This window comes from Saccharothrix tamanrassetensis (assembly GCF_014203665.1).
GTDB classification, from domain to species: Bacteria; Actinomycetota; Actinomycetes; order Mycobacteriales; family Pseudonocardiaceae; genus Actinosynnema; species Actinosynnema tamanrassetense.
Genome location: NZ_JACHJN010000003.1, coordinates 55076 through 112746 on the forward strand (window position 1 = coordinate 55076; position 57671 = coordinate 112746).

A 57671-nucleotide genomic window follows, 5' to 3' on the forward strand; every position below is an offset into this window, starting at 1 on the left:
TTGCCGGAGGTTACCCACGGGTAACCGATTCAGAGCGCGAGCTGTGAGGCATTGCACTGGGCTTTCGCCCGATCGGTCGACTCGGACAACCGGTGCGGCCTCGCGGTCACCCCCGGCGGACCGGTCAGTGGCCGTCCGCCGCGGGCTCGACCAGTTCGACCAGCACGCCGCCGGCGTCCTTCGGGTGCACGAAGTTCACCCGGCTGTTGGACGTCCCACGTTTGGCGTCTTCGTAGAGCAGGCGCAAGCCCTTGGCGCGCAACGCCGCCGCTGCGGCGTCCACATCGGACACCCGGTACGCGAGCTGCTGGAGCCCCGGACCGGAGCGGTCGATGAACTTGGCGATGGTCGACTCCGGCGTCAACGGCGCGAGCAGCTGGACGGCCGTGCCGGCGCCCGGATCGCCGGGGGCGCGCAGCATCGCCTCGCGCACGCCCTGCTCCTCGTTGGTCTCCTCGTGCGCGACCACCAGGCCGAAGTGCTCGCGGTGGAACGCGATCGCGGCGTCCAGATCGGGCACGGCGATGCCGACGTGGTCGATGGCCGTCACCAGGCCGCGGAGTTCTTCTTGCATGGCAGGGACAGTAGTTGCCGAATCGGTGCAGCCGGCGCTGTGCGACGCCTCACAGGGCTACCGCTGGGTAACTCTGGGTATCGTAGCCAGTTAACAACCGCTTACACATGCTCGTGGAGGCCGATGTGTCCGGTTCCGTCATCGTCGCCGGGGCCCGTACCCCGATGGGGCGCTTGCTCGGATCGTTGAAGGACTTCTCCGGCGCCCAGCTCGGTGGCGTCGCGATCAAGGCGGCACTGGAGCGGGCCGGCGTCGCGCCCGAGCAGGTCCAGTACGTGATCATGGGTCAGGTGCTGACCGCCGGCGCGGGCCAGATCCCGGCCCGCCAGGCCGCGGTGAACGCGGGCATCCCGATGTACGTCCCGGCGCTGACCGTCAACAAGGTGTGCCTGTCCGGCATCGACGCGATCGCGCTCGCCGACCAGCTGATCCGCGCGGGCGAGTTCGACATCGTGGTCGCGGGCGGCCAGGAGTCCATGACCCAGGCGCCGCACCTGCTGCCCAAGTCGCGCGGCGGCTACAAGTTCGGCGACGTGACGCTCCAGGACCACATGTCGCTGGACGGCCTGTTCTGCGCGTTCGACCAGGTGGCCATGGGTGCGTCCACGGAGAAGCACAACTCCCGCCACGGCGTGACCCGCGAGGAGCAGGACGCCTTCTCCGCCCGGTCGCACCAGCTGGCCGCGAAGGCCATCGAGAACGGCGTGTTCGCCGAGGAGATCGCGCCGGTCTCCATCCCGCAGCGCAAGGGCGACCCGATCGAGTTCGCCACGGACGAGGGCGTGCGCGGCGACACCACCGTGGAGACGCTGGCCAGGTTGCGCCCCGCGTTCGCCGCCGACGGCACCATCACGGCGGGCTCGGCGTCGCAGATCTCCGACGGCGCGGCGGCCGTGGTCGTGATGAGCAAGGCCAAGGCCGAGGAGCTGGGCCTGACCTGGCTCGCCGAGATCGGCGCGCACGGCGTGGTGGCCGGTCCGGACGCCGGCCTGCACGAGCAGCCCGCGAACGCGATCAAGGCCGCGTGCGCCAAGGAGGGCATCGACCCGGCCGACCTGGACCTGGTCGAGATCAACGAGGCGTTCGCCGCGGTCGGCGTCGTCTCCGCCAGGCAGCTCGGCGTGTCCGAGGACAAGGTCAACGTCAACGGCGGCGCGATCGCGCTGGGCCACCCGATCGGCATGTCGGGCGCCCGGATCGCGCTGCACCTCGCCCTGGAGCTCAAGCGCCGCGGCGGCGGCGTGGGCGCGGCCGGCCTGTGCGGCGGTGGCGGTCAGGGCGACGCCCTGATCGTGCGCGTGCCTAAGGTCTAGGGATGTGGGCCGCACCGTTGACGTCGTAGAGCTGGTCGACCGCGCGCGCGAGGGACAACCGCGCGCGGTCGCCAGGCTCATCTCGCTGGTCGAGGACGCCGGCCCGCGGTTGCGGGAGGTCGCCCGCGCGCTCGCGCCGTTCACCGGGCACGCGCAGGTCGTCGGGTTGACCGGGGCGCCCGGTGTCGGCAAGTCGACGTCGACGTCGGCGCTGGTCACGGCTTACCGGGAACGCGGCGAGAGGGTCGGCGTGCTGGCGGTCGACCCGTCCTCGCCGTTCTCCGGCGGTGCGCTGCTCGGCGACCGGGTGCGGATGGGCGAGCACGCCACCGACCCCGGCGTGTTCATCCGCTCCATGGCCACCCGGGGTCACCTCGGCGGCCTGTCCTGGGCGGTGCCGCAGGCCCTGCGGGTGCTGGACGCGGCGGGCTGCGACGTGGTGCTGGTCGAGACGGTCGGCGTGGGCCAGTCCGAGGTGGAGGTCGTGTCGCTGGCCGACACCACCGTCGTGCTGCTCGCGCCGGGGATGGGTGACGGGATCCAGGCCGCCAAGGCGGGGATCCTGGAGATCGCCGACGTGTTCGTGGTGAACAAGGCCGACCGGGACGGCGCGGACGCCACCGCGCGGGACCTCAAGCACATGATCTCGATGGGGCGCCGGGAGCGCACGGACGTGCTGTGGCGGCCTCCCGTGGTCAAGACCGTGGCGGCCGGTGGTGACGGCGTCGCGGACGTGGTGGACGCGATCGACGCGCATCGGGCGTGGCTGCACGACCACGGTGAGCTGGACCGACGACGGGCCCGCCGGGCGGCGAGCGAGATCGAGGCGATCGCGGTCGAGCGGCTGCGGTCCGGGTTCGGGGGCCTCCGGGGCGGGGCCGGCCTGGAGGCCTTGGCCGAACGGGTCGTGGCGGGTGAGCTGGACCCCTACGCCGCGGCCGACCGGTTGGTCGAAGGGTTGGGCGCGTGATGTCGGTGGCGTCGGCATCGGCGGGCCGAACCCGCCGGACCACGGTCCGGCTGAGCCGTCAGCCGGCCTGAACGCGTTCCGCGCCCGGCATGTTCAGGACGAGGGGTCCACCGCCGGGTTGACGTGGGCCTCGTGCTGCTCGTACGCCTTGCGCCACAGGACGTCCCGTTCGTCGGGCTCGAACGTGAGCCCGTAGACGTCGGCCAAGGCCTCGAACCACTCAGCGGGCGTCTCCAGCACGGTCTTCTTCTTCGTGTCCTCGGTCCGGGTCAGGGTGAGCGCTCGCAGGGTGTCCCAGCCGGAGGCGTCGGTGCGCTGCACGCCGAACGTCCGCACGAACCCCGAGTCCGGGGACGTGGACAGGTGCACGTGCCGCTCCGCGAAGTCGGGCATCCCGGCGGGGCCGGGCGCGAAGTCCATCGCGTGCAGGCTGCCCCGCGGGTCGTGCTCCAGCCGCCAGCCGCCGGGCGCGATCCACGACGGGCGCAGCCGGAACGTGAAGGGGCCCTGCCGGTAGCTGCCCTCGCGCAGCGGCAACGGCGAGTGCAGGCCGTCGCCCAGGCCCGCGTCGACCAGCCACGCGTCCTCCGAGTCGGGCAGGTCGCGCACGGTCAGCACCAGGTGGTGGCGGTTGATGACGGGCTCGGCGTCCGGCGTCATCTGCACGCCGCCGAGGTGTCGGGTCACGTGGTAGCCCAGCGCCCGGAGGACCTCCGCGAGCGCCCCGTTCAGGTGAAAGCAGTAGCCGCCCCGACCGCGCAGGATCCGGGCCAGCGACTCGGCGGGGTCGAGGGATGTCACCCGGCCGAGTTGGATCTCCACCGTCTCATATGGGACGCGTTCCACGAACGCCTGGTGCAACCGGGTCAGGGCCGCCACGCTCGGCGGTTCCGCGCTGGTCAGACCTACTCGGCGGAGCACGGCGGAGAGCTCGGTGTCGGTCAACGGAAGTCCCCCAACCGGATAGCGGGTCGAAGCCGGGACTTCCGACTCTAGGCAAGGACGATCACAGCGCCGAACGTTTTAGACCGGCAACTGGGGGATAAGAGGGTGCGATGTACGACTCCGCTGGACTCCAGGTGCTCTCCCGCGAGGAGTGCTTGCACCTGCTGGGCACGATGGCCGTCGGGAGGCTCGTCTTCACCGACAAGGCGCTGCCGGTCGTGCACCCGGTCGTGTACGTCCTGGACGGGGAGTCGGTCGTGCTGCGGGTGCCCGACGGCAGCCTGGCGCTGGTCGCGCGGGACACCATCGTGGCGTTCCAGATCGACGACGTGGAGCCCGACCTGTCCAAGGGCTGGTCGGTGATGGCCGTCGGGCACGTCACCGAGGCGGTCGACGAGCCGGTGCTGTCCAGGCTGCGGCAGCTGCCGCTGGCCTCCCGGGGCATGGCGGGCGAGGACCACTTCCTGCTGGTGGCCCTGGAGGTGTTGTCCGGCCGTCGCATCCCCTGAGCGGAGGCGCTAGCCTCGGATCCTCCCTGGTTGGAGGGTGGGTCGGTTGGCTGGTTCCCCGGATTCGAGCGCGCGGCTGAACGGGCTGCTGCGCGAGCTGACCGACCGGACCGCCGAGGTGATCGGCTCCCAGGAGCGGATGCAGCGGCTGCTCGGCGCGGTGGTCTCACTGGCCAGCGACCTGTCCCTGCCCGACGTGCTGCGCCGCATCGTGGAGTCGTCGTGCAGCCTGGTCGGCGCGCGGTACGGGGCGCTGGCCGTGGTCGGCCCGAACCGCCGGCTGCTGGAGTTCACCTACGGCGACGAGCGGCACCACACCCGGTTCGAGGGGACCGCGTTCGACCCGTCCGCACCGGGTTTCCTGGGCGTGCCGGTGCACGTCCGGGGCGAGGTCTTCGGCAACCTGTACCTCACCGACAAGGAGAACGGGGCCGACTTCACCCGCGCCGACCAGGAGGTCGTCGTGGCCGTCGCGGCGGCGGCCGGCATCGCGATCGAGAACGCCCGGCTGTACGAGCAGTCCCGCCAGCGCGAGGTGTGGCTGCGGGCGTCCAACGAGGTGACGAACGCGCTGCTCACCGGTACGCCGGACCGGGACGCGCTGCGGCTGGTGGCGGTGCGGGCGCGGTTGGCCGCCGACGGGGTGAACGCGGTGCTGGCGCTGCCCGACACGCAGGGGGAGTTGGCCGTCCGCGTCATGGACGGTGAACTGCGCGGGTTCACGGTGTCGCGCGAGGGCAGCGCGAGCCGCGAGGTCTTCGCGACCGGCCGGACGAAGGTCCTGGACGGGTTGCCCGGTCACTTCGACCGCATCGGCCCGGTGGTGATCGTGCCGTTGGCGGCGGGGGAGCGGATCCTCGGCGTGCTGATGGTCGCGCGGTCGCGGGACCACCACCCGTTCGACGCGTCCGACGTGGCGCTGGTCGAGTCGTTCGCCCGCCAGGCCGCGCTGATCCTGGAGTTCACCCGGGCCACCGGGGCCGGTCGGCGGCTGGCGGTGCTGGAGGACCGCGACCGGATCGCCCGCGACCTGCACGACCTGGTGGTGCAGCGGCTGTTCGGGCTGGGGCTGGGGCTGCAGGGCTTGAACGGCCTGGTCGAGCAGCCCCTGGTGGCTCAGCGACTGGCCGACTTCGTGACCGAGGTCGACCAGACCATCCGCGAGATCCGGCGCACGATCTTCTCCCTCCAGGAGCCGCTCGCCGGCACGGCCGGCCTGCGCGCCCAACTGCTGCGGATCGTGCAGGACTCCAGTCGGCTGCTCGGGTTCGAGCCCGTGCTGCTGACCGACGGCCCGGTCGACTCGCTGGTGCCCGACCACGTGCGCCCGGACCTGCTGGCCACGTTGCGGGAGGCGCTCGCGAACGCGGCCCGGCACGCGTCCGCGAAGAAGGTCGAAGTGCAGGTGATGGTGGACCGGGAAGCCACCGAACTGCACCTGGTGGTGTCCGACGACGGCGACGGCCTGCCGGACGGGCGCGCCCGCCACACCGGGGGGTTGGTCAACATGGCCGCGCGGGCCGCGCGGTGGGACGGTAGCTGCAAGGTTCACTCGGAAGTGGGCAAGGGTGTAACGGTGACGTGGTCCGTGCCGTTGGTATCGGGGTAGGGAGGATTCATGTCCATCTCGGTGCTGCTCGTCGACGACCACGAGATCGTGCGGCGTGGTCTACACCAACTGCTCGACGTCGAGTCGGACATCGAGGTCGTCGGCGAAGCGGAGAGCGCGGCGGCAGCCATCGCCGCCGCTGCCGAGCACCGACCCGACGTGGCCGTGATCGACGTGCGGCTCCCCGACGGCGACGGCGTGACCGTGTGCCGTGAGATCCGGTCCGTGGTCCAGCCCCCGCCCGCTTGCCTGATGCTCACGTCGTACTCGGACGACGAGGCCTTGTTCGGCGCGATCATGGCCGGTGCCGCCGGCTACATGTTGAAGCAGGTGTCCGGAAATGACCTGGTCTCGGCCATCCGAACGCTCGCGGCCGGCGGCTCGCTACTGCACTCCGGCGTCACTGCCACTGTGCTGCAACGGCTGCGCGGGGGCCCGGTGGAGGATCCGCGATATGCGGCCCTGAGCCCTCAGGAACGCCGGATCCTCGACCTCATCGCCGAGGGCCTGACCAACCGGCAGATCGCCCAACGCCTCTACCTCGCCGAGAAGACCGTGAAGAACTACGTCTCTTCCCTGCTGCACAAGTTGGGGTTCGACCGCCGCACCGAAGCCGGCGTCTATGCCGCTCGCAGGCGCCAATCCGGTGCCTCCGGCCTTTGAGCACAGCCTTCGGCCTTTACTTGGGCGCCCGCTCCGGCACTGCGCGGCCCCGCGCACACCTCCGGTCGGGCTGTGTGTCATCCCCGTACGGCCTGCGCGCAGCGAACCGCGCTTGTCTTGGGGGTGCAAGCACGCTTTTCGCTTGCACCCCCAAGACGAGGGTGGTTGTCTTTTGACCAGGCCGTACGGGGATGACACACAGCCTGCTGCTCGTATCTTTCAAGGCTTTGGTTTTGTGGGATCCTTGGTGGTCTGCCCGTCCGGCGAGGACGCTTTTCTTCTTTTAGTGGGATCGGTCAGCGACTTGGTTTCGGGTCGCTTTAGCTTTCAGACTAAAAACCAAAAGCGACGCTCGCCGCTTGGCAGACCTCCGGGGAGGAAAAACGGAAGGGCGTCGTGTTCTCCCCGCATGGCCTGTCAAAGACGACCGCACTTGTCCAGGTAGTGCAAGCGGTGAAGCGTGCTTGCACTACCTGGACAAGTGCGGTAGCCCTGCGGGCAGGCCATACGGGGAGAACACGAGGCCACAGTGCTGTGCAGGGTGTGCACGGCGCTGTGGCCTCGTGGGTCGTGGTCAGAGCCAGCCGGAGGCGAGGCTGGGTTGTGCGTTGAACGTGGTGCTCGTGGGGTCGGGTAGGGGCATTCCCGGGCACGTGACGTCCTTGGGCGGGACCTTGCCGTCCACGATGAAGGACTCGACCAGGTCGTCCACGCACGGGTTGCCGAAGCCGTAGATGCCGTGGTCGCCTTCGTCGGCGACGGTGATCATGCGGGAGTCGGCGAACTTCTCGTGTGCCCGTTGTGCGCCTTCGAGCGGGGTTGCCGGGTCGCGGACGGACTGGACCATGAGCACGGGCGGTACGCCCTTGCCGGTCGGGGTTTTCAGGTGCAGGGGCGGACGGTCCCAGAAGGCGCACGGCGCCAGGATTTGGTAGTAGCCGATCAGCGGGTACTGCTTGCCGAGGCGTTCCGCCTCCCTGGCCAGGTACTCACGGCCACCTTTGAACCTGGTGTCGTTGCACGCGATGCTGTACAGGGTCGCGTTCGGGGCGTCGGGGTAGCGGACGTCCGCTGTGCCTGCCGCGGCCTGGTCGGAGGCCTGACTGGCCCTGGAGAACGTGGCTGCCGCGGACGGGAAGGCCTGCTTGCTGTACTGCGCCCGCACCAGGGTCAGGTCGAGGGCCACGCCGTCGAACACCCCGCCGTCCGGGAGCTGGATCGGGTTCTCGGCCAGCTTGGCGCGGGTTTCCTCGTACTTCCGGCGGACCTGCTCGCCGGTCGTGCCGAGGTGGTAGAGGCTGTCGTACTTCGCCACCCAGGGCAGGAAGTCGACGCGGAAGCGGCGTTCGAAGCCACGCCCGAACTCGTCGAAGATGTCCTGGAACGTGGTGGTGAACTCGGCGTTCGAGTCGAGCACGAACTTGTCGACGCGGTTCGGGAAGTAGGTGGCGTAGTAGGCGCCCATCCAGGTGCCGCCCGAGTAGCCGATCCAGCTGATCTTCTCCCGGCCGAGCAGGTGGCGCAGCAGGTCCAGGTCCTTCACGGTCTGCTCGGTGTTCACCACCTTGTCGAACTCGCCGCTGCGCTGCTGGCAGGCGGCGGCTTGCAGCTCCGCGCCGTCGTAGATCAGCTCCACGTTCGCCCGGCTGCGGTCGCGGGGGTCGGCGAGGCTCAGGAAGTCGAAGTTCGCGCACGTCACGTTGGTGCTGGCACCGGTGCCGCGCGGGTCGATGCCGATGATCTCGAAGTTGTCCACGAGCTTCGACCGGCCCTGGTAGATGGCGGGCAGCAGCCTGCCCGGCCCGCCCGGTCCACCGGGGTTGGTCAGCACGCTGCCCTTGGCCTGACCGCTCTTGGGCTTGAGGCGGCTCACCGCGATGGTGATGGTCTTGCCGTTGCGCGGTGCCCGCCAGTCCTGCGGGGCGGTGAACGTGCCGCACTCCAGGGCCGGCACGCCGAGGTCGGTGCACGGCCCCCAGGCGATCGTCTGAGTGAAGTGCGGACTCGCCTGGGCCTGGGCCTCTCCCTCGGCCTGGGCCTGGGCCACGGCCGGCAGTGCGGCCGCCGCGAGCAGGGCGCTGGACACGGCTAATAGCAGTCTTCGCATGGATCCCCCTCCAGTCGTGGCACCACCTCATCGGTGCGGCGGGGTCGGCGGCAACCGCACAAAGACTGGTGTTCGGGTCTACGAAAGCACTACGCCAGTCGGAGCCCGGGGAAAGTAAGGTCGGCGGGGTGGGGATATTCCGGAGGAAGCGGCCTGCCGCGGTCGCGCGTGAGGTCGTGCGGGACCACACCTACGACGACGCGATCCTGGACATCGCGGCAGAGGAGATGGATGCCGGGCACCTGAGGGCGGCCACGACCGTGCTCGCCGAGTGCCGTGACGAGCCCGAGGTGCGCGCGTTGCGGGTCGAGGTGCTGGGTGAGCACGCCATCGGGCACGCCGACGAACTGCTGGAGCTGGCCAAGACCAACACCGATCCCGACCTGTGGCTGCTGGCCGGCACGGCGTTCATCCGGGAGGCCTGGGCGATCCGGGGCTCGGGCCGGGCGGACAGCGTCGGCAAGGACCGGTTCAAGGTGTTCTTCGGCACGCTGCGCAAGGCCGTCGGCCCGCTGCACGAGGCCGCGAAGCTGCTGCCGCGCGACGCGGTGCCGTGGGCGCAGCTCCAGACCGCCGGACTGGGCCTCCAGGTGGACCGCGACCAGAAGGACGAGGTGTGGCGGGAGATCGTGGCCCGCTGCCCGTCGCTGTACCCCGCGCACTGGACCCGGTTGCAGATCCTGGCCGCCAAGTGGGGCGGGTCCGCCGAGGAGATGATGGCGTTCGCGCACGGCAGCGTGGACGCGTCCGAGCCGGGCGACCCGGTGGTGGCCATGCTGCCCCTGGCGCACTTCGAGATCTTCCTGGAGCAGTTCGAGGACGCGGTGCAGGCGCGCAGCGCGTTGAAGATCGCCACGCTCAAGCTGCGCTACTTCAGCCGGGTGCGCGAGGAGATCGCGACGGCGGCGGACAAGTGGGACGCCGCGCAGTCCCGCGCCCACCCCCGGTCGCTCCAGGCGCACAACCTGTTCGCGGCGGCGTTCGCGTTGGCCGACGACGCGCCGCGCGCCCGTCGGCACCTGATCGGGATGCGCGACCACGTGCACGACGTGCCGTGGGCGTACGTCGCCTACCTGGCCGACGACCTGGAGAAGGAGTACTCCGAGCTGGCCAACAAGTACCTGGACGCCTGAGCCGGGTCGCCCGGGCCGGGGCGCACCAGGCCCGGGCGACCGGTCGGCTCAGCACTGCTGCTTGTAGAAGTACTTCTCGTTGGCGTCCATGTCGTCCTTGGTGAGCGCGACCAGGTCCGTCTCGATGTCGCGCTCGGCCGTGCCGCCTTCCAGCGCCGCGACGGCCTGCTCCACCCCGGTCCTGCCGATGGTGGCCGGGTCCTGCGCGATCAGGGCCTGCACCGCGCCCGCGCGCAGGTCCTGCACCTGCTTGGGGCTCGCGTCGAAGCCCACCAGGTTCACCGCGCCGGTCCTGCCTGCGTTGCGCAGGCCGGTCGCCGCGCCCTCACCGGTGTTCAGGTTCGTCGCGAAGACGCCGATCAGGTCGGGGTTCGCGGCCAGCGTCGCGGTGAGCTTGGACGCGGCCTGGTCCGGCTCGTTGTCGGTGTACTGCTGGCCGACGTACTTCAGGTTCGGGAACTTCTTGATCTCGTCCTCGAAACCCTTGGCGCGGGCGTCCGTGGTGGAGGTCCCGGCCTTGGTGTTGAGCACCAGCACCGAGCCGGGCTTCTCGCCGACCAGCTTCGCCAGGGTCCGCGCGGCCAGCTGTCCGCCCTGCTCGTTGTTCGACGACACGGTGGACACCGCGATGGACGTGTCCTCCAGCTTGGTGTCCACCTCCACCACCTTGATGCCGGCGTCCTTGAGCTGCTTCATCGGCCCGGCCATGGCCTTGTCGTCGGTCGGCGCGATCAGCACCGCGCCCGGCTTGTTCGCCAGCACGCCGGTCACGATCGGCGTCTGCAGGGTCGAGTCGAACTTCGCGGGGGCCTGGACGTCCACCTCGTAGCCCTTGGCCTTGGCCGCCTCGCGGAAGCCGCACTCCATCGAGATGTAGAACGGTTCGGCCGCGACACCGGGGATCAGCACCATCTTCTTGTTGTCGCCGGTGCCCCCGGTGTCGCCGATCTGCCCTCCCCCGCCGCACGCGGTCAGCAGCAGGGCCGCCCCGAGCAGGGCAACTGTCCTCGTTGACATGTTCTCCCGCACCTTTCGCCTAGCGTTGATTGCGCGCCCTTCGTCGTGACTGGTCGAACCACACCGCCGCCACCAGCACGATGGCCACCGCGATCGGCTGCCAGTACACGTTCACGCCGACGATCACGAAACCCTTGCGCAGCACGGCGGGGATGAACACGCCCAGCACCGTGCCGACGATCGAGCCCGCGCCACCGAACAGGCTGGTGCCGCCGAGCACTACGCCCGCGATGGCGTTGAGGTTGTCCGTGTCGTGCCCGGTGATGGACGCGACCCGGAAGTAGGCCAGGGCCATGAACCCCGCCAACCCGGCCAGCGTGCCGGCCAGCAGGTAGACCTTGACCAGGTGGCCGGTCACCGCGATGCCGACCCGCCGCGCGGCCTCCTCGTTCGAGCCGATCGCGTAGGTGTAGCGGCCGAACCGGGTGGTCGCCAGCACCAGCGCCCCGATCCCGGTGACCACGGCCGCCAGCAGGACGAGGTTGGGGATGCCGAACCACGTCCCCGTGCCGAGGTTGTCGCTCAGCACGTCGGGCACGCCGCTCACGTTGGAACCGTTGGAGATCAGCTGCCCCGCGCCCAACGCCGCACCGAACGAGCCGAGGGTCACGATCAGCGGCGGGATCCCGGTCTTCGCCACCAGCAGGCCGTTCAACAGGCCCCACGCCGCCCCGCTGACCAACGCCACGACCAGTCCGACGAGGACGGTGCCCCAGCCCGCATCGGTGGCGTTGCCGTCGTTCATCGCGTTCATGGTCATCGCCGACGTGACCCCGGAGAACACCAGCACCGAACCCACCGACAGGTCGATCCCGGACGTGATGATCACGTACGTCATGCCGACCGACAGCACCAGCAGCACCGACGTCTCGACCAGCGTCGTCTGCAAGGTGAACGTCGTCAGGACCGCATCCGGCCGGATGGCGCCGAACACCGCGATGAGCACCAGCAGCACCAGCGCGATCCACAACGTGTTCGCGCTGAACAGCCGCTTGGCCAGGGTCCGCTCCCGGACGTCCGAGGTCATGCGTCCTCCTGCGACAGGGCACCGGTCATCGCACCGACCAACTCCTCCACCGTCGTGTCGGCGGCCCGGAACCGCGCCACCCGGCGACCGAGCCGCAGCACCTCCACCCGGTCCGACACGGCCAGCACCTCGGGCATGTTGTGGCTGATCAGCACCACCGCCATGCCCTGGTCCCGCACGCGCTTGATCACGTCCAGGACGCGTTCCCGCTGCACCACACCGAGGGCGGCGGTCGGCTCGTCCATGAAGACCAGCTTGCTGGCCCACACCACGCTCCGGGCCACGGCCACGCTCTGCCGCTGCCCACCGGACAGCGACCCGATCGGCACGTCCACGCTCTGCAGCGTCACGCCGAGATCACCGAACGACGACGTGGCCAGCCGGCGCATCTCCTTCTTGTCCAGCACGCCCAACCAGCCCAGGACCCCGGGCTTGCGCAGTTCCCGGCCCAGGAACAGGTTCGCCGCCGGGTCCAGGTCCGGCGCCACGGCCAGGTCCTGGTACACCGTCTCGATCCCCAGCGCCCGCGCGGCCGTCGGGGTGGGCAGGGAGATCGTCCGGCCGTCGAACGAGATGGTGCCCGAGTCCGGCTGCTCGGCCCCGGACAGGCACTTCACCAGCGTCGACTTGCCCGCCCCGTTGTCGCCGATCAGCGACACCACCTCGCCCGCGTACGCGGTGAACGAAGCACCCCGCAGCGCCTCCACGCTGCCGTAGTGCTTCACCAGGTCGCGAGCGTCCAGCAGGGGTTCGGCCATGTCAGCTCCCGAGGCTCGACGGCAACGGCGGCCTGCACCGGACGGCGACCAGGTCGCCGGTCAGCACGCTCTCGCCGGCCGCGTGCGGCACGACGACCGTGCTCCCCCGGTGCAACGGCAGGGAATCCAGCGTGCCGGAGCCCTCCAGCACCACGAGCACCGCGAACGACGGCTCCAGCGCCCGCGTACCGGACACGTGCAGGCGGTCGGCCCGGAAGAACGGGTCGGCCTTGGCGCGCAACAGGTTCACCGACGGCGCCACCCGCGGGCCGGTGCGGGTGAGCAGGTCTTCGACGTGCTTGGCCCGCAGGTCGACGCATCCCAGCGCCGTCTCCTGCCCGAGGCCGAGGTGCCAGGCGTCCGGGTCCGACAGGAAACCCCGCCACTCCAACGTCACCGAGAAGTCCGTCGGCTGCTGGAGTTCGACGATGAACACGCCCTCGCCGATGGCGTGCGGCACGCCGGCGGGCACGAAGATCGTGTCACCCGGCTTGACCACCACCGGGTTGAGCGCGTCGAGCATGGCCGCCGAGTCCTGTGCGGTCACCCACCCGGAGATGTCCGACGGGGGCACGTCGTCGCGGAAGCCGATGTACACCGTGGGATCGGGGCCGGACGTGCCGACCACGATCCACGCCTCGGTCTTGCCGTGCCGACCGGACAGGTGCTCGGCCGCGAACGCGTTCGACGGGTGGCAGTGCACCGGCAGCCGCTGCCCCGCGTCGAGCAGCTTCACCAGCAGCGCGGTGTCCGCGCCGAACTCGGCCACGTGCGCCGGACCCAGCCACGGCACCGGATCGGCGCGCACCGCGTCCCGCAGCCACCGCCCGTCCGGCAGCCTGGTCAGGCCCGCCTCGTCCTGCCCGAACAGGGTGGTGGTCGAGGCCACCCAGTCCTCGGGACCGTAGTCCGCCTCGGGATCGCCCCGCAGCGCCGCGATCGCCGCGCCACCCCGGTAGAACTGCTCGGGCTGGTTGGCCGGCAGCGCGATCGGCTGGTTGCTCACGCACGAACCTCCCCTGATCCTCGTGCCACCAACCGCACCGGCAGCACCACGCGGCGCGGCGGCGAGCCGTCGCCGTCCAAGCGGGCGTACAGCAGGTCCGCCGCCGCCTTGCCCAGCGCGCTCGCGTCGTGCGCGATCACGCTCACCGGCGGTGACAGCAGGTCCGCCAGCTCGAAGTCGTCGAACCCCACCAGGGCCGGTCTCGACGCGGCACCGGCCAAGGCGCGCAACGCGTGCACGGTGATCCGGTTGTTGCCGGTCACCACCGCCGTTGCCGGGTCGGCGCCGCGCCGCAAGCGGTGCAACGCCTCGCGCACCGACACCTCGTCGTGCGGGCCCATCACCACCAGCGACTCGTGGAACCCGATACCCGCCCGCGCACAGCCCTCGCGGTAGCCGCGCAGGCGTTCGTTGGCGGTGAAGATGTCCGGTGCGTCACCGAGGAACGCGATCCGCCGGTGCCCGAACGAGGCCAGGTGCAGCACGGCCTCGGTGGTGCCGCCGACGTTGTCCACCAGCACGGTGTCCGCGACCACGTCACCGGCCGGGCGGTCCAGGAACACCACCGGCGTCCCCGCGCGCATCTCCGGCACCAGGTACCCGTGCTGGAGCCCGGCCGGCACGATGAGCAGCCCGTCGACCCGGCGCGAGCAGAACTCCAGCGCCAGTTCGCGTTCCCGGACCGGGTCCTCGTCCGACGAGCCGGTGATGACCTGCCGCCCCCGCAGCCGGGAGATCTCCTCCACGGCCCGCGTCACGCCCGAGTAGAACGGGTTGCCCACGTCCTCCAGCACCAGGCCGACCGTGCCGGTGGACGAACCGCGGCGCAGGTTGCGCGCGCTGAGGTTGCGCCGGAAGCCCAGCTGGTCGATCGCCGCGAGCACCCGTTCGGCGGTCGCCGGGTGCACCCCCGCCTCGTCGTTCACCACGCGCGAGACCGTCTTGATGCTGACACCCGCCAGCCGCGCCACGTCGTTCATGGTGGCGCGTCGCACCTTGCGGGCACCGGCGGCGCCGTCCGGGGACAACGTTGTCATAGTCGCCGAATCACACACCCGGGACCGGGTGATGTCAATGTCCCGCGCTGTCTCGAACGAGACAACACCCGGACACAGTCTTGACGGCACCTCCGCACTCTCCGCAAGTATGCAGTTACGAGAAGTGGTGGACAGCGTTGTCACCGAGGAGGGCTCGTGAAGGCAGCACTGGCGACGGCGGCGGTCGTCGCACTGGCACTGGTCCAACCGGTCGCGGCGCAGGCCCGATCGGATGACCTGGCGCGCTGGGTGAACCCGTTCGTCGGCACCCAACCGGGCGGCCCCGACCACGGCACCGGTGGCGGCGCGGGCAACAACTTCCCCGGCGCGGACGTGCCGTTCGGCATGGTGCAGTGGAGCCCGGACACGGTGACCCGGCAGCACGGCGGCTACTCCTACCAGGACAACCGGATCAAGGGCTTCAGCCTCACCCACCTGTCCGGCGCGGGTTGCTCGACGTACCAGGACATCCCGATCATGCCGTTCGTCGGCGAGGTGACCACCTCGCCCGCCGCCGACCCGAACCGGTACGTCGCGACCTTCTCGCACGCCAAGGAGTCCGCCACGCCCGGCTACTACGGCGTGGCGCTGGACAGCGGCGCGGAGGTCGAGCTCAGCGTGACCCAGCGGACCGGCGTCGGCCGCCTCGCCTACCCCGGCGGGGCCACGTCCACGCTGCTGGTCAACACCTCCGGTTCGATCTCGGGCACCGACGACGCCGAGATCACCATCGGCACGGACTCGCTCAGCGGGTGGGCCACCAGCGGCCGGTTCTGCGGCGCGGACCACCGCTACCGGGTGTACTTCCACGCCCGGTTCGACCAGCCGTTCGCGTCCGTCGGCACGTGGAAGAACGGCGCGGTCACGCCGGGCAGGACCAGCGAACGGGGCGGCTCGCCGCGCCGGGAGTCGGGTGACGCGCGCAAGACCCTCGCCGCGCAGAACGAGCAGCGCCCGATCGCCACCCAGGACACCACGGTGTCCGGACCGGGCAGCGGTGGCTACGTGACGTTCGACGACCCGGACGTGACCATGCGCGTCGGCCTGTCGTTCGTCTCGGTCGACGGCGCGAAGAAGAACCTCGATGCGGAGAACACCGGCAAGTCGTTCGACACCATCCACACCGCCGCCCGCAAGGCGTGGAACGACCGGCTCAACCAGGTCAAGGTGACCGGCGGCACGGACGCCCAGCGCACCACCTTCTACACGGCGCTCTACCACTCCCTGTTGCAGCCCAACGTCTTCTCCGACGTGGACGGTCGCTACCCGGGTTTCGACGGCCGCGTCCACACGGTGGAGCAAGGCCACGCGATCTACACGAACTTCTCCGGCTGGGACGTCTACCGCTCGGAGATGCAGCTGCTTTCCCTGTTAGCGCCGAAAGAATCGTCGGACATGGTGCGGTCCATGGTGGCGTTCGCCGAACAGGGCGGCTCGTGGGACCGCTGGACCGTGGCGAACGGCTACACGGGCGTGATGGTCGGCGACCCGTACCACGTGATGGTGTCCAGCGCGTATGCGTTCGGGGCGAGGGACTTCGACGCGAACAAGGCGCTGCTGCTGATGCTGCGCGGCGCGACCCAGCCCACCCAGGGCTACGAGGAACGACCGGGCCTCGAGGAGTACCAGGAACTGGGCTACGTCCCGGTGGCCTCGCAGGGCGTGTGGGGAGCGCCCGCGACCACCCTGGAGTACACCACCGCGGACTTCTCCATCGCCGAGCTGGCCCGCCGCCTCGGCGACGGCGCGACCTGGCAGACGTTCATGAAGCGCGCCCAGTACTGGCAGAACGTGTTCAACCCGGCCACCGGCTACACCCAGGCCCGCAACCGGGACGGGTCGTTCGTGGAGCCGTTCACCCCCGGCAACCCGGACAACTGGGTGGAGGGCAACGCGGCCCAGTACACCTGGATGGTGCCCTACAACGCCCGTGGCCTGTTCACCGCGATGGGTGGCGACGCGAAGGTCCGCGACCGGCTGGACTTCTTCTTCACCAAGCTCAACGCCGGACCCGACGAGCCGCACGCGTTCCTCGGCAACGAGCCGATCATGCACACCCTCTGGCTCTACAACTGGGCCGGCGCCCCGAGCAAGACCCAGGACGTGGTCCGCCGGGCGGTGGACCAGCTGTTCGGTCCGGGCCCCGACGGGTTGATGGGCAACGACGACCTCGGGCAGATGTCCTCGTGGTACGTGTGGGCGGCGATGGGCATGTACCCGGTGATCCCCGGTCGTGCGGAACTCGTCGTCAACAGCCCGCTGTTCGAGGAGGTGACCATCACCCGGCCGAACGGCGAGCCGATCGTGATCAAGGCCTCCGGCGCGGGCAAGTACGTCTCCGGCCTGAAGCTGAACGGCCGGGCGCAGACCCGGACGTGGCTGCCCGAGTCACTCGTGGCCAACGGCGGCACGGTCGAGTTCGGGCTGTCCGCCGAGCCGACGGCGTGGGGTACCGGTCCGGCCGACGCGCCGCCGTCGTTCCGCGAGGGCGAGGTCGGCCAGCAGGGCTTCATCGAGCCCGGTCGGCTGGTGCTGCCCGCCGGCGCATCGGGCACCGTGACGATCGGGGCGCAGGACTTCTCCGGCAAGGGCGGCAAGGTGACGTGGAACGCCCAGCCGCCCAACGGGATCACGCTCACACCGGTGCAGGGGGAGATCACCGTCCCGGCGGGGGAGAAGGTCGGTCAACGGGTGCAGGTCGACGTCGCCCCGACCGCTGCGGAGCAGACGCACCGGATCCCGATCGCGTTCTCCAACGGGCAGCGCAGCACGATCTCCGTGCTGGTGGCGGATCCGGGCAGCCTGCGCGCGGCGTTCAACAACGTCGGCACCTCGCCCGACGACAACCAGGCGATCGGCAACTTCGACGGGCAGGGCTGGAGCTACTCGCGCGAGGCGCTGGGGGAGGAGGGATTGCTGCCCGGCGCGACGGTGACGCAGGACGGCATCACCTACACCTGGCCGAAGTCACCGGTCGGGGAGCCGGACAACGCCACCAGCACCGGCCAGACCGTGACGGTCGACGCCACCGGCACGAAGCTCGGCCTGTTGGGCAGCGGCGGGGGCGGCAAGGCGTCCGGCACGCTCACCGTCACCTACGCCGACGGCACCACGCAGACCGCGGACGTCGGCTTCTCCGACTGGGCGTTGGGCGGCAACTCGTCCACACCGCCGTCGTTCGGCAACCGGGTCGTCGCCGAGACGGCGTACCGCAACAACGCCGGCGGAACGCCGCAGGAACTCGCCGTGTTCGTCTTCGCGACCGCGCCGATCGCGTTGCAGCCCAAGCAGGTGCGGTCGGTGACCTTGCCCGCGTCGGTCACCGGCGGCACGTTCCACGTCTTCGCGATCGGTGTGGGTTAGGGCGTGGCGGGTCGACGGCGCTAGGAGCGCAGCATCGTCTCGTGCAGTTCGCGCATCGCGGGGCCGGTGGTGATGCCGTACTCGGTGACCAGTCGGCGGTTGAGCTGCCGGAAGGTCTCCAACGCGTCCGCGGTGTGCCCGCTGCGGTAGTGCGCGAGCATCAGCAGCCCGTGCAGCGACTCGCGGACCGGGTGCTCGTCCGCCAGCCGGGCGAGCACCGGCACGAGGTCGCGGTGCTTGCCCAGCCTCAGCTCGATCTCGGCCCGCATCTCCTGGGCGGCCAGCAGCTCCTGCTCCAGCACACCGCCCACGCGCAGGCGCACCGACTCGTAGGGGATGTCCGCCAGCGGCGCACCCCGCCACAGCGCCAGCGCCCCCCGCAGGACGTCCGCCGCCTCCGGGTCGGGCAGGGTGCGGGCCCTCTCCACCTCGCGGCGGAACCGGAACACGTCCACCTGATCGGGGTCCACCTGCAACAGGTAGCCGGGGCCGCGCGTCACCAGCCGGACGTCCGGCAGCACGTGCAGCGACCGCCGCAGGGACACCACCAGGCCCTGCACGGCGTTGCGCGCGGTGACCGGCACCTCGTCTCCCCAGAACAATCGAATGATCCGTTCCACCGGCACCACTCGATCGGCTTCCAAAATCAGCACAGCCAGTAGCGCGCGTATCCGAGGACCACCCAATGGAATTACCTGGTGGTTTTTCCACGCCTGTACTTCGCCCAGCACCGTGAAGTTCACCGCTGCTCCCCGCAATCTGCCCGTACCGGTCGTCAAGCACAGAATCAGTCCTTCTTAAGAGCTTTCCCCGACACTGTGCCGGTCGTTACCGCAACTATTGGGAGAAGACCCGATGAGGCGAATCACGGTGAGTCTGCTGACCGGCGCTCTGGCGGTGCTCGCACTGCTCGTGGCACCCTCCGGTGCGTCCGCCGAGCCCCTGCACATCCGCTCCGCGGCTGAGCAGGGGCTCTCCTCCGCGCCGCGCGAGACCTACTACTTCCGCAACGACCACAGCGGGAAGTGCCTGGACGTCTACGGCTGGTCCACGGCCGACGGCGGCGAGATCGTCCAGTGGAACTGCCACTACGGCAACAACCAGCTGTTCGAGGGCATCTACCACGGTGACGGCTCCTACTCGCTGAAGAGCGTGCACAGCGGCAAGTGCATCGACCTCTACGGCTGGTCGAACGACACCGGCGCCAAGATCGTGCAGTGGGACTGCCACTTCGGCAACAACCAGCGTTGGATCCCGACCTGGTACGAGGAGACCGCCAGCATCCGGCTCCTGAGCAAGCACAGCGGCAAGGCGCTGGAGGTCCACGGCTGGTCGCGGGAGGACGGCGCCAAGGCCGTGCAGTGGGACTGGCACGGCGGGGCCAACCAGCGCTGGTACTGACCCGGACGTGTGCGGCTGCCCCTGCCCGGGTGGCCGCACACCGCTCGCCGGAATATGGTGGAGTCGTGTTCCGCCGCCTACTGGTTCTGCCGGTATTGGCCGCTATGGTGATACCCGTGACGGCGGACGCGCGGACGGACCCAGTGGCGTCGGTGAACACGTTCATCGGCAGCAAGGACGACGGGAACACGTTCCCCGGCGCGGCCGTGCCGTTCGGAATGGCCCATTCCAGCCCGATCGGCGCGCATTACGCCGGATGGCGTTACGACGACCCGGCGATCCGCGGGTTCGGGCACTTCTTCCTGTCCGGGGCGGGGTGCGGCGAGCAGGGCGGGCTGGTGTCGATCCTGCCCACCACCGGGCTGCCGGCCGTGTTCGACCACCGGCGGTACGGCGTGGCCTACTCGCACGAGGGCGAGGTCGGTCGGCCCGGCTACTTCCGGGTCCGGCTCGGGTCCGGGATCACCGTGGAGAGCACGGCCACCACGCGGACGGGCGTCGAGCGGTTCACGTTCCCGGACGGGGCGGTCCCGCACGTGCTGGTGAACGTGGGCCAGGCCAACGACAAGGAGCCGGTGTCGGGCAGCAGCGTCCGGGTCGTGGACGACCGGACGTTGGCGGGGACCGTGACGGCGCAGGCGTTCTGCGGCGGTCGGCCGTACACGACTTACTTCACGACGACGTTCGACCGGCCGTTCGTGCGGACCGGCAACTGGGGCGGGGCCGAGGGCGGGGAAGGGCTGCGGGGGCAGTGGGTGACGTTCGCCGAAGGGCCGGTCACCGCGATGACGGCGATTTCGCACGTCGACGCGCGGGGAGCGGCCGGGAATCTGGCGGAGGCCCGGGGGAAGTCGTTCGACGAGTTGCGGGCGGCGGCGCAGAAGTTGTGGGCGCGGGAACTGGGGTCTGTGGAGGTGGATGCGGTCGGTGACGACCGTGTCGTCTTCTACACGGCGCTCTACCACGTGCTGCTGCAACCGTTGACGGGCAACGACGTCGACGGGCGCTATCGCGGGTTCGACGACGAGGTCCACACCGCGGACGGCTGGACCTACTACGAGTACTACTCGCTGTGGGACACCTATCGGGCGCACAACCAGCTGTTGGCGTTGCTCCGGCCGGATCGGGCGAAGGACGTTGCCCGGTCGGTGTTGGCCATCCACGAGCAGGGTGGGTGGCTGCCCCGGTGGGCGTACGCGAACCAGGAGACGAACACGATGACCGGGGATCCGGTCACGCCGTTCCTGGTGGACCTGTGGCGGTTCGGCGCGTTGCAAGGGCTTGAGGACCGGGCCTATGCGGCGTTGATCCAGAACGCCACGGAGGTGCCGCCGGCGGCGTCGCAGTTCGAGGGGCGGGTGGGGAACCCGTCGTACCTGGCGAACGGGTTCGTGCAGTTCGACAAGAACTTCCCCAAGAAGGGCCAGGACGTCGATCCGCACCACGGGGCGTCGGCGACGCTGGAATACGCGTTGGCGGACAGCTCGTTGTCGATCATGGCGCAGGCGCTGGGGCACGAGGGGGATGCGGTCGCGCTGCGGCAGCGGGGGCTCAACTACCGGGTGCTGTGGGACGACTCGGTGGGCGACCGGGGCTTCACCGGGTTCCCCCGTCCCAAGCTCGCGGACGGGAAGTGGTTGCAGCCGTTCACGCCGCAGGGGCAGGACGGGTTCCACGAGGGGACCGCCTGGCAGTACCAGTGGTTGGTGCAGCAGGACGTGCCCGGACTGGTGGAGCGGATGGGCGGCGCGGAACGGGCAGCGGCCCGGTTGGACGACTTCTTCGCTTACGCCGACTTGGTGGCGGATCCGGCGAGGACCGTGCGTGAGAAGTGGGTTGTGGGGCCGTATGACTACTACGACCAGTTCCGCTACAACCCGAACAACGAGCCGGATCTCCACGCGCCGTGGATGTACACGTTGGTCGGTCAGCCGTGGAAGACCTCAGCGGTGGTGCGGGCGGCTCAGACGCTGTTCGTGAACGCCCCCAACGGGGTCACCGGGAACGACGACCTGGGCACGATGTCGGCTTGGTACGTGTTCAGCGCGTTGGGGTTCTACCCGGTGACGCCGGGGACCGGGCAGTTCGTGCTGCACGCGCCTCGGTTCGGGCGTGCGGTGGTCCACTTGGAGTCCGGTCGGGACATCGAGATTTCCGCGGCTGGTGATGTGGTTCGTAGTGACGCGGCTGGTAGTGACGCGGTTGGTGATGGCGTGGCTGCCGATGGCGTGGCCGGCGACGGGGAGGTCAAGCTCCGGTACGTCAAAGGTGTGGAGCTGGGCGGGGTGCCGCACGAGCGGGTGTGGGTGGACTACGAAGCGCTGGTGGGCGGGGCGCGGTTGGTGTTCGAGTTGACGGAAGATCCGGGCGAGGCGACGTGGGGAACGCGGCCCGGAGATGCGCCGCCGTCGCTCTACGCGGGCGGTTGAGCGCGTAGAGCGACAGCACGTTCGTCGAAGGTAGCGACGATTGTTCACTTTCGTCGAACGAATCCCCGAGTTCGACTGTCGCGCCGACAGTCGGCGTCTACGGTCCAGCCATGACAGGGGCGCGCATACCAGCCGTCGTGGTCGCGGACATCCGCAAGCACTACGGTGACTTGAAAGCGGTGGACGGTGTTTCGTTCACCGTCGCCGAGGGGGAGTTCTTCGGCATCCTCGGGCCGAACGGGGCGGGCAAGACCACCACCCTGGAGATCGTGGAGGGCCTGCGCAAGGCCGACTCGGGCGCCGTGACGCTGCTCGGCGAGAACCCGTGGCCGCGCAACACGAAGCTGCTGCCCAGGATCGGCGTGCAGCTCCAGGCGTCCAGCTTCTTCGAGAAGCTGACGGCCAAGGAGCAGTTGCAGACGTTCGGCTCGCTCTACGGCGTGACCGCCGCGAAGGCCGTCGACATGCTGGAGCTGGTCGGCCTGACCGACAAGGCCGACGTGCAGGAGAACAAGCTGTCCGGCGGCCAGCGGCAGCGGCTGTCCATCGCCTGCGCCCTGGTCCACGACCCGGACATCGTCTTCCTGGACGAGCCGACCGCGGCGCTGGACCCCCAGGCGCGGCGCAACCTGTGGGACGTGCTGCGGGCCATCCAGGCGCGCGGGAAGACGATCGTGTACACCACGCACTACCTGGACGAGGCTGAAATCCTGTGTGATCGCGTGGCGATCATGGACAAGGGGCGGATCCTCGCCATGGACGCGCCGGCGACGTTGGTCCGGGGGCTGGACGCACCGACCCACGTGGTGTTGCAGAAGGGCACCCTGGCGCCGGCGGACGCGAGGGCGATCGACGGGGTCGAGCAGGCGCAGGAGGACGAGGTCTCGCTGACCATCTCCACCCGCAAGCCGGCACCGGTGCTGTCGGCGTTGGCCGAACGCGGCACCTTGGACGGGTTGCAGGTGCGGACGGCCACTTTGGAGGACGTGTTCCTCGACCTCACCGGACGGGAGTACCGGGCATGACCGCGTTCAAGAGCCTGTCCGCGGCCATGATCAAGGGTTTCCTCCGCGACCGGATGACGCTGTTCTTCGCGTTCGTCTTCCCGTTGATGTTCCTGGTCGTCTTCGGGTTGCTGTTCCGTGACGCGAGCGACGACAAGACGAAGATCGCGGTGGTGGGTGACGGGCCGGTGGTCGCGGCCCTGGACAAGACCGGTGCCTTGGAGCTGGAGAAGTACGACAACGCCGAGGTGGCCCGGCAGAAGGTCCACGACGGGGACCTGCCGGCGTTGGTGGTGGCGGGCGGCAGCGGCGTCGAGCTGACGTTCGCGGCGAGCGACCAGGTCAAGGCGCAGACCGTGATCGGCATCGTGTCCGGGGTGGTGGACAGGATCAACCTCGCGGAGAGCGGGGTGCCGCCGGCGTTCACGTTGGAGGCGAAGCCGGTGGAGGACGCTTCGCTGAAGCCGATCCAGTACCTGACGCCGGGCATCCTGTCCTGGGCGGTGTCGATCTCGGGTGTGTTCGGCGCGGCGCTGACGTTGGTGTCGTGGCGGAAGAAGCAGGTGCTGCGCCGGATCCGGCTCGCGCCGGTGGGCCCCACGGCGGTGCTGAGCTCGCGTGTGCTGGTGAGCGTGGGCACGGCGGTGGCGCAGGGTGTGATGTTCGTGGCGGTGGCGTTGACGCCCCCGTTCGGGCTGCAGCTGACCGGGCAGTGGTGGCTGGCCCTGCCGTTGCTGGTGCTGGGGACCACCGCGTTCTTCGCGGTCGGGATGCTGGTCGGCGCGTTCTGCCGGACGGAGGAAGCGGCGAGTGGGGCGGCGAACCTGATCGTCATGCCGATGGCGTTCTTGTCGGGGACGTTCTTCCCGGTGGAGAACGCGCCCGGGTGGCTTCAGGCGGTGTCGAACATCTTCCCGTTGCGGCACATGAACGACGGGATGTTGGACGTGCTGGTGCGGGGTAAGGGTATCGAGGCGTTGGTGGTGCCTTCGGCGGTGTTGATCGGGTTCACCTTGGTGGTGGGGTTCATCGCTGCTCGGGTGTTCCGGTGGGAGGACTAGGCGGGCCTGTGTGAAGGGCGTCCTCGCCGGGTGGGTGGGGTGGGTGTGCGAGGGGGTGGACCCGGGATGGGGGTGAGCGGGGTCACTGAGCACAATGGGGGCATGCTTAGCAGCCCCGTTGGTCGTTTTCGTCTCTTCGCGCTGGCTGAGGCCGTGTCCTGGGCAGGGTTGTTGATCGGCATGTTCTTCAAGTACGTGCTGGTCAACAACGAGGTCGGGGTGAAGATCTTCGGCCCCGTGCACGGCGTGATCTTCGTGGGGTACGTGTTGGTCACGCTGATGGTTGCCCATCGGTGGGACCGGAAGACGACGGTGTGGGCCTTGCTGGCGAGCATTCCGCCGTTCGGGACCGTCGTGTTCGAGCGGTGGGCGCAGAAGAACGGGAAGCTCGACTCGGGTCGGACGGCGAGCGACTGAAGGCCTCCACCTGACGGGCGGGAGTCGATGTCGGGGAACCCGTAGTTGTCCACAGTGGACAGGCCGGTGGTGGCTGTGGTCACTACCTCACGCAGGTCGTGCGGCGTGGCTTGCCGGGTGGGGTGGCGTCGAGTGGGTGCAGGCGGCGGGATCAGTCTTCGAAGTCGCCCACTGCTCGGCGGACCTTGGCCAGCAGCTCGGTCAGTTGCTCGGTCTGGCGGTCGGTGAGGCCGCGCAGGCCGAAGTCCACCTGTGTCACCGCTTCCGTCGCGGCCTCGCGGCGGGTGTGGCCGGCTTCGGTGATCTCGACCAGGGTGGTGCGGCGGTCGGTCGGGTGGGGGTTGCGGCGCACCAGGCCGTCCGCCTCCAGGCGGTCCACGATGTTGGTGACGCTGGTGGGGTGCAGTTGGAGGCGTTCGCCCATCACCCTCATCGGCAGGCTGCCGGTCCGGGCGAAGGTGAGCAGCACCAGTGCCTCGAAGCGGGCGAAGGTCAGGCCGTGGGGTTTCAGGGCGGCGTCCACGGCGGACTGGATGATCTGCTGTACTCGCATGACGCTGGTGACCGCCGCCATCGCCGTCGACGGTCCGATCCGCTTCTCCCACAGCTCGGCGGCGCGCGCGATGGGGTCGAACGGGAGCGGCTGGGACGTCATGCCGCCGAAGCTACCAGTGGGTACCCGGCTAACAGGAGGCAGCAGTGCTCGTCGCGTTCAGTGTCAGCCCGCTCGGCGGGGAGTCCGACAGCGTGGCCGCGGCCGTCGCCGAGGCGGTGCGGGTGGTCCGGGAGTCCGGGTTGCCCAACGAGACCAACGCCATGTTCACGCTGGTCGAAGGCGAGTGGGACGAGGTGATGGCGGTGGTGAAGAAGGCGACCGAGGTCGTGCAGGCCACCGCGCCCCGGGTCGGCCTGGTGATCAAGGCGGACATCCGGCCCGGCTACACGGGGCAGCTGCGGGCCAAGGTGGAACGGGTCGAGGAGCACCTCGCCGGCGGGGAACAAGTCGGCTCTGGCGAATAGTCGGAAGTCCTACTAATTTGGCGACCATGTCACCCCGAGACCTGTGGTTGCGCTTCGAGACCTACCACGACGTCACGTACTTCACGCCCGAGTCCCGCGCGGCCACCGACGAACTCGGGTGCAAGGGCGGCTGGATGGGCTACTTCGGCATGAGGGCCGCACCGCTCGGTGCCGCCGCGCCGGAGACCGTGACCGCCGCGTTCTACAGCTTCCACCACCGGATGGTGTCCCGGGCGCTGCCCGACGCCTGGGAGGTCGCGTCGCCGTCGGCGTTCCTGGAGGCGCGACTGCGCGGGGTGGACGGGGCTCTGCGGCGGATGCTGCCCACCCCGGACGTGGCGGAGGCGGCCGGACTGGCGGTCCGGGCGGCTGCCGCCATCCCGCTGCCGGGGCGGGTGCTGGGGGCGGCCAACGCCGCCCTGCCGCTGCCGGAGGAGCCCCACCTGGCGCTCTGGCAGGCGTGCACGACCCTGCGCGAGCACCGCGGGGACGGGCACGTCGCGGCGCTGGTCGCGGCCGGGCTGTCGCCGTGCGAGACGTTGGTGCTGTACGGGGCGGACAAGGGGCTGGACGCCGGCTACCTGAGGGTCGCTCGCGGGTGGGGCGAGGACGAGTGGCGGGAAGCCGAGGAGTCGTTGACCTCGCGCGGGCTCTACGACGACGGGCTGACCCCGGCGGGGCGGGAACTGCGGGTCGACGTCGAGCGGCGGACCGATGAAGCCGCTGCTCGGCCGTGGGAGGTCGTCGGGCCGGCGGGCACCGCGCGGTTCCTGGAGCTGATGACGCCGATCGCCCTGTCGCTGGGCCGGCAGAACGACGCCATGCGCACCAACCCCATGGCCATCGACCCCGTGCGCGAACTGTCCGCCTGACCGGTCGCGGCCGGGTCCGGGACTCGTGCCAGGATGGAACGGTGACAAGGCCAGACCCTCGCAAGACCGCAGCACTGTCCGCCGCGCTGTCCGGGGCGGTCGACCTCGGTGCGCTGAAGGCGCGGGCCGACGCGGCCCGCCAACGCTCCGCCGCGCCGCCGCCGAGCGCGCCCGGGGCCTCCGACGCGGGCCCCAGCCCGTGGGTGCTCGACGTCACCGAGGCGACGTTCCAATCGGTGGTCGAGCGCTCGCTGGACATCCCGGTCGTGGTCGAGCTGACCGCGTCCTGGAGCCCGGAGGCGGGGCAGCTGTCCCCGATCCTGGAACGCGCCGCCCGCGCCGGAGGCGGAGCCTGGATCCTGGCTCGCGTCGACCTCGACGCGAGTCCGCGGGTGGGCCAGGCGTTCGGCGTGCAGTCCGTGCCCACCGTGGTGGCGGTGGCGGCCGGGCAGCCGGTGGACGCCTTCGCCGGGCCGTTGCCGGAGGCCGAGTTCGCCCAGTGGATCAACCGGCTGCTGGACGCCCTGCGCGACCGGCTGCCGGGGATCAAGGCCGCCGAGGCAGCGGCCGGGGGCGCCGCCGTCGAAGTGCCGGAGGACCCCAGGTTCGTCGCCGCCGAGGAGGCGTTCGAGCAGGGCGACTTCGCCGCCGCCGAGGCCGCCTACGAGGCGATCCTGGCCGCCGAGCCGGGCAACGCCGAGGCCAAGGCCGCGCTCGCCCAGGTCCGGTTCACCGCACGGGCGGAGAGCCTGACGCCGGACGTGGTGGCCGCCGCCGACGCCGACCCGGAGAACGTGGACGCCCAGCTGGCGGCCGCCGACGCGGAGTTGGCCGGGCAGGACGTGGAGGCCGCGTTCAAGCGCCTGGTGGACACCGTGCGCCGGGTGTTCGGCGAGGACCGGGACAAGGTGCGCGAGCACCTGGTCGGGTTGTTCGAGCTGTTCCCGCCGGACGACGAGCGGGTCGCCAAGGCTCGGCGGAACCTGGCCAGCGCGTTGTTCTGACGCCGGTGTGCCGAAGCCCGAGGCGGATGCGCGAGCACGGCCTCGGGCTTGTGGCGCGGTACGGGTCAGGCGGGCGGTACGGGTCAGGCGTGGTACGGGTCAGGCGTGGTGCGAGTAGGGCGCGGTGCTCCGCTTCCGGGTGTGGGGCTCGCGGATGTGAGGGCTCGCGCGTGAGGGCGTGCGGTGGCCTCAGGCCCCGTACTTGCGAGTGCAGAGGCCGGAGCCCTCGTAGAAGCCGTCGCGGAAGGCTTCCACCCGGGCGAAGCCCGAGGGCACCACGGTGCCGTTCACGTCGGCCGCGATGAGGCTCTTGTCGGCCAGCAGTTCCGCCACCGCCTCGTCCAGGTCGCCGGACGACAGCTTGAGCTTGGGCTTGTCCGATGCCTCGGTGGTGGTGCCCGCCCACGCGCCGGTCAGGCACGCGGTGCGCAGACCCGCCGCCGGGCCCTCCAGGCCGTAGCCGGTCGCCTTCTGGATGGACAGCGAGAACCGGGACGCGATCTCGGCGAACGCCGCGAAGTCGCCGATGCCGCCCTTCTGGCCGCGTTTCGGCGGGGTGCCGATCTTCACCAGGTCGGGCAGGTCGATGGAGATCGTGTTGGTGGCCGGGCAGTACGCCGCCGGGGACGTCTCCTTGGCGTCCGGGCAGGACGCCCCGCCTTGCTCGAACGTCGGCGGCGTGGCCCCGCTCTGGTTGTACGCGCTGCGCAGGCTCTCCTCCAGCAGGTCCAGGTAGCGGCGGTCGTCCACCTTCAGGTTGCCCTTGCCCTGGCCGGTGTCGACGTCCTGCGAGTCGAACTTCTGCTGCGTGATGCGGCCCTTGATCTCCTGCTCGTCGATCTCCGCGCAGCGCTTCGGGTCGCCCGCGAAGCCGAACTGGAACGCCGCCACCCGGTCGAACGCGCTGCCGTGCGCGCCCTGCTTCTCGGCGGACGTGCCGGCCGCGTCCCGGATGAAGAACATGGTGGCGAGGACCTGGTTCAGGCCCGGACCGGTCGAGATGCGGAAGTGCTCGGACTTGCCCTCCGCCACCCAGCGGAAGAAGTTGCCCGCGTAGCAGTCCGCCTGCTGCTCCTTGATGATCGACGGGGTGGCCTGCGTCACGCCACCCGCCTCGCCGAGCTTGTACTGCACGGCGTGGCCCATCTCGTGCGCCAGCACGGTCACCACCGCCATCGGGCCGAAGGCGTCGTCGAGCATCGGCAGCAGCTCGCCCCGGTCCCACGCGATGCTGTCGTCCAGCGAGCAGTAGAACGCGTTGGCGACGCCCTTGGTGTTGGTGCGGCAGATCTCCACGCCGGCGCCGTTGGAGTCGTAGGAGACCAGCCGCTTCACCGGCTCGAACTTCTTGCCGTCGAAGTTCTTCGGCAGCTGCTCGCCCCAGTACTCCTCCACGTCGGCGAGCGTGTTGATGGCCAGCCGGTCCATCTCGCCGCCGTCGCCGTTCTCCACCCGGAGGTCCGCGTCCGGCACGCCCGGCTTCGGCCCGCTCTCGCCGGTGGTGATCTCCAGCCCGGACACCTTCGACACGTCCGGGCGCTCGGCTCGCGCCAGCCCGTCCACCGCCTGCGTGCACGCGCCGGTCAACGCTGCGACCGCGACGAGCGCCGCGACCGTGAACACCCGTCGAGCCATGCCAAGCCCCATCCCGATCCGTGCGGTCCGGCCCGCACCCTACTTGGCGGATCGGCCCCGTGGGACCGGAACTAGCCGAGCCCGCAGGCCTTGACGCCCTCGAAGACGCCGCTGCGGAACACGTCCACCCGCTGGAACCCGGGGTCGAGGGCGGACTTGCCGGCCGCGTCACGGGCCGCGTAGTCGTAGCCGAGCAGCACCTGCACGGCCTCGTCCAGGTCGCCGGGGGACAGGCCGAAGCCCTGCTGCCGGGTGAAGACCTCGCGGGTGTACGCGCCGGCCAGGCACAGCGCGTTGGTGGCCGCGTCCGGGCCCTCGACGCTCTTGCCCACGGTGGACAGCGCGGCCAGGCCGTAGCGGGACGCCAGCAGCACGCCGGTCGCGTAGTCGCCGATCTCGGCGTGCAGCTCGGGCAGGTCCTGGGCGACCTCGATCTCCACCGACTTGTCCTCGGGGCAGAACGCCACCGGCCCCTGGTCGCCCGAGCACTTCGGCTCGTCCTGGGTCGGGGTGGCCTTGGGCGGGGTCCACGTCTTGCCCTTGGTGGCGACCAGCGCCGCGTAGTACTTGTTGAGATCGTCGGTGATGGCGGTCAGCATCTCGTCGAACGGCAGGTTGCCGCCCCGGTCGCGGTCGTCCATGCTGGTGAACGCCTGCTGCGTGAACGGCCGGTTCTCCACCGTCATCGCGCCGCAGAACTTGGTGCCCTGCTGGTAGCCGTCCTGGAACGCGGACACCCGGTCGAACGCGTTGCCGTGCGCGGACTGGTCGTCGGGGGACGTGCCGACCGGGTCGCGGAACTTGATCAGCGCGCCCAGCGCCGAGTCCAGCGTGTCGGTGCCGATGTCCAGGTGCTCGGACCGGCCGTCGTTGACCCACTTGACGAAGCTGCCGGCGAAGCAGTCGGCCATCGCCTCGGTGAGGATCGTCGGGTACTTCTGCGGTTCGCGCCGCTCGGCCTCGGGCGTGATGCCCATCCGGCGCTGCACGGCGTGCCCCATCTCGTGCGCCAGCACGATGACCACGGCGGCGTCGCCGAACTTGTCCTTGAGCACCGGCAGCAGGGCGGCGCGGTCCCAGGCGATGGCGTCGGCGCTGGGGCAGTAGAACGCGTTGCCCTCCACGTCGCTGGCCTTCTCCGTGCAGGGCGGCGGCTTGGCCGACGGGTCGGAGGTGTCGACGGAGTAGAAGCCGCCCTCCAGCGGTCGCCACTTCTCGCCGAACGTGTCCGGGAAGGCGTCCTCCCAGAACTTGTCGACGTCGGTGATCGCGGTGGCCGCGAGCCGGTCGATCCCGCCGCCGTCGGTGCCCTTGATGAAGCCCGGGTCGGTACCTTCCTTGGTCACGACCTTGCCCGCCACGGGGCGTCCGTCGACCAACTGGGTGCACCCCGAGGCCACGAGTGCCACCGCCACCAGCAGGACCAGCCGAGCCGAAGGATGCCGCATCGGACCATTGTGCCGCCTCCGGACCCCTCAGGGGTCGTTGTCAGCACTTCGTGCGCGGTCCGTCAGCGGTCCCACGGATCGTGCGGGCATGGACATCCTGATCTCCGGCGCGAGCGTGGCAGGTCCCGCCGTCGCGCTCTGGCTCAACCGGTACGGCCACCGGACGACCGTGGTGGAGCGTTCCCCGGTGTTGCGGGACGGCGGGTTCGGCGTCGACTTCCGCGGCGAGGCGCACCTGACCGTGCTGCGGCGCATGGGCATCCTGGACGAGGTGCACCGCCATGCCACCGGCATGGGCGCGCAGGTGGTGGTGGACGGGGAGGGGCGGGAGTTGGCGCGACTGCCCGCCGACGCCTTCAGCGGTGCCGTGGAGATCCGACGCGGCGACCTGTCCCGACTCATGTGGGAACGGACCCGGGACCGCTCGGAGTACATCTTCGGTGACACGATCACGTCCTTGACGGAAACTCGGAGTGGCGTGGACGTGACGTTCCGCAAGTCCGCTCCGCGGACGTTCGACCTCGTCGTCGGAGCGGACGGACTGCACTCGGTGGTGCGGCGGCTGGCGTTCGGCCCGGAGGAGCGGTACCTGACCTACCTCGGCCACCACATCGCGGGCGTGGAACTCGCCGGCAACCCGTTCGGCCTGGACCGCACCGGTCTGATCTACACCGAGCCCAACCGGGGCGTGCTGGTCAACCCGACCAGTGCGACGTTCATCTTCCCCGCCCCCGCGCCCCTGGACCGCGACGACGCCCACCGCGTGCTGGCCGAGGTGTTCGGTGACGCCGGCTGGGAGGTGCCGCGCCTGCTGAAGCAGCTGACGCGGGCCGAGGACCTGTACTTCGACTCGATCAGCCGGGTCGACGTCGGCCGCTGGTCGTCCGGCCGGATCGTGCTGCTCGGCGACGCGGCGTACGGGGCGACCGTGGGCGGCCTGGGCACGGGCGCGGCGATGGTCGGGGCGTACGTGCTGGCCGGCGAGCTGGCGACGGCCCGTGACGACTACGTGGTGGCGTTCAGCGCTTACGAGTCCGAGCTGCGCCGGTACGTCGAGGGCGGGCAGAAGCTCGCGGCGGGGGCGGGGAAGTTCATGGCGCCGCCGACGGAGGCCAAGATCCGTCAGCGCAATCGGATGTACCGGGTGCTTAACTCGCGGCTGCTGTCCGGCTTCTTCGCCAAGATGACGGTCCGCGCGGCGAATGCGATCAGGCCCAAGGACTACGCCCAGATCCTTGCCGCATAGATCTCTTTCTCTTGTCTTCGAAGCCGTTGTTGTTGGTGTTTTCGCTTTTGGCTGCACGTCTGGGCGCGAGTCGATCAGCTGGGCGGGTTGCTCGGCGGGCGGCGTGGCGCGCGCACACCGGTCCCCTGGCAACTTTTCTTGACGGAGTAATATGGTCATTTTTCGTCGTGTTCCGACTGCATCCAAGACCTGCGTGCTTTTGGAGCGCTTCGAGTCCGTGGTCCCTCTTCTGCCGTCAAGCTCCGTAGACCATTTTGAAAAGCTTTCGAGCTCTTGTTCTCGCTTCGCGTGTGGGGTGGGCCAGGCGCTTGGGCTGGGGCGGACGCACGCTGGGGTGGGCCTTGGGCTCGGGGCTGGAGGGGGTCCGGCGTGGGGATTGGGAGTGGGCGGGGCTGAGGGATGGCGTGTGGCGGACAGGGTTGTGGGGCCGGGTGTCCGGGGGTCTGTGTCCAGGTTGGTCGGTGGCCGAACGTGGTGGGACGGGTTCGTTGACTTCGGTGTCGGACGGGCGTTAGCCTGCCAATCGTAAACAACCTTTACGATTCTACTCCCGAGCCGCCGCCCCGGACCGTGAGGAGAACCCGTGCGCCGAGTCGCACCGCTGGCCTCGGTGGCTGTGCTCGCTCTGCTCGCACAGCCGTTGACCGCTGCCAGCGCACCCGCCGATTCCCTTCTCTCCCAAGGTAAACCCGTCACCGTGTCCTCCGCGGAGGACACCGGCCTGGCCGGCCAGTTCGCGGTCGACGGCCGTGCCGACACCCGTTGGGCCAGCGCGCCCGGCATCGATCCGCAGTGGTTGGCGGTGGACCTCGGCGGCACGGCGGAGGTGCACCAGGTCATCGTGCGCTGGGAAGCCGCGTACGCCACCAAGTACAAGGTCCAGCTGTCCGCGAACGGTTCGTCGTGGACCGACATCAGCAGTCGCGCCACCGGCGACGGGGAGACCGACACCCACGGTGGTCTCAACGGGACCGGTCGCTACCTGCGAATCCTCGGTACCGAACGAGCCACCGAGTGGGGCTACTCGCTCTGGGAGTTGGAGGTCTACGGGGTCCGTGCCGGTGGTGACGTCACACCGCCGTCCGTGCCCGCCGGGCTCCGGGTCACCGGCACGACCTCCAGCAGTGCGTCGCTGACCTGGACCGCCGCCACGGACAACGTCGGTGTCGCCGGCTACGACATCCTGCGCAACGGCGTGGTGGTCGGGACCGCCTCGGGCACCGCGTACACCGACAACGGCCTCGCTCCGAGCACCGGCTACGACTACACCGTCCGTGCCAAGGACTCCGCCGGCAACACATCCGGACCCAGCAACCAGGTCCGGGCCACGACGGGCGCGGGTTCGGGGTCGTTCGTGATCGCGGCGGCGGGGGACATCGCCGAGCAGTGCACGGAGAGCAGTTCCTCCTGCGTGCATCCGAAGACCGCGCGGTTGGTCGAGCAGATGAACCCGGTCGCGGTGATCACCATGGGGGACAACCAGTACGACGACGCCCACCTGTCGGACTTCCGCAACTACTACGACAAGACCTGGGGTCGGTTCAAGGCCAAGACCAAGCCGACGCCGGGCAACCACGAGACGTACTCCAGCCCGCCGCTGGCCGGGTACAAGGGCTACTTCGGCTCGATCGCCACGCCGAACGGCAAGACCTACTACTCCTGGGACCAGGGCAACTGGCACTTCGTCGCCCTCGACTCCAACGAGTCGAGCAAGCCGGGCTCGGAGCAGGCCGAGTGGCTCAAGCGCGACCTGGCGGCCAACAAGAAGGGCTGTGTGGCCGCGTACTTCCACCACCCGCGCTGGAGTTCCGGCTCGCACGGCCACAACACCAGCAGCGCCGGGCTCTGGGAGACGTTGGTGGCCAACAAGACCGACCTCGTGCTGGGCGGTCACGACCACCACTACGAGCGGTTCAAGCCGCTGAACGCCAGTGGCAAGGCCGATCCGAACGGAACCCGGTCGGTGATCGGCGGTGGCGGTGGCGCCTCGCTCTACAAGGTGTCCGCCGACCCTGCCATCACCGAGTTCGCCAAGTCCGTGCACGGCGTGCTGAAGCTGACCCTGACCGACAGCACCTACTCGTGGCAGTTGGTGGGTCTGGACGGGAAGGCGATCGACAGCACCCCGACCTACACCTGCCACTGATGTACATCGCGACCGCGCGGCAGGCACCTGCCGAGGTCCGGGGACGCGGCCGGGTCGCGGGCAACGTGCTCGCGCTCGGTCTCGTCTCCCTGGTCACCGACGTGTCGTCGGAGATGGTCACAGCGGTGCTGCCGCTGTACTTCGTGGTCGCGCTCGGGTTGAGCCCGTTCCAGTTCGGTCTGCTGGACGGGCTCTACTCCGGGGTGACGGCGGTGGTGCGGCTGCTCGGCGGGCACGTGGCGGACCGGTGGCAGCGGCGCAAGGCCGTGGCGCTGACGGGGTACGGGCTGTCGGCGGTGGCCAAGCTGGGACTGGTCGCGGCGGGCTCGTCGGTGGCGGCGCTGGGCGCGGTGCTCGCCGTCGACCGCACCGGCAAAGGCCTGCGGACCGCACCACGGGACGCGCTGATCTCGTTGAGCAGCACGCCGGACGTGCTGGGCCGGGCGTTCGGCGTGCACCGGGCGATGGACACCGTCGGGGCGTTCCTCGGTCCGTTAGTGGCGATGTTCGTGCTGTGGGCCAGTCTGGGCGACTACGACGCGGTGTTCGTCACCAGCTTCTGCGTGGCCGTGCTGGGCGTCGTGCTGCTGGGGTTGCTGGTGCGGGACCACCGGAACCCGCTGCCTGCGAAACCCTCATTGAAGTCGTTGTGGCGCAAACCGTTCCGGCGGATGGTCGGATGGGCCGCGCTGCTCGGCGTGGTCACCGTCGGTGACGCGTTCCTGTACCTCGTGCTGCAACAGCGGCTCGCGCTCGATGCCGTGCACTTCCCGTTGCTGGCACTGGGAACGGCGGCGGTGTACCTGCTGCTGGCCGTGCCACTGGGCCGGTTGGCCGACCGGGTCGGGCGGTGGCCGGTGTTCCTCGCCGGGCACCTCGCGCTGGCGTCGGCGTTCGGGCTGCTGCTCACCCCGTTCACGAACGTCGTCGTGATCCTGGTGTTGCACGGGGTGTTCTACGCGGCCACGGACGGCGTGCTGATGGCCGCCGCGAGTCCGTTGCTGCCGGCCGAGCTGCGCACCAGCGGGATGGCGGTGCTGCAGACCGGCCAGGCGTTGGCGAAACTGGTTTCCTCCGTCCTGTTTGGAGCGATGTGGACCCTCTGGGGAGTGTCGACGGCGATCCTGGTGTCGCTGGTCCTGCTGGCGCTCGCACTGGCCGGCGCGGCCGTCGGGCGGCCGCTGTCCTCGCGGCCCTCGTCCTGATCGCGGGGGCGACGGCGTACGTGCTGCACGCCCGCAGCCGCACGGCCGAGGCGGGCGCGGCGTGCGAGCGGCAATCGGCGAGGGGCGGCACGGTCGCCTGCCTCGCCGCGCGGCCCGGCGTGCCGCCGATGGCCGAACTGGTGGTGACCCGCGCCGGGCGGGAGCAGCGGCACGAGGTGCCCGGCATCCCGAGCAGGCTCCAGGTGTCGCCGAGCGGGCGGATGGTGTCGTGGACGGTGTTCGTGTCCGGCGACTCCTACAACACGGCCGGTTTCTCCACCCGGACCGGCATCCTGGACACCGAGACCGACGACCTGCGCAAGTCGATCGAGGACATCCCGCTGACCGTGGACGGCAAGCGCTACTTCGCGCCGGACCTCAACTTCTGGGGTGTCACGTTCGGCGCGGACGACAGCCGGTTCTACGCCACCGCCGCCAGCCGGGGCACCACCCACCTGATCGAGGCCGACTACCGGGGGTGGGAGGCCGAAGCGTTGCGGGACAACGTGGAATGCCCGTCACTGTCCCCGGACGGCACCCGGCTGGCGTTCAAGAAGCGCGTCACGCCCGGTCCGTGGCAGCTGCACGTGCTGGACCTGGCCACCATGGCCGAGACACCGCTGGCCGAGGCCCGCAGCGTCGACGACCAGGCCGTGTGGCTGGACGCCGACACCGTGGGCTACGGCTTGGCGAAGGAGCAGTGGTCGGTGCCCGCGGACGGGACGGGCGAACCGGCCCGGCTGCCCTGACCCGTCAGGGCGACGAGGTCCGCTCCGGACCCGGCTCGGCCTTGCCCGCGTCCGTCGCGGACCTGCCCGCCTCCAGCGGGGTCTGTTCCGCGACGGGCGCGGACGTCCCGGCGGTCGGCGGGTCCGCGTCGGCGGTCTGTGGGGCCGCGTCTGCCGCCGGCGGGACCGTGTCTGCTGCCGATGGGATCACGTCGGCGACCAGGTCGTCGTCGGCCAACACGGCTTCGGCCTGGGCCACCGGGGACTCCGCCCTGGCCGGCGGGTCCTCCGGGGTCAGCCACAGCACGCCCGCCGGGGGGAGCTGCAACACCGCCGACGCCGGCCGCCCGTGCCAGGGCTTCTCCTCTGCCTCCACGCCGCCCAGGTTGCCCACCCCGGAACCGCCGTAGACCTCGGAGTCGGTGTTCACCACCTCGCGCCACCGCCCCGCCGAGGGCAGCCCCACCCGGTAGTCGTGGTGCGGCATCCCGGAGAAGTTGGCGACGCACGCCAGCACCGAGCCGTCCTCACCGGTGCGCAGGAAGCTGAGCACGTTGCCCGCCGAGTCGTTCGCGTCGATCCACGAGAACCCCTCGGGCTTCGCGTCGGCGCTGTAGAGCGCGGGCGAGGAGCGGTAGACCCTGTTCAGGTCGCCGACCAGCGACCGGATGCCCCCGTGGAACGGGGACTCCAGCAGGTGCCAGTCCAGCGAACGGGACTCCGACCACTCGCCCTGCTGGCCGAACTCGCCGCCCATGAACAGCAGCTGCTTGCCGGGGTGCGCCCACATGAACGCCAGCAGCGACCGCAGGCCGGCGGCCTTGTTCCAGTCGTCGCCGGGCATCCGCTGCCACAGCGAGCCCTTGCCGTGCACCACCTCGTCGTGCGACAGCGGCAGCACGAAGTTCTCGCTCCACGCGTACACCAGCGAGAAGGTGATCTCGTTGTGGTGGAACGACCGGTGCACGGGCTCGCGCGACAGGTAGTGCAGCGAGTCGTGCATCCAGCCCATGTTCCACTTGAACCCGAAACCCAGCCCGCCCAGGTGCGTCGGCCGCGTCACGCCCGGCCACGCGGTGGACTCCTCGGCCACCATCACCACGCCGGGGTGCCGCTTGTAGACGGTCGCGTTCAGCTCCTGCAGGAACCGCACGGCGTCCAGGTTCTCCCGGCCGCCGTACTGGTTGGGCAGCCACTGGCCCTCTTCGCGCGAGTAGTCCAGGTACAGCATGGAGGCCACCGCGTCGACCCGCAGGCCGTCGATGTGGAACTCCTCGATCCAGTACAGGGCGTTGGCGACCAGGAAGTTGCGCACCTCGTTGCGCCCGAGGTCGAACACCAGCGTGCCCCAGTCGGGTTGCTCGCCCCGGCGCGGGTCCGCGTGCTCGTACAGCGCGCTGCCGTCGAACCGGGCCAGTGCCCACGAGTCCTTCGGGAAGTGCGCGGGCACCCAGTCCATGATCACGCCGATGCCGTGGCCGTGCAGCACGTCCACGAAGTGCCGGAAGTCGTCCGGCGAGCCGAACCGGGACGTCGGCGCGTAGTACGACGTCACCTGGTAGCCCCACGAGCCGCCGAACGGGTGTTCGGCGACCGGCATCAGCTCAACGTGCGTGAACCCGGCGTCCACCACGTAGGCGCACAGCTCCTCGGCCAGCTCGCGGTAGCCCAGGCCCGGCCGCCACGACCCGAGGTGCACCTCGTAGACGCTCATCGGCGCGTTGACCCACTGGGTGGCGTCCCGCCTGGTCTCCCAGTCCGAGTCGCCCCACACGTAGGAGGAGGCGGTCACCACGGACGCCGTCGCGGGCGGGGTCTCGGTGGCGAACGCCATCGGGTCGGCCTTCTCGTGCCACCCGCCGTCCCGGCCCAGGATGCGGAACTTGTACCTGCTGCCCACCGGGACGCCGGGGATGAACACCTCCCAGACACCCGAGGAACCCAGGGAGCGCATCGGGTTCGCCCGGCCGTCCCAGCCGTCGAAGTCGCCGCACACCCGGACACCCCGCGCGGTCGGCGCCCACACCGCGAACGACACGCCGGTGATCGTGCCGGACACCGTCTCGTAGGAGCGGTAGTGCGCGCCGAGCACGTCCCACAGCCGTTCGTGCCGACCTTCACCGATCAGGTGCAGGTCCAGCTCGCCGACCGTGGGCAGCCACCGGTACGGGTCGTCCACCTCCACCGTCGAACCGGGGTAGGCGACCTCCAGCCGGTAGTCGCCGGGGTGCTCGGGCAGCTCGCCCTCGAACAGCCCGTCCGCCACCCGGTCCAGCTCGAACCGCTTGTCACCGGCCAGCACGGACACCGCGGACGCGCCCGGACGCAGCGCCCGCGCCACCACGTCGCCCGACGGCAGGTGGTGCACGCCGAGCACCGAGTGCGGGTCGTGGTGCGACCCGGAGAGCAACCGGTCGACGTCCTCGGTCATCGTGTTCCCTCTCCAGTGATCCGGGCGATCGACGACAGCGGCACCGTCAACCACTCCGGCCGGTTCGCGTACTCGTAGGCCACCTCGTACACCGCCTTGTCCAGCTCGAACGCCCGCAGCAGGTGCCCGCGCCCGCGCGGGTCGCCCACCGAGGACGCCGCCGCCTCCGCGTAGCCCTCGGTGAACGCCGCGCGGTTGCGCCGCGCCCACTCCAGCGCCCGCACCGCCAGCTGGTGGTCCTCCGGCTGGCCGACGAGCAGCTGGTGGGCCGCGTAGTCGAAGGATCGCAGCATCCCGGCCACATCGCGCAGCGGCGAGCGCAGCGCGGTGCGCTCCGCGATCGGCGCGCCCGGCTCGCCCTCGAAGTCGATCAGCAGCCAGCCGTGCACGGTGCGCAGCACCTGGCCCAGGTGCAGGTCGCCGTGGATGTGCTGGACGGCGATCTCGCCGGGCGTGTCACGGGCCTGCTCGAACGCCTCGCGCAGCGCGGGCACGTACGGCGCCAGCTCGGGCACCGACTCCACCACCGAGTCCAGCCGGGTCACCATGGCCCGCACCGTCCGGTCGATGTCCTCGTCGTCCGCGTACGCGCTGCCCAGCGCCCGTTGCAGGTCGGCGTGCACGGTGGCCACCGCCTGGCCCAGCCGCTGCGCCTCGCCCGCGAAGTCGCCGCCCACCTCGTCCGCGTGCAGGTCGCCCTCGGCCATCAGGTCGCGCACGCTGGTGGTGGCCATCGCCCAGCCGTCCACCGCGTCCGGCAGGAACTGCTGGAGCATCCCGACGGTGGTGGTCTGCCCGTCCAGCGAACCGGTGATCGAGCCCAGCGGCTGCGCGATGTGCTCGCAGCCCACCCGGTGCAGGGCGCGTTGCAGCACCAGGTCCGGGTTCTCGCCCAGGGTGAGCTTGCGGAACAGCTTGAGGATGTACTGGCTGCCGAACACCAGCGACGTGTTGCTCTGCTCGGAGGTGATCGGCCGGCCGCGCAGCCCGGTCTGCACCCGCACGTCCGGCTCGTGCTCGAACACCAGCCCGTCCACGGAGGCGTTCTCCGCGATCAGGTCCAGCAGCCGGCCCGCCAGCTCCGGGTCGGTCGTCGCGTCGTAGTTGTCCACCCGGTCGGTCACCAGCAGCTGGTACGGCTCCCGCCGGTCCGCCTGCGCCACCTCCACCACCAGGTGCACCAGCAGCGGGTCGGCGGCGCTCAGCACGCCGGTCCGGAGTGGACGGACGGCCGACACCGGCCGGTCCTTGCCGCCGAACCACCGCTGCGCGGGCAGCCACGCGGGCAGTTCGGCCAGCACCTTGTCCACCAGGTCGTGCGGTCCGGTCATCGCGTTCACCTCGCCTCGCCCTCGTCGTCGGCCTCCACCAGCTGGAACCAGTAGAAGCCGTGACCGGGCAGCGTCAACAGGTAGGACAGGTCGCCGATCGCGGGGAACCGGACCCCGCCGGTCAGCTCCACCGGGCGGCTGTCCCGGTGTTCGGACAGGTCCAGCTCCACCGGCTGCGGGAACCGGGACAGGTTGTTCACGCACAGCACGATGTCCTCGCGCCCGTCCGGCCGGCGCCACCGCCGGCGGTAGGCCAGCACGCTCGGGTTCGAGCCGCCCAGGTCGGTGAAGTCGCCCTCGGCCAGCGCGTGGTGCTGCTTGCGCACCTCGATCATCCGGCGCGTCCAGTTCAGCAGCGAAGACTGGTTGTTCAGCTGCGCCTCCACGTTCAGGGCCTGGTAGCCGTAGACCGGATCCATGATCACCGGCAGGTAGATGCGTCCCGGGTCGCAGGAGGAGAACCCCGCGTTGCGGTCCGGGGTCCACTGCATCGGCGTGCGGACGGCGTCCCGGTCGCCCAGCCAGATGTTGTCGCCCATGCCGATCTCGTCACCGTAGTAGAGAACGGGCGATCCGGGGAGGGACAGCAGCATGGCGGTGAAGAGCTCCTGCTGGTTGCGGTCGTTCTCCAGCAGTGGTGCCAGCCGCCGTCTGATGCCGATGTTCGCCTTCATCCGGGGATCTTTGGCGTACTCGGCGTACATGTAGTCGCGCTCTTCGTCGGTGACCATTTCGAGGGTCAGCTCGTCGTGGTTGCGCAGGAAGATGCCCCACTGCGCGCCCGACGGGATCTCCGGCGTCTGGGCCAGGATCTCCGAGATCGGGAACCGCGACTCGCGCCGCACCGCCATGAAGATGCGCGGCATCAACGGGAAGTGGAACGCCATGTGGCACTCGTCGCCGCCCACCTCGGGGTCGCCGAAGTACTCCACGACGTCGCTCGGCCACTGGTTGGCCTCGGCCAGCAGCACGCGGCCGGGGTACTCGTCGTCGACCACCTTGCGGCAGCGCTTGAGGAAGTCGTGCGTGCGGGGCAGGTTCTCGCAGTTGGTGCCCTCCTGCTCGAACAGGTACGGCACGGCGTCCAGCCGGAACCCGTCGATGCCGAGGTCCAGCCAGAACCGCAGGGTGTCCAGCATCGCCTCCTGCACGTCCGGGTTCTCGAAGTTGAGGTCCGGCTGGTGGGAGAAGAACCGGTGCCAGTAGAACTGGCCGCGCACCGGGTCGTAGGTCCAGTTCGACGTCTCGGTGTCGACGAAGATGATCCGCGCGTCCGGGTAGCGCTGGTCGTCGTCGCTCCACACGTAGTAGTTGCCGTACGGCCCGTCCGGCTCGGCGCGGGACTGCTGGAACCACGGGTGGGCGTCGCTCGTGTGGTTGAGCACCAGGTCGGTGATCACCCGGATGCCGCGCCGGTGCGCCTCGTCCAGCAGGTAGACGAAGTCCTCCACCGAGCCGAACTCCGGCAGCACCGCGCGGAAGTCGGAGATGTCGTACCCGCCGTCGCGCAGCGGCGAGGCGTAGAACGGCGGCAGCCACAGGCAGTCCACGCCGAGCCACTCCAGGTAGTCCAACCGGGACGCGAGGCCGCGCAGGTCCCCGGTGCCGTCGCCGTTGGAGTCGCTGAAGGCTCGCACCAGCACCTCGTAGAACACCGCGCCCTTGAACCAGCCGGGCTCGCGCGGCGCGAGCTTCGCCGACCGGAAGTCCTCGGCCTGCGGTTCGACCAGCAGGCCGTCCGCGCCGATGGCCTCGCCGGTGTGCGGCACGCCTTCCAGTCCGGTCAGCGCGGCGTCGGGTCGGGGGTCTTCTGCCATGTGCTCCACCTCGTCCCACCTCTTCGGGGGTACGTCCGGTCGTCCCTCGCGCTGCGGCGCGCGGGGACTGGGGGTGAGGGCTGATGCGGTTAGCCGCTGAACCTGCGCTGCACGCTGACGACGTGCGCCGACGCACGCCACGGCTCCAGGCGGACGTAGTTGGCCTGGCCCCAGTCCCAGGTCTCCCCGGTCACCTCGTCGTGCGCGATCAGCCGTTCGTGCCAGTCGAAGCCGAGCAGGGGCAGGTCGAGCCAGACCGTGCCGTCCTGGGCGTTGTGCGGGTCCAGGTTCACCACCACGACCACGGTGTCGCCGCTGCCCGGGTCCTGTTTGGAGTAGGCGATCAGCGCGGGGTTGTCGATGTGGTGGAAGCGCAGGGTGCGCATCTGCTGCAACGCGGGGTGCGCGCGGCGGATGGTGTTCAGCTTGCGCAGCCACGGCTCCAGCGAACGGCCTTCGGCGACGGCCTGCCCGAAGTCGCGGGGGCGCAGCTGGTACTTCTCCGAGTTGAGGTACTCCTCGCTGCCCTCGCGCACCGCCTGGTGCTCGTAGAGCTCGTAGCCGGCGTACACGCCCCAGGTCGGGGACATCGTGGCGGCCAGCGCGGCGCGCAGCGCGAACATGCCCGGACCGCCGTGCTGCAACGACTCGTGCAGGATGTCCGGCGTGTTCACGAACAGGTTCGGCCGGGCCTCGTCCCAGTGCTCGACCAGTTCGGCGCCGAACTCGGTCAGCTCCTCCTTGGTCGTCCGCCAGGTGAAGTACGTGTAGCTCTGGGTGAAGCCGAGCTTCGCCAGCCCGTAGAGCCGGGCGGGCCGGGTGAACGCCTCGGACAGGAACAGCACGTCCGGGTGCGAGTCCTTGACCGCCCAGATCAGCCACGCCCAGAAGTCCGGCGGCTTGGTGTGCGGGTTGTCCACCCGGAAGATCCGGACCCCGTGCTCCACCCAGTGCAGCACGACGCGCAGCACCTCGTTGTAGATGCCCTGCGGGTCGTTGTCGAAGTTGACCGGGTAGATGTCCTGGTACTTCTTCGGCGGGTTCTCGGCGTACGCGATCGAGCCGTCCGGGCGGGTGGTGAACCACTCCGGGTGCTTGAGCACCCACGGGTGGTCGGGCGCGCACTGGAGGGCCAGGTCGAGCGCCACCTCCAGGTCCAGCTCGCCGGCCCGCCGCACGAACGCGTCGAAGTCCTCGATGGTGCCCAGCTCGGGGTGGATCGCGTCGTGCCCGCCCTCGTCCGCGCCGATCGCCCAGGTCGAGCCGGGGTCGTCCTCGGTGGCGATCAGGGTGTTGTTCGGGCCCTTGCGGTTCACCCGGCCGATGGGGTGGATCGGCGGCAGGTAGGCGACGTCGAAGCCCATCGCCGCGATCCGGTCCAGCTCCTTGGTCGCGGTGGCGAACGTGCCGTGCACCGGGACGCCGGACTCGTCCAGCCCGCCGGTGGAGCGCGGGAAGAACTCGTACCAGGAACCGAACGCGGCGCGCTTGCGGTCCACCCAGATCTTCTGCGGCTTGCCCTTGGTGATCAGCTCGCGCACCGGGTGGTCGTGCATGACCTGCCGCACGTCCTGCGCGAGCGCGGGCGCGACCCGCTCCGCCAGCGGCCGGTCCTCGTCCCGCAGCGCTCGCGCGGCGTTGACCAGCAGCGGCTTCTCCTTGCGGCGGTCCGGCCGGCGGGAGACCCGGTCCAGCAGCCGGGCGCCGGCCTCCAGGTCGTTGTGCAGCTCGTCGGCGCCCTGCCCGGCGGCGATCTTGACCTCCACGGCGTGCAGCCAGGTGGCCCACGGGTCCGACCAGGCGTCGACGCGGAAGGTCCACGCGCCCTCGCCGTCCAGCACGATGGTCGCCGCCCACCGGTCCAGCCCGATGCCCTGCGGGACCATGCGGGTGTGTCTCGCGACCCGGTCGCCCGGCCCCCGCCACGCGACGGTGGCCGCGACGGCGTCGTGGCCCTCGCGCCACACCGTCGCCTCGACGGGCACGTGCTCGCCGACCACCGCTTTGGCCGGATAGCGGCCGCAGCTCACGGTCGGCGAGACGTCGTCGATACCGAGTCGTCCGCTCATCGGCAGCGCCCCTCTCGCCTGGTGTGACGCTTGCGCGTTCAAGTTTGCCCGCTTCGATCGCGCACGTCGTCACCGGGGACTCCGTACCCGCTGTTCCTACCCCGTCTGGTTGGATCGCACACTTGGCGATGATCAGATTCTCGCCATGGAAGACGCTCGTTCCATGGCGCGAAGGTGTCATCACACGAACGGGCGAGTGAATGTGACGCGCCACTGCACTCGGCTTCGCGACGTGCCGGCGAACCCGGAGTCCGACAGCGGCCCTGATCACGCCCGTCGTCTCCGCCGCACCGTTCGTGCGGGAGACCTGCGGGAAGCGCCGACGTGACCGCGTTGTCGATCGGGTGGATTTCATCCCGCGCCGACGGGTTGCCGGTTGCACCCTCCACTACCGCGCGTGCACGCGGACGAGCCGGGGATGGATCGCCCTCAAGGGCCCTCGGCGTGGTCTGTTTCCACACGCCCGAGTGCCAGGGCGTCGGCGGCCTGGCCGCGTCCAGGACGGCGGCAGCGCGGTACCCGCGCGTGGCGGTCGGCAAAGCGCTCCTTTAACGCCGTGCCGCGGGCCGGGAGGCCGCCGACAGGACCATCGCCCTGACGGCCGAAAGGCGCAACCGTCGAGCCCGCATCGGTGCGTTGCGGTAACGATCGCCGACTGTGTACGAAAGAACACGCATGGGACATCCGCCCTGGCAGGACTGGATCGGTCCCTGCATCGGTTCGGGTGACCGTTGCTCGACACCGCTGGATGGGGGATAGGGTCCGACGCCATGCGAGCACTTCGCCGGTTCACCGTTCGAGCCAGCCTGCCCGAGCCGCTGTCCGCACTGGGCACGCTCGCCACGAACCTGCGCTGGACGTGGCACCAGCCGACCCAGGACCTGTTCGCCTCGGTCGACCCCGCCCGGTGGGCGGACAGCGGCGACCCGCTGCGCCTGCTCTCCACGGTCGACCCGGAGCGGCTGGACGCCCTCGCCCGGGACGAGCAGTTCCTCGCGCACACGCGTGCCCTCGCGGACGACCTCACCCGCTACACCACCGGGCCGCGCTGGTTCCAGCGCCGGCAGGACGAGGTGCAGCAGCGGCGTGAGCACGGCAACTACGACCTGAGCCCGCTGCCGAGCGCCATCGCCTACTTCTCCATGGAGTTCGGCGTCACCGAGGCCCTGCCCAACTACTCCGGCGGGCTCGGCGTGCTCGCCGGCGACCACCTGAAGGCGGCCTCCGACCTGGGCGTCCCGCTGATCGCGGTCGGCCTGCTGTACCGGTCGGGCTACTTCCGCCAGGCCCTGTCGCTGGACGGCTGGCAGATCGAGCACTACCCCGTGCTGGACCCGCGCGGGCTGCCGCTGGAGCTGCTCACCGAGCCCTCCGGCGCCCCGATCCTGGTGCACGTGGCCATGCCGGGCGACCGGGTGCTGCGCGCGAAGATCTGGAAGGCGCAGGTCGGCCGCATCCCGCTGCTCCTGCTCGACTCCGACGTGGAGGAGAACGACGAGGACCTGCGCGGCGTCACCGACCGGCTCTACGGCGGCGACCAGGACCACCGCATCCGGCAGGAGATCCTGGCGGGCATCGGCGGGGTGCGGGCCGTGCGCACGTTCTGCGAGCTCACCGGTCACCCGAGCCCCGAGGTGTTCCACACCAACGAGGGACACGCGGGCTTCCTCGGCCTCGAACGCATCCGCGAACTGGTGACCGGCGAAGGCCTGGACTTCGACCAGGCGCTGGCCGCGGTCCGCGCGGGCACCGTGTTCACCACGCACACCCCCGTCCCGGCGGGCATCGACCGGTTCCCGGTCGACCTCGTGCAGCACTACTTCGGCTCCGAGACGCTGATCCCCGGCGTGAGCACGCAGCGGGTCCTGGCGCTCGGCGCGGAGGAGAACCCCGGCCTGTTCAACATGGCCCACATGGGCCTGCGGCTCGCCCAGCGCGCGAACGGCGTGTCCAAGCTGCACGGCAAGGTCAGCCGGGACATGTTCCGCGGCCTGTGGCCGGGCTTCGACGTCACCGAGGTGCCGATCGGCTCGGTCACCAACGGCGTGCACGGCCCGACCTGGGCGGCCACCGAGATGAGCAGGCTGCTCGGCGAGTCCGACGACAGCGGCGTCGGCCTGCGCGGGTTCGAGCCGGTCACCGACCAGCGGCTCTGGGAGCTGCGCAACGACCTGCGGGGCAAGCTCGTCGACGAGGTGCGCAGGCGGACCCGGCTGTCCTGGCTCCAGCGCGGCGCGTCGGCCCTCGAACTGGGCTGGACCGACTCGGTGTTCGACCCGGACGTGCTGACCGTCGGCTTCGCCCGCCGGGTGCCCACCTACAAGCGGCTCACCCTGATGCTGCGCGACCCGGAACGCCTGCGGGCGATGCTGCTGCACCCGGAGCGCCCGGTGCAGCTGGTCGTCGCGGGCAAGTCGCACCCGGCGGACGACGGCGGCAAGGCGCTGATCCAGCAGATCGTGCGGTTCGCGGACGACGCGGGCGTGCGGCACCGGATCGTGTTCCTGCCCGACTACGACATGTCGATGGCCCGCTACCTGTACTGGGGCTGCGACGTCTGGCTGAACAACCCGATGCGCCCGCTGGAGGCCTGCGGCACGTCCGGCATGAAGTCGGCGCTCAACGGCGGCCTGAACCTGTCCATCCGGGACGGCTGGTGGGACGAGCTGTACGACGGCAGCAACGGCTGGGCGATCCCCACCGCCGACGGCGTCACCGACCCGACCCGCCGGGACGACCTGGAGGCCGCCGCCCTCTACGACCTGCTGGGCAGCCAGGTCGCGCCGCTGTTCTACGACCGCGCCGAGCACGGTGTGCCGACCCGCTGGCTGGCCATGGTCCGGCACACGCTGGCGTCGCTCGGCCCGGCCGTGCAGGCGTCGCGGATGGTGCGCGAGTACGTCGAGAGCCTGTACGCCCCGGCCGCGTCCTCGGCCGCCTCGGTGGTCGGTGAGGGCTTCCGGGGCGCGAAGGAACTCGCCGCGTACCGGCACCGGTTGCGCGCGGCGTGGACGCGGGTGCGCGTGCTGGACTCGGACCTGACGCTCAACGGCTCGACGGCGCCGCTGCTGGGCACGCCGGTGGCGGTGCGCGCGCGGATCGAGCTGGCCGGGCTGGAGCCGTCCGAAGTGGACGTCCAGGTGGTGCTGGGCAAGGTCGGCGACTCGGACGAGCTGTACGACGTGGTCACGCACACCATGCAGTACTCCGGGAACGGCAACTACGACATCGAGGTGCCCCTGCCGCACGCCGGGGCCGTCGGCTACACGGTGCGCGTGCTGCCGCGGCACGACCTGCTGGCGTCACCGGCCGAGCTGGGGCGGGTCGTCCTCGCGGGCTGACCCACCCGGACGGTTGGGCCCGGACGGTTGGGCCCGGACGGATGGCCATCGGTGTGACCGGCGGCCAGCCGGGCCGTGGTCGGGTGGGCGGTCGCTGAGCGCGTCCGTCCGGTGACCCGGGCGCCGTCGGAGGGCGTGCGCCGGTGGGCCGTCAGCGGATGTCGAGCCGGGCGGTCGTCTCGGCCACGCGGGGCATCCAGCCGGCCAACTCGTGGGCTTCGACCAGGGTCCGCCGCGCCGCCGCGTTGTCGCCGGACGCCATCTGGGCACGGGCGATGGTGGCCAGCGCGTCGGCCCGGTCCAAGGCGCTCTCGCTGGTCCGCTTGGCCTGCGTCGCCAGCTCGATGGCCAGCCCGGTGTCGTCCTCCAGCAGGGCGAGCTGGGCCAGCGTCCCGGTGCAGCGGTACTTCGGGTAACCGAGCTGCAACGCCCCTTCCGAAGCGCGCCGGGCCGCCCCCATGCCCACTTCGAGCGGCAACTGGCCGGCCTCCATCGCGTTGGCCGTGGAACTGGCCATCTCGGCCATCACGAACGCCATGTCCCGCTGGTCCAGGTCGGTCCGCCCCACCAGCTTGCTGACCGTGTGCAGCGCCTCGGCGTACCGGGTCCGCATGGTCAGCACGGCGATCTTCGACCCGATCGCCACCAGCAGGTCGGGGTGCGCCGCGACCAGCCGCGAGGCGATCTCTTCGGCCCGGTCGACGTCGCCGGTGGACAGCGCGTCGGACACCTCGTTGACCATCGGCGTGGCTTCCATCTCGTCCACCACCCGCCCGGTCAGCCGGGGCAGCCGGAACAGGAACCAGCCGGGCGTGGTCACGCCGGCCCCGCGGCGCGGTACCAGCCCGTTGACCAGCACCGCCGTCCCGGCGACCGCGAGCCCCCGGCCGAACGGCGACCCGGCGGCGAACGCCCAGCACAGACCGACCACCACGCCGGTCAGCAGCACGGAGACCAGCGAGGTCAGCCACAACCGCCGGCGGACCGGCGCGCGCACCGACGTGAGCCCGACGGACATGATCAGCGGCACGTTGCGCAACACCACCCGCCGGTGCGGCCGGTTCCAGGTGCGCACCTCGCCACCGACCCCGATGACGACCGACGACACGCGCACGCGCCACATCGCCGCGCCGACGAGCAGTCCGACCTGCAACAACGCCATGGTGGCCAACAGCCCGCAGACGGCACCGGCCAGACTGGCCGGCCAGGCCCCCGGCTGCCAGACCACCAGGACGAGGACGACCAGCGCCGTCAGCACCTTCCACACAAACCTGGAGACGCTACCGCCGAGCCGCCGGTTCCCGGGCCGACCACCGCGATCCCGCCAGGTCGACAACCCGGAGCCCGCCCGCCTGGCCGCCCGCCCGCCTGGCCGCACGCCCGACCGACCGCACGCCCGACCGACCGCTCAACCGCCTGACCGCCCGACCCCCTGGCTGCCGGCCGGGGCGGGCACCGGGGGGTCGGGCTCGGTCGGGCACTGCGCCGACGCCCCTACGTGACCGCCGGCGTGGCCCCGGCCCGCACCGGCAGCCCGGCCGCCGCGTAACCCCGGAACCCGCCCACCAGGTCGGTGGCGTTCGGCAACCCGACCCGCTGGAGGTCGCGGGCGGCCAGGCTCGACGCGTACCCCTCGTTGCACAGCACGACCACGGTGGTGTCGACGTCGAACCCCGGGATCCGGTGCTCCCCGTGCGGGTCCAGCCGCCACTCCAGCACGATCCGCTCGACCGGGACGGAGCCGGGGACCTCCCCTTCCGCGAGCCGGTCGTGATGCGGCCGGATGTCGACCACCAGTGCGTCGGGCAGTCCGGCCAGCTCCTCCGGGGTGACCCGGCGGAGGTCCCGGCGGGCCTGTTCGAGAAACGCTTCGGCACTCACGGCCCCTCCAGATCGGCGAGCACCCGCAACTGCTCCAACGGCAGCCGCCGGGCGGGCAACGGTGAGATCTCGTGCGGGATGTCGGTCAGGCTCGGGTACTCCCGGGTGGGCACCAGCGGCGGCGAGTAGGCGTGCACGCTGGCCGCCCCGACCGTCCCCTTGTTGAGCACCTGGTGCGCCCGCCCGGCCCCGAACCCGACCGCCGCCCCGACGCCGCGGGCGACGGTCTTGACCGGGCCGCCGGGGTACCGGTAGTCCTCGGCCAGCTCCCCGGTCAACACGGTGAACGACCCGGCCGCACCACCGTGGTCGTGCGGTTCGGTGCCCTGGCCGGGCAACCACGACAGCAACCACAGCTCGACGCCCTCGGTGAGCCCGAGCCGGGCCCACCACCGCTGTTCGGCGTCGAACTCCAGGATGGACAGCAGGGGGGTGGTCAGCTCACTGGCGACGAACGACGTCAGCTCGCGGAGCTCCCGAGGCGTCCACAGCTCGCGGGACGGGTGGAGGAGGTCCCGCAACAGCGGGAGGTCCAGGGCGGGGTGTACGTCGGCGTGCGCGAGAACGGAGGTCAAAGCTGCTCCTGATGGCTACGAAGAGGTACGGGGTAGCGATCAAGACGCGACGGGGAGCTGAATCACCGCGGACGGACAGTCGCGGTCACACCCAGCCGCCACGTCGCGTCCGGCTACACCCGCACGACGCCACGAGGAGCAGGTCGATCGTGCGGTCACACCAGGTCAGCAACGGACGGGCCACGCGGAGATCGTGCCACGCCGGCCCGACCTCCGCACGCCCTCCCACCAGCCAGGATTGCCTCGGACACCGACTGATCGGCGTCGTCCGGCGCACCTCGGCCGACCGCTCCGCGGTGCCCGTCACGCCCTCAGCCGGCCGACCCCGCGGCCATCGGGATGCGGAGCAGCACCAGGGACCGGGGAGCCAGCACGAGCACCTCTCCCGGCAGCAGGTCCGCGGCGTCCTCCGGTGTCCCGTCCGCCGTCGAGGAGTCGATCACCGGCTCGTACCGGGCCCCGTAGTCCGCCGCCGGCAGGGTGACCGGCAGGTCCTCGCTCCCGGCGTGCAGCAGCAACAACCAGGAGTCGTCCGACACCAACTCGCCCTCGCGGGTGCGCGACAACGACGTGGACCCGTCGATCCACATCCCGAGGAACCGCCGCCCCTCGTCGAACCAGTCGGTTTCGGCCATCTCCTCGCCGTCGGAGCGGAACCACACCAGGTCCGGTGCCCCGGAAGGCGTGGTGCGCCCGTCGAAGAACGCCGGCTGCCGCAGCGCCGGGCTGTCCGCCCGCACGCCGATCACCCGCCGGGCGAACGCCAGCATGGACTGCCCCTCGTCGGAGAGCTCCCAGTCCACCCACGAGGTCTCGTCGTCCAGGCAGTAGGCGTTGTTGTTCCCGCCCTGGGTCCGCCACATCTCGTCCCCGGCGGTGAGCATCGGCGTCCCGGTGGACAGCAGCAGCGTCGCCAGCAGGTTGCGGGCCTGCCGCGCCCGCAACGCCAGCACCCCGGGTTCCGCGGTCTCGCCCTCGACGCCGCAGTTCCACGACCGGTTGTCGTCGGTCCCGTCGCGGTTGTCCTCGCCGTTGGCCTCGTTGTGCTTGTCGTTGTAGGACACCAGGTCCCGCAGCGTGAACCCGTCGTGCGCGGTCACGAAGTTGATCGACTGCCAAGGCCGCCGCAGGTCGTCCGCGTACAGGTCGGACGACCCGGACAACCGGTAGGCCAGGTCCCGCACCCCGGTGTGCCCGCGCCAGAAGTCCCGGACGGTGTCCCGGTACCGGCCGTTCCACTCCGCCCACTGCACGCCGAAGTCGCCGACCCGGTACCCGTCCCCGGTGGCGTCCCACGGCTCGGCGATCAGCTTGCACCGCGACAGCACCGGGTCCGAGGTGATCGCCGTCAACATCGCCGAGGCGCGGTCGAACCGGCCGCCGCCGGGCCGCCCCAGCGTCGAGGCCAGGTCGAACCGGAAGCCGTCCACCCCCATCTCGGTGGCCCAGTACCGCAGGGAGTCGGTCACCATCCGCACCACCTGCGGCGACCCGGCCTCCAGCGTGTTGCCGCACCCGGTGATGTCCAGCGTGCCGCCACCCTCGATGTGCAGGTAGTAGCCCGGCGCGTCGAACCCGCGGTAGGACAGCGTCGGACCTTCCGGCCCGCCCTCGCAGGTGTGGTTGAACACCACGTCCAGCAGCACCTCGATGCCCGCCCCGTGCATCGCGGCGACCATCGTCCGGAACTCCTCCACCTCCCGCCCCGGTTCGCTCGCGTAGCCGGGGTGCGGCGCGAAGTAGCTCAGCGGCGAGTAGCCCCAGTAGTTGTGCCGCCCGCCGCGGATCAGCGCGGGCTCGTCCAGGAACGCGTGCACCGGCAGCAGTTCGACCGACGTCACCCCCAACCGCACCAGGTGGTCGATCACCGCCGGGTGGGCCAGCCCCAGGTAGGTGCCGCGCAGGTGCGGCGGCACCCCGGGGTGCCGCCGGGTGAAGCCCCGCACGTGCAGCTCGTAGACCACCGCTTCCTCGAACGGCACCTCGGGCTTCACGCCCGTGTCCGACCCGCCCGGCGACGTCACCACGGACAGCGGCACCCAGCCCAGCGAGTCCACCGGCGAGGGCGCGCCCAGCATCGGGTCGTCCACGTACCCCAGTGCCGACTCCAGGTCTGTCAAGGTGCCGGTGATCTGCCTCGCATAGGGGTCCACCAACAGCTTCGCCGGGTTGCAGCGCAGCCCCCGCGACGGGTCGTACGGCCCGTGCACCCGGTAGCCGTAGCGCTGGCCCGATGTGATGCCGGGCACTGTCCCGTGCCACACACCGAACGTCCGCTCGGTCAGCTCGATCCGTTCCTCCGTTCCGTCTTCGCTGATCAGGCACACCTCGACCGCCTCGGCGGGCGCGGCGGACACGGCGAAGCGCACCCCACCGGCCTCCGGGTGGGCGCCCAGCGGAAAGGGTCGGCCTGCGAGCAGGGAACCGTCGACAGCCATACCGGGGATCTTCCCAGCATCCGCGCACGGGGTGGGGATGAGCGACCTGCCGCCCCCGCGCGTCGGGCGTTGCACGACAATGGCCACGGCGAGGCGTCGACGGGGCGAGGGCAGGCGTGGAAAACGAAGATCTGGTCATCCACATGCAGGGTGTTTCGGTTCGACGGGGCAAGACCACGCTGGTCGGGGACGTCGACTGGAGCGTGGAGCTGGACGAGCGCTGGGTGGTGCTCGGCCCGAACGGGGCGGGCAAGACCACGCTGCTGCGGCTCGCCGGGGCCGAGCTGCACCCCACCAAGGGCCTGCTGCACCTGCTGGGCGAGCGCATCGGCAAGACCGACGTCTTCGAGCTGCGTCCCCGCATCGGACTGTGCTCGGCCGCGCTGAGCGGTCGCATCCCGCCCGACGAGAAGGTCGGCGACCTCGTGGTGAGCGCCGGCTACGCCGTGCTGGGCCGCTGGCGCGAGGAGTACGACCGGCTGGACACCAAGCGCGCCCTGGCGCTGCTCGGCCAGCTCGGCATCGAACACCTGGCCGACCGCACCTACGGCACCCTGTCCGAGGGCGAGCGCAAGCGCACCCTGATCGCGCGGGCGCTGATGACCGACCCCGAGGTGCTGCTGCTGGACGAGCCGGCCGCGGGGCTCGACCTGGGTGGGCGCGAGGACCTGGTGGCCCGGCTCTCGGAGCTCGCCCTGGACCCGGACGCGCCGGCCACGGTGCTGGTCACGCACCACGTGGAGGAGATCCCGCCGGGCTTCACGCACGCGCTGCTGCTGCGCGAGGGCGCGATCGTCGCGCAGGGGCTGCTGGACGACGTGCTCACCGAGGAGAACCTGTCCAAGACGTTCGACCAGCCCCTGGAGCTGCAGAAGGCCGGCGACCGGTACTTCGCGCGGCGCAAAGCTACCCAGGGGTAACCTGCGAGGCGCTACCGACGGAGGTCGAGGAGGACCTGTGGGTGAGTTCGTGAAGCTCGAAGTCGAGGACGGCATCGGCACCATCCGGCTGGACCGCCCGCCGATGAACGCGCTGAACCGGCAGGTCCAGGAGGAGATCCGGGCGGCCGCGCTGGAGGCGGCGCAGCGCGACGACGTGTACTCCGTCATCGTCTACGGCGGTCCGAAGGTGTTCGCGGCGGGCGCGGACATCAAGGAGATGGCCGAGCTGACCTACGCCGAGATGGCGGCCCGCGCCGGGTCGTTCCAGTCCGCGCTGCGCACCGTGGAGGAGATCCCCAAGCCCACGGTCGCCGCCGTCACCGGCTACGCGCTGGGCGGCGGGTTCGAGCTGGCGCTGTGCGCGGACCGCCGCATCGCGGGCGACAACGCCAAGGTGGGCCAGCCGGAGATCCTGCTCGGCGTCATCCCCGGCATGGGCGGCACCCAGCGGCTGCCCCGCCTGATCGGCCCGTCCCGCGCGAAGGACCTGATCTACACCGGCCGGTTCGTGGGCGCCGAGGAAGCGCTGCGGATCGGCATGGTGGACGAGGTCGTCGCCCCGGACGACGTGTACGGGGCCGCCAGGCGCTGGGCCGGGCAGTTCGTCAACGGCCCGGTGCGCGCGTACGCCGCCGCGAAGGCCGCCATCGACGGCGGCCTGGACACCGACCTGGGCAGCGGCCTGAAGCTGGAGAGCCAGCTGTTCGCGGCCATGTTCGCCACCGAGGACCAGAAGGCCGGCATGGCGTCGTTCATCGAGAACGGACCGGGGAAGGCGGAGTTCAGTGGCCGCTGAGCCGGTGCAGGACCCCAAGCCCAACCCGCACGCCACCGCCGAGGAGATCAAGGCGGCGTACTCCGACCCCAAGCTCGCCAACGTGCTCTACCACGACTGGGAAGCCGGCACGTACGACGAGAAGTGGTCGATCTCGTACGACGAGCGCTGCATCACCTACGCCACCGACCGCTTCCGCGCGGTCGCCGGTGGCGTCGGCCCGTACGACCACGCCCTGGAGCTGGGCTGCGGCACCGGTTTCTTCCTGCTCAACCTGATGCAGGGCGGGGTGATCAGGAAGGGTTCGGTCACCGACCTGTCGCCCGGCATGGTGGAGGTGGCGCTGCGCAACGCGGAGCAGCTCGGCCTGCCGGTGGACGGCCGGGTCGCCGACGCCGAGCGGATCCCGTACGACGACAACACCTTCGACCTCGTCGTGGGCCACGCCGTGCTGCACCACATCCCGGACATCCCGTCCGCGATGCGCGAGGTGCTGCGGGTGCTCAAGCCGGGCGGCCGGTTCGTGTTCGCGGGTGACCCCACCGACATCGGCAACTTCTACGCCCGCAAGCTGGGGCAGCTGACCTGGTGGCTGACCACGAACGTCACCAGGCTGGCCCCGCTGAACGGCTGGCGGCGCCCGCAGGGGGAACTGGACGAGTCGTCCCGCGCGGCGGCCCTGGAAGCCGTCGTGGACCTGCACACCTTCGACCCGTCGGACCTGGAGCGCACCGCGCGCGGAGCCGGTGCGACCGAGGTCAAGGCGGTCACCGAGGAGCTGTCGGCCGCCCTGTTCGGCTGGCCGGTGCGCACGTTCGAGGCGGCCGTCCCGCGCGGGAAGCTGGGCTTCGGCTGGGCCATGTTCGCCTACCGGACGTGGCAGCGCCTCTCCTGGGTGGACGAGAAGGTCCTCGCCAAGCTCCTGCCGCGCGAGGTCTTCTACAACGTCTCCGTGACGGGCCGCAAGCCGGTCGCCTGAAGTGGGCTACGCGTTCAGCCTCGACGACGTGGCGTACCTGCGCTCCGGTGCCGGGTGCGCCGCGTTGTCGTCGCTGTCGCGGCTGGCGCTGACCCCGGCGTCCCGCCTGCCCGACGTGGCGGCTGCCCGCCGGGTGGCCCCGGACCACTTCGCCGCGGTGCTGGAAACCCTGCTGCTGCGCCGGAAAGCAGCGTCCAAAGTAGACTTCCCGGACGGCCTGTTCACCGACGACGCCCTCCAGCAGGCCACCCCTCGCCAGGTGGCCGCCCACCGCGCCGAACGCTTCGGCGACCGCGTCACCCACGACGTGACGTGTTCGATCGGCGCGGACCTGGCCGCTCTCCCCGCGGGTTCCATCGGCTCCGACCTGGACCCCGTGCGACTCGCCATGGCCCGCCACAACCTCGGCGACTCCCGGACGCTGCTGCGGGCCGACGCCCTGCACCCGGTGTCCCGCGACGTCCCGGTCATCGCCGACCCGGCCCGCCGCGACTCCACCGGCCGGCGGACCTGGCGCCCGTCCGACTTCGCCCCGCCCCTGGACGCGCTGGCCGCCGCTTACGCCGACCGCGACCTGGCCGTGAAGTGCGCACCGGGTGTGGACTTCACCGTCGCCCCCTGGGCGGACGAGGTCGAACTGGTCTCCCTGGACGGCCAGGTGCGCGAAGCGTGCCTGTGGACCGGAGGCCTCGCCACGCCGGGCGTCACCCGACGCGCCTCCGTCCTGCACACCGGTGGTGCGCGGTGGACCATCACGGACGCTGATCCCGACGACTGCCCGGTGACCCCACCCGCCGAGTGGCTGATCGACCCGGACGGCGCGGTGGTCCGGGCCGGCCTGGTGCGCCACTACGCCGCCCGCCACGGCCTGGCGCAGCTGGACGAGCGGATCGCCTACCTGACCGGCCCGACCCCACCGCCGGGCATCCGGGCGTTCCGGGTCGTGGAACACGGCCACTACAACGAGAAGTCGCTGCGCGCCGTCCTGCGCGCCCACCACGTGGGCCGGCTGGAGATCCTGGTGCGCGGCCTGGACGTGGACCCGAACACGTTGCGCCGCAGGCTGAAGCTCGACGGCACGGCCGAGGCCACCGTCGTGCTCACCCGGATCGGCCGGACGCCGACCTACCTACTGGCGCACGCGCAGCGCACCTAGCCGTTCCAGCATGAACCGGTGCAGGTCGGCCGCGTCGGTGTCCACCGCGATGTCGATCCCCTCGCGCCGCGCGGACTCCAGCCGTTCGTCCACCAGCAGCCCGCCCCGGCCGGGCCCGAGGGAGCACTCCACGTCCACCGGGAACCGCCGCACCCGGAGGATCCCCGGCCGCACCACCTCGGCCACCGCGACGGCGTCGTGCAGCGCCATCACGTCCCGCCCCAGGATCCGCCGGTAGGTGGCCAGGTAGTCCGGCGTCAAGCCGACCAGCTTCGCCCCGATCTCCGACGCGGAGGCCAACTCCGCCAACCAGGACACGCTCACCGCCGCCCGCGTGGTCAGGTCCATCGGCACCAGCGTCACCGGCACCTCGGGGTCGGCCAACACCCGCCGGGCCGCCTCCGGGTCGCACCACAGGTTGAACTCGGCCACCGACGTGATGTTGCCACCGCGAACCCCGCCACCCATCACCACCAGCCGCTCGATCTTGTGCCGCAGTCCGGGGTGGGCGGCCAGCAGCAGCGCGATGTTCGTCAACGGCCCGATCGGCGCGATGGTGACGGGCCGCTCGGCGGCCTCCAGCAGGTCCTTGAGCAGCGTCACGGCATCCCGCTCGTCCGGCCCCCTGGAGGGCTCCGGCAGCGTGGACGCGAACCCGGACAGCCCGTCCGCACCGTGCGCCGAGGACACCCCGGGGTTCGGGTGCACCAACGGCCGCTCTGCCCCCGCCGCGACCGGCACGTCCTCCCGGCCCAGCAACGCCAGGACCCGCAGCGCGTTGCGCGTGGTGAGCTCCGGCGACACGTTGCCGAACACCGTGGTCACGCCGATCAGGTCGACCTCGGGGCTCGCCGCCGCCAACGCGAGGGCGAACGCGTCGTCCACGCCGGGATCGGTGTCGATGATGAGTGGGATGGTCACGTGGCCCGATCCTGCCGCACCGCACCGCCCCACGCGAAGCCGTGCCGAACCCGTGGACGTACCCGCCCAGGACGTGGACGACCGGCGCACCACGGCCCTCCACCTGCGCCGCCGGGTTCGTCGTGAAGGAGGACGGCACGCTGGTTAGAGTGCGCGCGTGACGAGCATGTGGGGTGCGCCCGTGTGGACCAAGTGGCGTAGATCGCGACCCGACCCGGTGCAAGCCCGATTCCTCACGCTCGCGTCCCTGAAATGGGTCCTCCGCCACCGCGCGTACACACCGTGGTACCTGGTCCGGTACTGGCGGCTGCTGCGGTTCCGGCTGGCCAACCCGCACGTCGTGCTGCGCGGCATGGTGTTCCTCGGCAAGAACGTCGAACTGCACTGCCGTCCGGGATTCGGCCGGCTGGAGATCGGCCGCTGGGTGCACATCGGCGACGGCAACGCCATCCGGTGCCACGAGGGTTCGCTGCGCATCGGCGACAAGGCGGTGTTCGGCAAGGACAACACCGTCAACTGCTACCTCGACATCGAGATCGGGGCGGCCACCCTCGTCGCCGACTGGGTCTACATCTGCGACTTCGACCACGTGACGGCCGACATCAACCTGCCGATCAAGGACCAGGGAATCGTGAAGTCCCCGGTCCGCATCGGACCGGACTGCTGGCTGGGCACGAAGGTCACCGTCACGCGCGGCACGCGGATCGGACGCGGCTGCGTGCTGGGCGCGCACGCCGTGGTGCGCGGCGACGTGCCGGACTTCAAGATCGCCGTCGGCATTCCCGCCCGAGTCGTTAAGGACCGGCGTGAGGACTACGAAGCCGACGCCGTCCGCCGAGCGGCCGTAGCCGACATGGCCCGCAAAGCCCGAGAAGCCCTCAACCGCTCACAGAACGGCACCTGACGCCTGAGGCAGCCGCCAAAGCCGAGGCGAGAGTTCGAACGTTCTTGACATTGTTCTACGCAGCTTGACGGCAGAAGAGGGACCACGGACTCAAAGTGCTCTTCGCACGCAGTCTTGGATAAAGCCGGGGACACTGAGCAAAAAGACCATATTGCTCCGTCAAGAAGAGGTGCCGGGGGACCGGTGTCCGCGCGCCACGCCGCCCGCCGAGTAGCCCGCCCAGCTGATTGACTCGCGTTCGGGGACGACCAAAGCGGCAACGTCAAAGGCAAAGCTTCGGCCCCTTACCTGATGCGCACGGAAGGCGCTCCGGTCGGACACCACGGCGCTACACGTCCGACCGGACACCACGGCGTTACAGGAAGGCGTTCCCGGTGGCGATCTTCGGTCGGCCGAGTGGGGCGTGTTCGACCACCACGGCTTTCCGGTACACCTCCGCCGTGTCCGAGGCGATCCGCGCCCAGT

General features: G+C 70.7%; 47 protein-coding genes (1 of these 47 cut by a window edge). 25 read left to right on the forward strand and 22 right to left on the reverse strand.

Annotated features, from left to right (window positions below; genetic code table 11):
* Positions 1-124 precede the first annotated feature (124 nt).
* Positions 125-574, reverse strand: coding sequence for a methylmalonyl-CoA epimerase (mce, locus tag FHS29_RS09380; protein ID WP_184690181.1), 450 nt, complete (start codon positions 572-574; stop codon positions 125-127).
* A gap of 125 nt (positions 575-699) precedes the next feature.
* On the opposite strand from mce, the gene FHS29_RS09385 reads away from it, so the two are divergent.
* Positions 700-1887, forward strand: coding sequence for an acetyl-CoA C-acetyltransferase (locus FHS29_RS09385; RefSeq protein ID WP_184690182.1), 1188 nt, complete (start codon positions 700-702; stop codon positions 1885-1887).
* A 4-nt stretch (positions 1888-1891) separates the two neighbouring features.
* Positions 1892-2857 carry a methylmalonyl Co-A mutase-associated GTPase MeaB gene (gene meaB / locus FHS29_RS09390; protein WP_184690183.1) on the forward strand — a complete coding sequence of 322 codons (966 nt, stop codon included), beginning with the start codon at positions 1892-1894 and terminating at the stop codon, positions 2855-2857.
* Between the two features lie 93 nt (positions 2858-2950).
* On the opposite strand, the gene FHS29_RS09395 is transcribed toward meaB, so the two are convergent.
* A complete protein-coding gene (locus tag FHS29_RS09395; protein WP_184690184.1) occupies positions 2951-3802 on the reverse strand; it encodes an arylamine N-acetyltransferase family protein in 852 nt (283 codons plus the stop codon).
* A 110-nt stretch (positions 3803-3912) separates the two neighbouring features.
* Between FHS29_RS09395 and FHS29_RS09400 the strand changes: the two genes are divergently transcribed.
* The 3 genes from FHS29_RS09400 to FHS29_RS09410 are packed head-to-tail and all read left to right on the forward strand — an operon-like array spanning position 3913 to position 6583.
* Positions 3913-4311, forward strand: a complete 399-nt coding sequence (locus FHS29_RS09400) for a pyridoxamine 5'-phosphate oxidase family protein (protein ID WP_184690185.1) — start codon at positions 3913-3915, stop codon at positions 4309-4311.
* 37 nt (positions 4312-4348) lie between these two features.
* A complete protein-coding gene (locus FHS29_RS09405) occupies positions 4349-5920 on the forward strand; it encodes a GAF domain-containing sensor histidine kinase (protein WP_312864839.1) in 1572 nt (523 codons plus the stop codon).
* Between the two features lie 9 nt (positions 5921-5929).
* Positions 5930-6583 (forward strand): response regulator, encoded by a 654-nt coding sequence (locus tag FHS29_RS09410; RefSeq protein WP_184690187.1) that lies wholly within the window; start codon positions 5930-5932, stop codon positions 6581-6583.
* A gap of 574 nt (positions 6584-7157) precedes the next feature.
* Here the strand turns inward: FHS29_RS09410 and FHS29_RS09415 are convergent.
* Positions 7158-8690 (reverse strand): alpha/beta hydrolase, encoded by a 1533-nt coding sequence (locus FHS29_RS09415; protein WP_184690188.1) that lies wholly within the window; start codon positions 8688-8690, stop codon positions 7158-7160.
* A gap of 128 nt (positions 8691-8818) precedes the next feature.
* Between FHS29_RS09415 and FHS29_RS09420 the strand changes: the two genes are divergently transcribed.
* Positions 8819-9823 carry a hypothetical protein gene (locus FHS29_RS09420; protein ID WP_184690189.1) on the forward strand — a complete coding sequence of 335 codons (1005 nt, stop codon included), beginning with the start codon at positions 8819-8821 and terminating at the stop codon, positions 9821-9823.
* A 48-nt stretch (positions 9824-9871) separates the two neighbouring features.
* On the opposite strand, the gene FHS29_RS09425 is transcribed toward FHS29_RS09420, so the two are convergent.
* The 5 genes from FHS29_RS09425 to FHS29_RS09445 are packed head-to-tail and all read right to left on the reverse strand — an operon-like array spanning position 9872 to position 14611.
* Positions 9872-10840 carry an ABC transporter substrate-binding protein gene (locus tag FHS29_RS09425; RefSeq protein ID WP_184690190.1) on the reverse strand — a complete coding sequence of 323 codons (969 nt, stop codon included), beginning with the start codon at positions 10838-10840 and terminating at the stop codon, positions 9872-9874.
* A 19-nt stretch (positions 10841-10859) separates the two neighbouring features.
* Complete coding sequence (locus FHS29_RS09430; protein ID WP_184690191.1) at positions 10860-11867, reverse strand: ABC transporter permease; 1008 nt, start codon at positions 11865-11867, stop codon at positions 10860-10862.
* Positions 11864-12625: an ATP-binding cassette domain-containing protein gene (locus FHS29_RS09435; protein ID WP_184690192.1), complete on the reverse strand. Its 762-nt coding sequence runs from the start codon at positions 12623-12625 to the stop codon at positions 11864-11866. The genes FHS29_RS09430 and FHS29_RS09435 overlap by 4 nt, the downstream gene beginning before the upstream one ends.
* A gap of 1 nt (position 12626) precedes the next feature.
* Complete coding sequence (locus FHS29_RS09440; protein ID WP_184690193.1) at positions 12627-13631, reverse strand: class I mannose-6-phosphate isomerase; 1005 nt, start codon at positions 13629-13631, stop codon at positions 12627-12629.
* Complete coding sequence (locus FHS29_RS09445; protein WP_184690829.1) at positions 13628-14611, reverse strand: LacI family DNA-binding transcriptional regulator; 984 nt, start codon at positions 14609-14611, stop codon at positions 13628-13630. The genes FHS29_RS09440 and FHS29_RS09445 overlap by 4 nt, the downstream gene beginning before the upstream one ends.
* Before the next feature lie 213 nt (positions 14612-14824).
* Here FHS29_RS09445 and FHS29_RS09450 point away from each other — a divergent pair, with 213 nt between their 5' ends.
* Complete coding sequence (locus FHS29_RS09450; RefSeq protein ID WP_312864840.1) at positions 14825-18031, forward strand: GH92 family glycosyl hydrolase; 3207 nt, start codon at positions 14825-14827, stop codon at positions 18029-18031.
* A gap of 20 nt (positions 18032-18051) precedes the next feature.
* On the opposite strand, the gene FHS29_RS09455 is transcribed toward FHS29_RS09450, so the two are convergent.
* Complete coding sequence (locus tag FHS29_RS09455; RefSeq protein WP_312864841.1) at positions 18052-18774, reverse strand: AfsR/SARP family transcriptional regulator; 723 nt, start codon at positions 18772-18774, stop codon at positions 18052-18054.
* 112 nt (positions 18775-18886) lie between these two features.
* On the opposite strand from FHS29_RS09455, the gene FHS29_RS09460 reads away from it, so the two are divergent.
* From FHS29_RS09460 to FHS29_RS09480, 5 genes are all read left to right on the forward strand, one after another.
* The gene (locus tag FHS29_RS09460) at positions 18887-19432 is read left to right on the forward strand and encodes an RICIN domain-containing protein (protein WP_184690195.1); all 546 of its coding nucleotides are present in this window, start codon (positions 18887-18889) and stop codon (positions 19430-19432) included.
* Between the two features lie 104 nt (positions 19433-19536).
* Positions 19537-21861, forward strand: coding sequence for a GH92 family glycosyl hydrolase (locus FHS29_RS09465; RefSeq protein WP_184690196.1), 2325 nt, complete (start codon positions 19537-19539; stop codon positions 21859-21861).
* Between the two features lie 110 nt (positions 21862-21971).
* Positions 21972-22886, forward strand: coding sequence for an ABC transporter ATP-binding protein (locus FHS29_RS09470; RefSeq protein ID WP_184690197.1), 915 nt, complete (start codon positions 21972-21974; stop codon positions 22884-22886).
* Positions 22883-23926 carry an ABC transporter permease gene (locus FHS29_RS09475; RefSeq protein WP_184690198.1) on the forward strand — a complete coding sequence of 348 codons (1044 nt, stop codon included), beginning with the start codon at positions 22883-22885 and terminating at the stop codon, positions 23924-23926. Before FHS29_RS09470 ends, FHS29_RS09475 begins: the two co-directional genes overlap by 4 nt.
* A gap of 153 nt (positions 23927-24079) precedes the next feature.
* Entirely contained in the window at positions 24080-24343 is a 264-nt protein-coding gene (locus FHS29_RS09480) for a DUF3817 domain-containing protein (RefSeq protein WP_376774402.1), read from the forward strand.
* Between the two features lie 151 nt (positions 24344-24494).
* Here the strand turns inward: FHS29_RS09480 and FHS29_RS09485 are convergent, their stop codons facing one another.
* A complete protein-coding gene (locus FHS29_RS09485; protein WP_184690200.1) occupies positions 24495-24998 on the reverse strand; it encodes a MarR family winged helix-turn-helix transcriptional regulator in 504 nt (167 codons plus the stop codon).
* 44 nt (positions 24999-25042) lie between these two features.
* On the opposite strand from FHS29_RS09485, the gene FHS29_RS09490 reads away from it, so the two are divergent.
* The 3 genes from FHS29_RS09490 to FHS29_RS09500 are packed head-to-tail and all read left to right on the forward strand — an operon-like array spanning position 25043 to position 27239.
* Positions 25043-25363, forward strand: coding sequence for an MTH1187 family thiamine-binding protein (locus tag FHS29_RS09490; protein WP_184690201.1), 321 nt, complete (start codon positions 25043-25045; stop codon positions 25361-25363).
* Positions 25364-25389: 26 nt separating this feature from the next.
* Positions 25390-26235 carry an SCO6745 family protein gene (locus FHS29_RS09495; protein ID WP_184690202.1) on the forward strand — a complete coding sequence of 282 codons (846 nt, stop codon included), beginning with the start codon at positions 25390-25392 and terminating at the stop codon, positions 26233-26235.
* A gap of 41 nt (positions 26236-26276) precedes the next feature.
* On the forward strand, positions 26277-27239 hold the full coding sequence (locus FHS29_RS09500) for a tetratricopeptide repeat protein (RefSeq protein WP_184690203.1): 963 nt from the start codon (positions 26277-26279) through the stop codon (positions 27237-27239).
* A 189-nt stretch (positions 27240-27428) separates the two neighbouring features.
* Here FHS29_RS09500 and FHS29_RS09505 read toward each other — a convergent pair whose 3' ends face one another.
* Together FHS29_RS09505 and FHS29_RS09510 are read right to left on the reverse strand one after the other, a co-directional pair.
* Complete coding sequence (locus FHS29_RS09505; protein WP_184690204.1) at positions 27429-28874, reverse strand: neutral zinc metallopeptidase; 1446 nt, start codon at positions 28872-28874, stop codon at positions 27429-27431.
* 71 nt (positions 28875-28945) lie between these two features.
* Positions 28946-30322: a neutral zinc metallopeptidase gene (locus tag FHS29_RS09510; protein WP_184690205.1), complete on the reverse strand. Its 1377-nt coding sequence runs from the start codon at positions 30320-30322 to the stop codon at positions 28946-28948.
* Between the two features lie 88 nt (positions 30323-30410).
* Between FHS29_RS09510 and FHS29_RS09515 the strand changes: the two genes are divergently transcribed.
* The 4 genes from FHS29_RS09515 to FHS29_RS09530 all read left to right on the forward strand — a co-directional run bounded on the left by FHS29_RS09515 (position 30411) and on the right by FHS29_RS09530 (position 35668).
* The gene (locus FHS29_RS09515; protein ID WP_184690206.1) at positions 30411-31568 is read left to right on the forward strand and encodes an FAD-dependent monooxygenase; all 1158 of its coding nucleotides are present in this window, start codon (positions 30411-30413) and stop codon (positions 31566-31568) included.
* Between the two features lie 583 nt (positions 31569-32151).
* Positions 32152-33714, forward strand: a complete 1563-nt coding sequence (locus tag FHS29_RS09520) for a discoidin domain-containing protein (protein ID WP_184690207.1) — start codon at positions 32152-32154, stop codon at positions 33712-33714.
* Positions 33714-34919 carry an MFS transporter gene (locus FHS29_RS09525; protein ID WP_184690208.1) on the forward strand — a complete coding sequence of 402 codons (1206 nt, stop codon included), beginning with the start codon at positions 33714-33716 and terminating at the stop codon, positions 34917-34919. The genes FHS29_RS09520 and FHS29_RS09525 overlap by 1 nt, the downstream gene beginning before the upstream one ends.
* Positions 34920-34939: 20 nt before the next feature.
* A complete protein-coding gene (locus FHS29_RS09530; RefSeq protein WP_312864842.1) occupies positions 34940-35668 on the forward strand; it encodes a TolB-like translocation protein in 729 nt (242 codons plus the stop codon).
* Positions 35669-35672: 4 nt separating this feature from the next.
* Here FHS29_RS09530 and glgB read toward each other — a convergent pair whose 3' ends face one another.
* The 4 genes from glgB to FHS29_RS09550 form a co-directional block, all read right to left on the reverse strand.
* Positions 35673-38078, reverse strand: coding sequence for a 1,4-alpha-glucan branching protein GlgB (glgB, locus tag FHS29_RS09535; RefSeq protein ID WP_246440156.1), 2406 nt, complete (start codon positions 38076-38078; stop codon positions 35673-35675).
* Entirely contained in the window at positions 38075-39409 is a 1335-nt protein-coding gene (locus FHS29_RS09540; protein ID WP_184690209.1) for a maltokinase N-terminal cap-like domain-containing protein, read from the reverse strand. The genes glgB and FHS29_RS09540 overlap by 4 nt, the downstream gene beginning before the upstream one ends.
* A gap of 5 nt (positions 39410-39414) precedes the next feature.
* Complete coding sequence (treS, locus tag FHS29_RS09545; protein ID WP_184690210.1) at positions 39415-41226, reverse strand: maltose alpha-D-glucosyltransferase; 1812 nt, start codon at positions 41224-41226, stop codon at positions 39415-39417.
* 89 nt (positions 41227-41315) lie between these two features.
* Complete coding sequence (locus FHS29_RS09550) at positions 41316-43295, reverse strand: alpha-1,4-glucan--maltose-1-phosphate maltosyltransferase (protein ID WP_184690211.1); 1980 nt, start codon at positions 43293-43295, stop codon at positions 41316-41318.
* Between the two features lie 770 nt (positions 43296-44065).
* On the opposite strand from FHS29_RS09550, the gene glgP reads away from it, so the two are divergent.
* Positions 44066-46636 (forward strand): alpha-glucan family phosphorylase, encoded by a 2571-nt coding sequence (glgP, locus tag FHS29_RS09555; protein ID WP_184690212.1) that lies wholly within the window; start codon positions 44066-44068, stop codon positions 46634-46636.
* 151 nt (positions 46637-46787) lie between these two features.
* Here glgP and FHS29_RS09560 read toward each other — a convergent pair whose 3' ends face one another.
* The 4 genes from FHS29_RS09560 to glgX form a co-directional block, all read right to left on the reverse strand.
* Positions 46788-47903, reverse strand: coding sequence for a tetratricopeptide repeat protein (locus tag FHS29_RS09560; protein ID WP_184690213.1), 1116 nt, complete (start codon positions 47901-47903; stop codon positions 46788-46790).
* Positions 47904-48130: 227 nt separating this feature from the next.
* Positions 48131-48517, reverse strand: coding sequence for a rhodanese-like domain-containing protein (locus FHS29_RS09565; protein WP_184690214.1), 387 nt, complete (start codon positions 48515-48517; stop codon positions 48131-48133).
* A complete protein-coding gene (locus tag FHS29_RS09570) occupies positions 48514-49092 on the reverse strand; it encodes a cysteine dioxygenase (protein ID WP_184690215.1) in 579 nt (192 codons plus the stop codon). The genes FHS29_RS09565 and FHS29_RS09570 overlap by 4 nt, the downstream gene beginning before the upstream one ends.
* 311 nt (positions 49093-49403) lie before the next feature.
* The gene (glgX, locus tag FHS29_RS09575; RefSeq protein WP_184690216.1) at positions 49404-51530 is read right to left on the reverse strand and encodes a glycogen debranching protein GlgX; all 2127 of its coding nucleotides are present in this window, start codon (positions 51528-51530) and stop codon (positions 49404-49406) included.
* 143 nt (positions 51531-51673) lie between these two features.
* Between glgX and FHS29_RS09580 the strand changes: the two genes are divergently transcribed.
* The 4 genes from FHS29_RS09580 to FHS29_RS09595 are packed head-to-tail and all read left to right on the forward strand — an operon-like array spanning position 51674 to position 55381.
* Positions 51674-52450, forward strand: a complete 777-nt coding sequence (locus tag FHS29_RS09580) for an ABC transporter ATP-binding protein (RefSeq protein ID WP_184690832.1) — start codon at positions 51674-51676, stop codon at positions 52448-52450.
* A 37-nt stretch (positions 52451-52487) separates the two neighbouring features.
* On the forward strand, positions 52488-53267 hold the full coding sequence (locus tag FHS29_RS09585; protein ID WP_184690217.1) for an enoyl-CoA hydratase/isomerase family protein: 780 nt from the start codon (positions 52488-52490) through the stop codon (positions 53265-53267).
* 4 nt (positions 53268-53271) lie between these two features.
* On the forward strand, positions 53272-54225 hold the full coding sequence (locus tag FHS29_RS09590; RefSeq protein WP_184690833.1) for a class I SAM-dependent methyltransferase: 954 nt from the start codon (positions 53272-53274) through the stop codon (positions 54223-54225).
* A 1-nt stretch (position 54226) separates the two neighbouring features.
* Positions 54227-55381: a class I SAM-dependent methyltransferase gene (locus FHS29_RS09595; RefSeq protein ID WP_184690218.1), complete on the forward strand. Its 1155-nt coding sequence runs from the start codon at positions 54227-54229 to the stop codon at positions 55379-55381.
* On the opposite strand, the gene FHS29_RS09600 is transcribed toward FHS29_RS09595, so the two are convergent.
* Positions 55355-56302 carry a nucleoside hydrolase gene (locus tag FHS29_RS09600; RefSeq protein ID WP_184690219.1) on the reverse strand — a complete coding sequence of 316 codons (948 nt, stop codon included), beginning with the start codon at positions 56300-56302 and terminating at the stop codon, positions 55355-55357. The two genes, FHS29_RS09595 and FHS29_RS09600, sit on opposite strands and share 27 nt — an antisense overlap.
* Before the next feature lie 157 nt (positions 56303-56459).
* Here FHS29_RS09600 and FHS29_RS09605 point away from each other — a divergent pair, with 157 nt between their 5' ends.
* Positions 56460-57206 (forward strand): acyltransferase, encoded by a 747-nt coding sequence (locus FHS29_RS09605; RefSeq protein ID WP_184690220.1) that lies wholly within the window; start codon positions 56460-56462, stop codon positions 57204-57206.
* 355 nt (positions 57207-57561) lie between these two features.
* On the opposite strand, the gene FHS29_RS09610 is transcribed toward FHS29_RS09605, so the two are convergent.
* Positions 57562-57671, reverse strand: the end of a protein-coding gene (locus FHS29_RS09610) for a glycosyltransferase family 4 protein (protein WP_184690221.1). Its footprint extends 1141 nt past the window's final position; 110 of the gene's 1251 nt are visible here — the last part of the coding sequence; its start codon lies beyond the right edge, outside the window; its stop codon occupies positions 57562-57564.

Bases quoted from the DNA above. Each gene is read 5' to 3' on its own strand.
- mce (WP_184690181.1), bottom strand. From the start codon at position 574: ATGCAAGAAGAACTCCGCGGCCTGGTGACGGCCATCGACCACGTCGGC.
- FHS29_RS09400 (WP_184690185.1), top strand. From the start codon at position 3,913: ATGTACGACTCCGCTGGACTCCAGGTGCTCTCCCGCGAGGAGTGCTTG.
- FHS29_RS09410 (WP_184690187.1), top strand. From the start codon at position 5,930: ATGTCCATCTCGGTGCTGCTCGTCGACGACCACGAGATCGTGCGGCGT.
- FHS29_RS09415 (WP_184690188.1), bottom strand. From the start codon at position 8,690: ATGCGAAGACTGCTATTAGCCGTGTCCAGCGCCCTGCTCGCGGCGGCC.
- FHS29_RS09425 (WP_184690190.1), bottom strand. From the start codon at position 10,840: ATGTCAACGAGGACAGTTGCCCTGCTCGGGGCGGCCCTGCTGCTGACC.
- FHS29_RS09430 (WP_184690191.1), bottom strand. From the start codon at position 11,867: ATGACCTCGGACGTCCGGGAGCGGACCCTGGCCAAGCGGCTGTTCAGC.
- FHS29_RS09435 (WP_184690192.1), bottom strand. From the start codon at position 12,625: ATGGCCGAACCCCTGCTGGACGCTCGCGACCTGGTGAAGCACTACGGC.
- FHS29_RS09445 (WP_184690829.1), bottom strand. From the start codon at position 14,611: ATGAACGACGTGGCGCGGCTGGCGGGTGTCAGCATCAAGACGGTCTCG.
- FHS29_RS09460 (WP_184690195.1), top strand. From the start codon at position 18,887: ATGAGGCGAATCACGGTGAGTCTGCTGACCGGCGCTCTGGCGGTGCTC.
- FHS29_RS09465 (WP_184690196.1), top strand. From the start codon at position 19,537: ATGGTGATACCCGTGACGGCGGACGCGCGGACGGACCCAGTGGCGTCG.
- FHS29_RS09470 (WP_184690197.1), top strand. From the start codon at position 21,972: ATGACAGGGGCGCGCATACCAGCCGTCGTGGTCGCGGACATCCGCAAG.
- FHS29_RS09475 (WP_184690198.1), top strand. From the start codon at position 22,883: ATGACCGCGTTCAAGAGCCTGTCCGCGGCCATGATCAAGGGTTTCCTC.
- FHS29_RS09485 (WP_184690200.1), bottom strand. From the start codon at position 24,998: ATGACGTCCCAGCCGCTCCCGTTCGACCCCATCGCGCGCGCCGCCGAG.
- FHS29_RS09495 (WP_184690202.1), top strand. From the start codon at position 25,390: ATGTCACCCCGAGACCTGTGGTTGCGCTTCGAGACCTACCACGACGTC.
- FHS29_RS09505 (WP_184690204.1), bottom strand. From the start codon at position 28,874: ATGGCTCGACGGGTGTTCACGGTCGCGGCGCTCGTCGCGGTCGCAGCG.
- FHS29_RS09510 (WP_184690205.1), bottom strand. From the start codon at position 30,322: ATGCGGCATCCTTCGGCTCGGCTGGTCCTGCTGGTGGCGGTGGCACTC.
- FHS29_RS09515 (WP_184690206.1), top strand. From the start codon at position 30,411: ATGGACATCCTGATCTCCGGCGCGAGCGTGGCAGGTCCCGCCGTCGCG.
- FHS29_RS09525 (WP_184690208.1), top strand. From the start codon at position 33,714: ATGTACATCGCGACCGCGCGGCAGGCACCTGCCGAGGTCCGGGGACGC.
- glgB (WP_246440156.1), bottom strand. From the start codon at position 38,078: ATGACCGAGGACGTCGACCGGTTGCTCTCCGGGTCGCACCACGACCCG.
- FHS29_RS09540 (WP_184690209.1), bottom strand. From the start codon at position 39,409: ATGACCGGACCGCACGACCTGGTGGACAAGGTGCTGGCCGAACTGCCC.
- treS (WP_184690210.1), bottom strand. From the start codon at position 41,226: ATGGCAGAAGACCCCCGACCCGACGCCGCGCTGACCGGACTGGAAGGC.
- FHS29_RS09550 (WP_184690211.1), bottom strand. From the start codon at position 43,295: ATGAGCGGACGACTCGGTATCGACGACGTCTCGCCGACCGTGAGCTGC.
- glgP (WP_184690212.1), top strand. From the start codon at position 44,066: ATGCGAGCACTTCGCCGGTTCACCGTTCGAGCCAGCCTGCCCGAGCCG.
- glgX (WP_184690216.1), bottom strand. From the start codon at position 51,530: ATGGCTGTCGACGGTTCCCTGCTCGCAGGCCGACCCTTTCCGCTGGGC.
- FHS29_RS09580 (WP_184690832.1), top strand. From the start codon at position 51,674: ATGCAGGGTGTTTCGGTTCGACGGGGCAAGACCACGCTGGTCGGGGAC.